The organism is Moraxella sp. I5G, assembly GCF_055193055.1.
Map to the genome: position 1 here is coordinate 1 of NZ_JBUXLH010000015.1, position 56,857 is coordinate 56,857.

At 36.8% G+C, this 56,857-nt stretch carries 52 protein-coding genes, 1 tRNA gene and 2 pseudogenes; 33 read left to right on the forward strand and 22 right to left on the reverse strand.

Going from position 1 to position 56,857, the window contains the following annotated elements; all coding sequences use genetic code 11:
- From ACZBKJ_RS08300 to ACZBKJ_RS08310, 3 genes are all read right to left on the reverse strand, one after another.
- Positions 1-393, reverse strand: a 393-nt coding sequence (locus tag ACZBKJ_RS08300; protein WP_463200554.1) for a hypothetical protein, incomplete at its 3' end; no start/stop codon positions are given.
- Between the two features lie 246 nt (positions 394-639).
- Positions 640-1,899 carry a transcription termination factor Rho gene (rho, locus tag ACZBKJ_RS08305; RefSeq protein ID WP_463200556.1) on the reverse strand — a complete coding sequence of 420 codons (1,260 nt, stop codon included), beginning with the start codon at positions 1,897-1,899 and terminating at the stop codon, positions 640-642.
- A gap of 254 nt (positions 1,900-2,153) precedes the next feature.
- Positions 2,154-2,477: a thioredoxin family protein gene (locus ACZBKJ_RS08310; RefSeq protein WP_463200557.1), complete on the reverse strand. Its 324-nt coding sequence runs from the start codon at positions 2,475-2,477 to the stop codon at positions 2,154-2,156.
- 221 nt (positions 2,478-2,698) lie between these two features.
- On the opposite strand from ACZBKJ_RS08310, the gene ACZBKJ_RS08315 reads away from it, so the two are divergent.
- The 4 genes from ACZBKJ_RS08315 (at position 2,699) to ACZBKJ_RS08330 (ending at position 6,103) form a co-directional block, all read left to right on the forward strand.
- Positions 2,699-3,421, forward strand: coding sequence for an RluA family pseudouridine synthase (locus tag ACZBKJ_RS08315; RefSeq protein ID WP_463200558.1), 723 nt, complete (start codon positions 2,699-2,701; stop codon positions 3,419-3,421).
- 85 nt (positions 3,422-3,506) lie between these two features.
- Positions 3,507-4,448, forward strand: a complete 942-nt coding sequence (gene hemC, locus ACZBKJ_RS08320; protein ID WP_463200621.1) for a hydroxymethylbilane synthase — start codon at positions 3,507-3,509, stop codon at positions 4,446-4,448.
- A complete protein-coding gene (locus ACZBKJ_RS08325) occupies positions 4,441-5,256 on the forward strand; it encodes a uroporphyrinogen-III synthase (protein ID WP_463200560.1) in 816 nt (271 codons plus the stop codon). The genes hemC and ACZBKJ_RS08325 overlap by 8 nt, the downstream gene beginning before the upstream one ends.
- Entirely contained in the window at positions 5,246-6,103 is an 858-nt protein-coding gene (locus tag ACZBKJ_RS08330; protein ID WP_463200561.1) for a hypothetical protein, read from the forward strand. The genes ACZBKJ_RS08325 and ACZBKJ_RS08330 overlap by 11 nt, the downstream gene beginning before the upstream one ends.
- A gap of 22 nt (positions 6,104-6,125) precedes the next feature.
- On the opposite strand, the gene hisC is transcribed toward ACZBKJ_RS08330, so the two are convergent.
- The 7 genes from hisC to ACZBKJ_RS08365 form a co-directional block, all read right to left on the reverse strand.
- Entirely contained in the window at positions 6,126-7,241 is a 1,116-nt protein-coding gene (gene hisC / locus ACZBKJ_RS08335) for a histidinol-phosphate transaminase (RefSeq protein WP_463200562.1), read from the reverse strand.
- Positions 7,242-7,284: 43 nt separating this feature from the next.
- Entirely contained in the window at positions 7,285-8,598 is a 1,314-nt protein-coding gene (gene hisD, locus ACZBKJ_RS08340) for a histidinol dehydrogenase (RefSeq protein WP_463200563.1), read from the reverse strand.
- Between the two features lie 32 nt (positions 8,599-8,630).
- A complete protein-coding gene (gene hisG / locus ACZBKJ_RS08345; protein ID WP_463200565.1) occupies positions 8,631-9,272 on the reverse strand; it encodes an ATP phosphoribosyltransferase in 642 nt (213 codons plus the stop codon).
- A 158-nt stretch (positions 9,273-9,430) separates the two neighbouring features.
- Positions 9,431-10,690, reverse strand: coding sequence for a UDP-N-acetylglucosamine 1-carboxyvinyltransferase (murA, locus tag ACZBKJ_RS08350; RefSeq protein WP_463200566.1), 1,260 nt, complete (start codon positions 10,688-10,690; stop codon positions 9,431-9,433).
- A gap of 6 nt (positions 10,691-10,696) precedes the next feature.
- Complete coding sequence (locus ACZBKJ_RS08355) at positions 10,697-10,945, reverse strand: BolA/IbaG family iron-sulfur metabolism protein (RefSeq protein WP_463200567.1); 249 nt, start codon at positions 10,943-10,945, stop codon at positions 10,697-10,699.
- 93 nt (positions 10,946-11,038) lie between these two features.
- Positions 11,039-11,794, reverse strand: coding sequence for a BON domain-containing protein (locus ACZBKJ_RS08360; protein WP_463200569.1), 756 nt, complete (start codon positions 11,792-11,794; stop codon positions 11,039-11,041).
- A gap of 108 nt (positions 11,795-11,902) precedes the next feature.
- Complete coding sequence (locus tag ACZBKJ_RS08365) at positions 11,903-12,295, reverse strand: YraN family protein (protein WP_463200570.1); 393 nt, start codon at positions 12,293-12,295, stop codon at positions 11,903-11,905.
- 43 nt (positions 12,296-12,338) lie between these two features.
- On the opposite strand from ACZBKJ_RS08365, the gene rlmH reads away from it, so the two are divergent.
- Positions 12,339-12,821, forward strand: coding sequence for a 23S rRNA (pseudouridine(1915)-N(3))-methyltransferase RlmH (gene rlmH / locus ACZBKJ_RS08370; protein WP_463200571.1), 483 nt, complete (start codon positions 12,339-12,341; stop codon positions 12,819-12,821).
- Here the strand turns inward: rlmH and ACZBKJ_RS08375 are convergent.
- Entirely contained in the window at positions 12,787-13,755 is a 969-nt protein-coding gene (locus tag ACZBKJ_RS08375; RefSeq protein ID WP_463200572.1) for a 5'-nucleotidase, read from the reverse strand. The genes rlmH and ACZBKJ_RS08375 overlap by 35 nt on opposite strands.
- A 290-nt stretch (positions 13,756-14,045) precedes the next feature.
- On the opposite strand from ACZBKJ_RS08375, the gene ACZBKJ_RS08380 reads away from it, so the two are divergent.
- From ACZBKJ_RS08380 to ACZBKJ_RS08415, 8 genes are all read left to right on the forward strand, one after another.
- Complete coding sequence (locus ACZBKJ_RS08380; RefSeq protein ID WP_463200573.1) at positions 14,046-14,876, forward strand: FKBP-type peptidyl-prolyl cis-trans isomerase; 831 nt, start codon at positions 14,046-14,048, stop codon at positions 14,874-14,876.
- Positions 14,877-14,987: 111 nt separating this feature from the next.
- Positions 14,988-15,959 carry a 16S rRNA (cytosine(1402)-N(4))-methyltransferase RsmH gene (gene rsmH, locus ACZBKJ_RS08385; RefSeq protein ID WP_463200574.1) on the forward strand — a complete coding sequence of 324 codons (972 nt, stop codon included), beginning with the start codon at positions 14,988-14,990 and terminating at the stop codon, positions 15,957-15,959.
- A 6-nt stretch (positions 15,960-15,965) separates the two neighbouring features.
- The gene (ftsL, locus tag ACZBKJ_RS08390) at positions 15,966-16,352 is read left to right on the forward strand and encodes a cell division protein FtsL (RefSeq protein WP_463200575.1); all 387 of its coding nucleotides are present in this window, start codon (positions 15,966-15,968) and stop codon (positions 16,350-16,352) included.
- Positions 16,349-18,289, forward strand: a complete 1,941-nt coding sequence (locus tag ACZBKJ_RS08395) for a peptidoglycan D,D-transpeptidase FtsI family protein (protein WP_463200577.1) — start codon at positions 16,349-16,351, stop codon at positions 18,287-18,289. Before ftsL ends, ACZBKJ_RS08395 begins: the two co-directional genes overlap by 4 nt.
- 73 nt (positions 18,290-18,362) lie before the next feature.
- On the forward strand, positions 18,363-19,889 hold the full coding sequence (locus ACZBKJ_RS08400; RefSeq protein ID WP_463200578.1) for a UDP-N-acetylmuramoyl-L-alanyl-D-glutamate--2,6-diaminopimelate ligase: 1,527 nt from the start codon (positions 18,363-18,365) through the stop codon (positions 19,887-19,889).
- A gap of 115 nt (positions 19,890-20,004) precedes the next feature.
- Positions 20,005-21,492: a UDP-N-acetylmuramoyl-tripeptide--D-alanyl-D-alanine ligase gene (locus tag ACZBKJ_RS08405; protein ID WP_463200579.1), complete on the forward strand. Its 1,488-nt coding sequence runs from the start codon at positions 20,005-20,007 to the stop codon at positions 21,490-21,492.
- A gap of 3 nt (positions 21,493-21,495) precedes the next feature.
- Positions 21,496-22,605: a phospho-N-acetylmuramoyl-pentapeptide-transferase gene (gene mraY / locus ACZBKJ_RS08410; RefSeq protein ID WP_463200580.1), complete on the forward strand. Its 1,110-nt coding sequence runs from the start codon at positions 21,496-21,498 to the stop codon at positions 22,603-22,605.
- A 66-nt stretch (positions 22,606-22,671) separates the two neighbouring features.
- Positions 22,672-22,744, forward strand: a tRNA-Gln gene (locus tag ACZBKJ_RS08415).
- A 124-nt stretch (positions 22,745-22,868) separates the two neighbouring features.
- Here ACZBKJ_RS08415 and ACZBKJ_RS08420 read toward each other — a convergent pair.
- Both ACZBKJ_RS08420 and ACZBKJ_RS08425 read right to left on the reverse strand, forming a co-directional pair.
- Complete coding sequence (locus ACZBKJ_RS08420) at positions 22,869-23,528, reverse strand: phosphoesterase (protein WP_463200581.1); 660 nt, start codon at positions 23,526-23,528, stop codon at positions 22,869-22,871.
- 19 nt (positions 23,529-23,547) lie between these two features.
- Positions 23,548-25,047 carry an RNA ligase gene (locus ACZBKJ_RS08425; protein WP_463200582.1) on the reverse strand — a complete coding sequence of 500 codons (1,500 nt, stop codon included), beginning with the start codon at positions 25,045-25,047 and terminating at the stop codon, positions 23,548-23,550.
- A gap of 203 nt (positions 25,048-25,250) precedes the next feature.
- On the opposite strand from ACZBKJ_RS08425, the gene rtcR reads away from it, so the two are divergent.
- Together rtcR and ACZBKJ_RS08435 are read left to right on the forward strand one after the other, a co-directional pair.
- Positions 25,251-26,861 (forward strand): RNA repair transcriptional activator RtcR, encoded by a 1,611-nt coding sequence (gene rtcR, locus ACZBKJ_RS08430; protein WP_463200583.1) that lies wholly within the window; start codon positions 25,251-25,253, stop codon positions 26,859-26,861.
- An 88-nt stretch (positions 26,862-26,949) separates the two neighbouring features.
- Positions 26,950-27,120: a hypothetical protein gene (locus ACZBKJ_RS08435; protein WP_463200585.1), complete on the forward strand. Its 171-nt coding sequence runs from the start codon at positions 26,950-26,952 to the stop codon at positions 27,118-27,120.
- A gap of 295 nt (positions 27,121-27,415) precedes the next feature.
- On the opposite strand, the gene ACZBKJ_RS08440 is transcribed toward ACZBKJ_RS08435, so the two are convergent.
- A complete protein-coding gene (locus ACZBKJ_RS08440; RefSeq protein ID WP_463200586.1) occupies positions 27,416-28,642 on the reverse strand; it encodes a multidrug effflux MFS transporter in 1,227 nt (408 codons plus the stop codon).
- A gap of 133 nt (positions 28,643-28,775) precedes the next feature.
- Between ACZBKJ_RS08440 and ACZBKJ_RS08445 the strand changes: the two genes are divergently transcribed.
- The 3 genes and pseudogenes from ACZBKJ_RS08445 to ACZBKJ_RS08455 form a co-directional block, all read left to right on the forward strand.
- A complete protein-coding gene (locus ACZBKJ_RS08445; protein ID WP_463200587.1) occupies positions 28,776-29,270 on the forward strand; it encodes an acyl-CoA thioesterase in 495 nt (164 codons plus the stop codon).
- Between the two features lie 106 nt (positions 29,271-29,376).
- Positions 29,377-29,714: pseudogene (locus tag ACZBKJ_RS08450) on the forward strand (aldehyde dehydrogenase family protein); the annotation flags it as partial.
- 8 nt (positions 29,715-29,722) lie between these two features.
- Positions 29,723-29,894 (forward strand): annotated as a pseudogene (locus tag ACZBKJ_RS08455) (aldehyde dehydrogenase family protein); the annotation flags it as partial.
- 163 nt (positions 29,895-30,057) lie between these two features.
- Here ACZBKJ_RS08455 and ACZBKJ_RS08460 read toward each other — a convergent pair.
- The 3 genes from ACZBKJ_RS08460 to metN all read right to left on the reverse strand — a co-directional run bounded on the left by ACZBKJ_RS08460 (position 30,058) and on the right by metN (position 32,797).
- Positions 30,058-30,951 carry a MetQ/NlpA family lipoprotein gene (locus tag ACZBKJ_RS08460; protein WP_463200588.1) on the reverse strand — a complete coding sequence of 298 codons (894 nt, stop codon included), beginning with the start codon at positions 30,949-30,951 and terminating at the stop codon, positions 30,058-30,060.
- A 126-nt stretch (positions 30,952-31,077) separates the two neighbouring features.
- The gene (locus ACZBKJ_RS08465; protein WP_463200590.1) at positions 31,078-31,767 is read right to left on the reverse strand and encodes a methionine ABC transporter permease; all 690 of its coding nucleotides are present in this window, start codon (positions 31,765-31,767) and stop codon (positions 31,078-31,080) included.
- Positions 31,757-32,797 (reverse strand): methionine ABC transporter ATP-binding protein MetN, encoded by a 1,041-nt coding sequence (gene metN / locus ACZBKJ_RS08470; protein ID WP_463200591.1) that lies wholly within the window; start codon positions 32,795-32,797, stop codon positions 31,757-31,759. The genes ACZBKJ_RS08465 and metN overlap by 11 nt, the downstream gene beginning before the upstream one ends.
- 130 nt (positions 32,798-32,927) lie before the next feature.
- On the opposite strand from metN, the gene xerD reads away from it, so the two are divergent.
- The 3 genes from xerD (at position 32,928) to ACZBKJ_RS08485 (ending at position 35,708) form a co-directional block, all read left to right on the forward strand.
- Positions 32,928-33,860, forward strand: coding sequence for a site-specific tyrosine recombinase XerD (gene xerD / locus ACZBKJ_RS08475; protein ID WP_463200592.1), 933 nt, complete (start codon positions 32,928-32,930; stop codon positions 33,858-33,860).
- Positions 33,861-33,979: 119 nt separating this feature from the next.
- Positions 33,980-35,491: a cell envelope integrity protein CreD gene (creD, locus tag ACZBKJ_RS08480; RefSeq protein ID WP_463200593.1), complete on the forward strand. Its 1,512-nt coding sequence runs from the start codon at positions 33,980-33,982 to the stop codon at positions 35,489-35,491.
- A gap of 1 nt (position 35,492) precedes the next feature.
- On the forward strand, positions 35,493-35,708 hold the full coding sequence (locus ACZBKJ_RS08485; protein WP_463200595.1) for a hypothetical protein: 216 nt from the start codon (positions 35,493-35,495) through the stop codon (positions 35,706-35,708).
- 59 nt (positions 35,709-35,767) lie between these two features.
- Here the strand turns inward: ACZBKJ_RS08485 and ACZBKJ_RS08490 are convergent, their stop codons facing one another.
- On the reverse strand, positions 35,768-36,346 hold the full coding sequence (locus ACZBKJ_RS08490; protein WP_463200596.1) for an NUDIX hydrolase: 579 nt from the start codon (positions 36,344-36,346) through the stop codon (positions 35,768-35,770).
- 321 nt (positions 36,347-36,667) lie between these two features.
- Here ACZBKJ_RS08490 and ACZBKJ_RS08495 point away from each other — a divergent pair, with 321 nt between their 5' ends.
- The 12 genes from ACZBKJ_RS08495 (at position 36,668) to dapB (ending at position 51,239) form a co-directional block, all read left to right on the forward strand.
- Positions 36,668-37,006: a hypothetical protein gene (locus tag ACZBKJ_RS08495; RefSeq protein ID WP_463200597.1), complete on the forward strand. Its 339-nt coding sequence runs from the start codon at positions 36,668-36,670 to the stop codon at positions 37,004-37,006.
- 125 nt (positions 37,007-37,131) lie between these two features.
- Positions 37,132-39,417, forward strand: a complete 2,286-nt coding sequence (locus ACZBKJ_RS08500; protein ID WP_463200599.1) for a capsular polysaccharide biosynthesis protein — start codon at positions 37,132-37,134, stop codon at positions 39,415-39,417.
- Between the two features lie 116 nt (positions 39,418-39,533).
- Positions 39,534-40,724 carry a capsule biosynthesis protein gene (locus ACZBKJ_RS08505; RefSeq protein WP_463200600.1) on the forward strand — a complete coding sequence of 397 codons (1,191 nt, stop codon included), beginning with the start codon at positions 39,534-39,536 and terminating at the stop codon, positions 40,722-40,724.
- Positions 40,725-40,871: 147 nt separating this feature from the next.
- On the forward strand, positions 40,872-42,671 hold the full coding sequence (gene lepA, locus ACZBKJ_RS08510; protein ID WP_463200602.1) for a translation elongation factor 4: 1,800 nt from the start codon (positions 40,872-40,874) through the stop codon (positions 42,669-42,671).
- A 152-nt stretch (positions 42,672-42,823) separates the two neighbouring features.
- Positions 42,824-43,918, forward strand: coding sequence for a signal peptidase I (gene lepB, locus ACZBKJ_RS08515; RefSeq protein ID WP_463200603.1), 1,095 nt, complete (start codon positions 42,824-42,826; stop codon positions 43,916-43,918).
- A 100-nt stretch (positions 43,919-44,018) separates the two neighbouring features.
- Positions 44,019-44,420, forward strand: a complete 402-nt coding sequence (locus ACZBKJ_RS08520) for a DUF4845 domain-containing protein (protein ID WP_463200604.1) — start codon at positions 44,019-44,021, stop codon at positions 44,418-44,420.
- 55 nt (positions 44,421-44,475) lie between these two features.
- Positions 44,476-45,225 (forward strand): ribonuclease III, encoded by a 750-nt coding sequence (gene rnc, locus ACZBKJ_RS08525; RefSeq protein WP_463200606.1) that lies wholly within the window; start codon positions 44,476-44,478, stop codon positions 45,223-45,225.
- A gap of 89 nt (positions 45,226-45,314) precedes the next feature.
- On the forward strand, positions 45,315-46,298 hold the full coding sequence (gene era / locus ACZBKJ_RS08530) for a GTPase Era (RefSeq protein ID WP_463200607.1): 984 nt from the start codon (positions 45,315-45,317) through the stop codon (positions 46,296-46,298).
- 39 nt (positions 46,299-46,337) lie between these two features.
- On the forward strand, positions 46,338-47,093 hold the full coding sequence (pdxJ, locus tag ACZBKJ_RS08535; RefSeq protein WP_463200609.1) for a pyridoxine 5'-phosphate synthase: 756 nt from the start codon (positions 46,338-46,340) through the stop codon (positions 47,091-47,093).
- Between the two features lie 275 nt (positions 47,094-47,368).
- Positions 47,369-48,682, forward strand: coding sequence for an OmpA family protein (locus ACZBKJ_RS08540; protein ID WP_463200610.1), 1,314 nt, complete (start codon positions 47,369-47,371; stop codon positions 48,680-48,682).
- A gap of 448 nt (positions 48,683-49,130) precedes the next feature.
- Positions 49,131-50,294: a molecular chaperone DnaJ gene (dnaJ, locus tag ACZBKJ_RS08545; protein WP_463200612.1), complete on the forward strand. Its 1,164-nt coding sequence runs from the start codon at positions 49,131-49,133 to the stop codon at positions 50,292-50,294.
- A gap of 135 nt (positions 50,295-50,429) precedes the next feature.
- The gene (gene dapB, locus ACZBKJ_RS08550; RefSeq protein ID WP_463200613.1) at positions 50,430-51,239 is read left to right on the forward strand and encodes a 4-hydroxy-tetrahydrodipicolinate reductase; all 810 of its coding nucleotides are present in this window, start codon (positions 50,430-50,432) and stop codon (positions 51,237-51,239) included.
- Positions 51,240-51,736: 497 nt separating this feature from the next.
- Here dapB and ACZBKJ_RS08555 read toward each other — a convergent pair whose 3' ends face one another.
- The 4 genes from ACZBKJ_RS08555 to ACZBKJ_RS08570 form a co-directional block, all read right to left on the reverse strand.
- Positions 51,737-52,909 carry a Fic family protein gene (locus tag ACZBKJ_RS08555; protein WP_463200615.1) on the reverse strand — a complete coding sequence of 391 codons (1,173 nt, stop codon included), beginning with the start codon at positions 52,907-52,909 and terminating at the stop codon, positions 51,737-51,739.
- Positions 52,910-53,917: 1,008 nt separating this feature from the next.
- The gene (locus ACZBKJ_RS08560; protein WP_463200617.1) at positions 53,918-56,035 is read right to left on the reverse strand and encodes a DUF3631 domain-containing protein; all 2,118 of its coding nucleotides are present in this window, start codon (positions 56,033-56,035) and stop codon (positions 53,918-53,920) included.
- Positions 56,025-56,363 (reverse strand): CHC2 zinc finger domain-containing protein, encoded by a 339-nt coding sequence (locus ACZBKJ_RS08565; RefSeq protein WP_463200618.1) that lies wholly within the window; start codon positions 56,361-56,363, stop codon positions 56,025-56,027. The genes ACZBKJ_RS08560 and ACZBKJ_RS08565 overlap by 11 nt, the downstream gene beginning before the upstream one ends.
- 158 nt (positions 56,364-56,521) lie before the next feature.
- Positions 56,522-56,857 (reverse strand): hypothetical protein (locus tag ACZBKJ_RS08570; RefSeq protein ID WP_463200619.1); only part of this gene is annotated, 336 nt, incomplete at its 5' end.

The following is a 56,857-nucleotide window of genomic DNA, read 5'->3' on the forward strand; positions in this document are numbered from 1 at the left end:
GGCACCTTTTGCAGCGTCAGCACCAGCTTTAGCAGCGTCAGCAGCGGCTTCTGCACCAGCTTTGGCAGCGTCAGCAGTAGCTTCAGCAGCACCTTTTGCAGCATCTTTAGCGGCTTCTGCACCAGCTTTGGCAGCGTCAGCAGTAGCTTCTGCACCAGCTTTGGCAGCGTCAGCAGTAGCTTCTGCAGCGTGTTTGGTAGCATCTTTTGCAGCATCAGCAGCGTCAGCGGCAGCTGCACCAGCTTTAGCGGCATCTGCAGCAGCAGCATCAGCAGGTTTTGCAGCATCAGTAGCTTCTGGTTTTGGTGTGTCAGCTGGCTTATCAGCTGGCTTTTGGCAAGCAGTAAGAGCTAGTGATGCGATTAAAGCAGTAATAGCTAATTTAGCTTTCATACATTTCTCCATTGAGTGAATAACAGAAAAAAACCTAAATTTTTACACAATACATCTTAAATTATGGGTTCCTTTCTTTTGTTTGTTCGCATTATATCTTAAAGCAAAAAAAAGTAAAAGACATTTTACACCTAATTTTTACAAAAATGTAAATATTAATGAAAATTTCATGCAGTTTTGTAATTTAGCATATAAATTTGCGCAACATAATTTAAAAATTGCATAAATTTTAATTAACTATCGCGCTCAGCCTTTGGTCATACTGGTAAAAAACTCATCATTTGTTTTAGAATTTTTTAGGCGGTCAAGTAAAAATTCGGTTGCAACGCTGTCTTCCATGGGTTGTAAAAGTTTGCGCAGTACCCAAACGCGTCGTAATGTTTCCTCATCCAGCAGACGCTCCTCACGGCGAGTGCTGGATTTTTTGATATTAATAGCGGGGAAAATACGTCTTTCTGCCAAATCGCGTTCAAGTGTGATTTCTTGGTTGCCTGTGCCTTTAAATTCTTCAAAAATCACACTGTCCATTTTTGAACCTGTATCAGTCAGTGCAGTTGAGATAATTGTCAAGCTGCCGCCTTCTTCAACATTGCGTGCCGCTCCAAAAAAGCGTTTTGGACGTTCTAAAGCGTGCGCATCTACACCACCAGTTAAAACTTTGCCACTAGAGGGGATAACAGTATTATACGCCCTTGCTAATCGTGTAATGGAATCCAATAAAATCACAACATCTTGTTTATGTTCAACCAGTCGCTTGGCTTTTTCAATGACCATTTCAGCTACTTGAATGTGGCGCTGAGGCGGCTCGTCAAACGTTGATGCTACCACTTCACCACGAACCGTGCGCTGCATTTCGGTTACTTCTTCTGGGCGTTCGTCAATTAATAGCACAATTACATAGCACTCTGGATGATTTTTGGTGATGGCTTGGGCAATGCTTTGCAGTAAAACGGTTTTACCAGCTTTAGGCGGAGCAACAATAATGGAACGCTGACCTTTGCCAATTGGAGCAATTAAGTCAATCACTCGTCCTGTTAAATCTTCAGTTGTACCATTACCAACTTCCAAACGCAGCTGCTGGGTGGGAAATAGTGGGGTTAGATTTTCAAAAATTAATTTATGGCGAGAGCGGTCAGGGGTGTCAAAGTTGATTTCACTAACTTTGAGTAATGCAAAATAGCGTTCCGAATCTTTGGGTGGGCGAATTTGACCCGCGATAGAATCTCCTGTTTGCAGGTTAAAACGGCGAATTTGGCTTGGGCTGACATAAATATCATCTGGACCTGCCAAATAAGAACCTTCACTAGAACGCAAAAACCCAAATCCATCGGGTAAAATTTCCAGTACGCCATCGCCATAAATTGGTTCACCATTATGAGCATGGGTTTTTAAAATGGCAAAAATAATATCCTGTTTGCGGCTACGTGCCATATTATCCATGCCCATTTGCTCGGCAATGTGTAGCAATTCGCCTACTGATTTTCGTTTGAGTTCGGTTAGATTCATAAGGTTATAAATAAATTATCATGATGCATAAAAACGCATCAAATATTTGTGATGATAAGATAAAAAGATGGGAATTTCATTTAGATTGGGATAGGATTATCCCTTAGGGCTTGTTATAGTAAGGCTTTGCAAGTGTTTTGTCAATGTTTTTTGTGAATTTATCACCAATTGAGAAATAAAAATCCCAATTTACCTATGGTGATGAGTAAATTGAGACTTTATCAAAATCATCAATACAACAAGTTTGTATTTGATTATAAATACTTGTCAATCATTTGAGCAAGTTCAGCTTTTGAACGGGCGCCATGCACCGATTCTAGTTTTTCGCCATCTTTAAAAACAATCAAGGTAGGCACAAAACGCACACCAAAACGCACAGCAGTTTCAGGATTGGACTGAGCATTGATTTTAACAACTTTGGCACGACCTTGATATTCTTCAGCAACTTGTTCCAAAGATGGCAACATTGCCAAACATGGTCCACACGATGGCGACCAAATATCAAGTAAAACAACATCGCGTCCGCCTAAAACATCGGCATCAAACGTAGCATCGGTCGTTTCAATAATATGAGACATTTTTACTCCTTATTTGTGAAAAATTTGATTAAAATTAGTTTAGATAAACTTTGGTTTGATGGTGGTCTAATTTTAACAAAACCCATTTTGTAATTTATTTAAAATGGGATGCTAGTATAGCAAATTTCAAGATGGGGTATAATTTTGTTTTATCAAGGACTGTATTTTATTTTTGAGATTTGTTTTACAATATGCTTTTATTTGTTTAATTGATTAAAGCTATGACATTAACCGATGATAGGATTAATGAGTTAAATGCTCAAGAATCTGATTACACGATTGAATTTTTTAAAAATTTCATTCAAAACATCACTGTTTATGAAGATGAAGATATTTGGGTTTTGGATAAACCCGCTGGGCTTTTGAGCGTTGATGGGCGTATTTTAAAGGTAAGTTTACAATCTCGTTTACTCAAAGTAAATCCCAAGATTAAATTGATTCATCGGTTGGATATGGATACCTCAGGACTGATTATCTTTGCTAAACATGCCGCTGCTCAAACGCATATTGGCAAACAATTTATACAGCGTTTGCCTCAAAAAGAATATCAAGCCTTAGTTTATGGTAAGATGACCTCTCAAAATGGTACGATAGATATCCCTGTGCGTTATGAACCAACCACCAAACCCCGTCATATTACGGATATTTCTTGGGCTAAACAGGCAGTAACCAATTATCAGGTTTTGGGTATTGAATCAAAAACAGACACTTTAGGTCACACCCACGATATTACCAGGGTTCAATTATTTCCAATAACTGGAAGAAGTCATCAGCTTAGAGTGCATATGTTGCATATAAATCATGTCATGCTTGGCGACCCTATTTATGCAGAAGGCTTGGCTTTGGCTTTGTTGCCACGTTTGGCTTTACATGCTCATCGACTGCGCTTAAAACATCCAACCAAAAATGTTTGGCTGCAATGGCAAAGCGATGTTCCTTTTTAATAAACTAAATGAATCAAAAAAGTTTGTAAATAAGATAAATTAAATATCTTTTACCAAAAAATAAACGAGAAAAAATATGCAGTCCATCAAGACAATCACCATCGCGACTCGCCAAAGCCCGCTTGCGTTATGGCAAGCTAATTTTATCAAACAGCACTTACAGATATTATATCCTGATATCGAAATCAAACTTTTAACCATGACCACCAAAGGCGATAAGATTTTAGATACACCATTGGCAAAAATTGGCGGAAAAGGTTTGTTTGTTAAAGAGCTGGAAAATGCTTTATTATCAAAACAAGCTGATATTGCTGTTCATTCTTTAAAAGATGTACCGATGGTTTTACCTGAAGGGCTGGTGATTGGAGCTTATTGTAAACGTCATGCGCCAACTGATGCTTTTGTTTCCAATCAATTTAATGCCTTAGAGGATTTGCCCGTTGGTGCGGTTTTGGGAACGTCCAGTTTAAGAAGAGAATGCCAAATTCGTGCTTATCGTCCTGATATTGCTATTAAATCTTTACGCGGCAATGTTGGCACACGCCTGCAAAAACTTGATGATGGTGAGTTTGATGCAATTATTTTGGCAACGAGCGGACTGCAAAGATTGGGGCTGGATACACGCATTCGCCACGAGCTAGCCACTCACATTAGTTTGCCTGCGGTTGGTCAAGGTGCGCTTGCGATTGAATGTCGTGATGATGCTGCAATTTTATCACTGCTAAAACCACTCAATGATGATAAAACCGCCCTTTGTGTTTGTGCTGAAAGAGCCATGAACACTGAACTTGAAGGTGGCTGTCAAGTGCCAATTGCTGGTTTTGCCACTTTGAATGATGGTAATTTAACCTTAGAAGGGCGGGTTGGTACACCAGATGGAAAAACATTGTTAAAAGCAAAACAAACCATCGCATTAAGCCAGTTATCAATGATTGATGCTGAAAATTTGGGTAAAAGTATCGCACAAACGCTATTGAATCAAGGCGCAAAAGCGATTTTGCAACAAGTTTACGCCGCCCATGATTGAGGCTGTTTTTTTAAACACCCGCCCATTAGGCGGTCAGTACAGATTCGGTAGCAATGGATTTAATGACAAAACTAATTTATCCATAACCACTTTGGATTTACCTTTGATTGAAATTTGTACATTTAAGCCCGAACAGCTCTCCAGTAATGCACAAATAACCTTACAAAAACTGCTAACTGGATTTTTTTCAGCGATAGTGGTGGTGAGTGTGCATGCTGCTAAAAGATTGGTGTATTATTTGCAGTATTACCAACAAGATGCTTGTTTTTTAAGCGATACAACCGTTATTGCCGTAGGTCATGCCACACAACAAGCTCTGATAAATATGGGAATTCAAGCAATCAATCCTGAAGATAATGGCTTGCCAATGAATAATGAAGGCATGCTTGGGCTAGATGTTGTTAAAAACCTTACACCTAACGACCATCTTTTAATAATAAAAGGCATTGGTGGGCGAATGTTATTGCATGACACGCTTGTTGCCAGAGGTGTTGGGGTGTTTACTTTAGATAGTTATCAAAGAAAAAAGCCCAACAATTTACTTCAAAATTTTACCCAAATTCAGCCGCATATAGTCAATAAAATAACATTTGTACTTATCAGCAGTGAATTTGCTTTGAATAATTGGCAAAGTTTAAATGCTAAAGGTGATTTTATTTATTTGGCGTTTGGTGATAGGTTGTATCGTTTAGTCAAGCAGGCTTATCCAAAGGCTCAGATAGTTTTAGTGAATAACTTGCAAAAATCCCATATCCAGCATGCAGTTACCAATTATTTAATAGATTTTAGAGATGATTATGCACCCTAAAAACCCCAATCAGTCCGATTTGCCAAATCCCATCAAAACCGACCAACAAAGCGAAAAAGCGTGGCGAGTTTTGATGCGAATTTTGTGGCTAATGATTGCGCTTTTAGGAAGCGGCATTGTTTGGCTTTACACTTCTTTTGAAACCTTATCTAGTGACGTCAATAACCGTTTAGAAAAAATCGCCACTGTCGACACTAGACTTAACGATATGGATGACCGCTTATTTGCGATGACATCGTTATATGGGCAGACGCCTACGGAAAAAAAGGTTGGTGAAAATCACGATGGTGCTTTGGTGCAAGTAGAAGTGGCTTTGGCAAACGAATTGTATAAACGTGGCGAGTATGAAAAAGCTCTAACTGTTTTATCGGTGATTCGTTTGCAGTTAAATGATTTAAAAGGTTTATCTGCGCCTATTAAATCAGCACTTATCAAAAGTTTGCAAATGGATATTGAATACATTACTGCCTTAAAAAAGCAGCCTGATTCTTGGCAGGCGCACATCATTAAAATGCGAGATATTCAAGCATTTTTACGCAGACAAACTAACCAAACCAAAAATATTACTTACAACGACTTGTTATTGCATGATAGTAGCATGTTGTTATCGCTGGCAATCAGTGCTGCTACTCATCGCGATAAGGATGTGATGACAACTTATTTACAAGAATCCAAAAGTCAGTTGGAGGCTCATATTTTGGCTGTGCAAGGCAAATTTCGCCTAGAAAAAAGCGAATCGGCAACTTTAGAAACGCTTGATGACGCACTGTATGCACTTAATGATTTGCTTGCTAACAGTCCAAAAAGTACCGATTTGCACAGTATGCAATTACTTAATTTTGATTAATGTTAAAAATCAGCCCAATGTATTAAGCAAACCAAACCAGCTCTTGCAGTGCTTGTATCAAACGTAAGTTTTGTTCAGCTGTGCCTACAGTGATACGCAAATAATCTTTGGTGCGTATATGACTAAAATGACGAACCAAAATGCCTTGTTCGCGTAGTTTATCAGCAATATTTTGAGCGTTGAGCGTCTTGTGGTTGGGTTTAACAAAGACAAAATTGGTTGCTGATGGTAAGACCTCAAAGCCCAGTGCGGTTAGTGATTTTTCCAGTTTATTTCTTAAGTGTATGACTTCTAATCGTTTTTCTTCAAAATATTCAGAATCTGCAATGCTAGCCGCTGCCCCTATTTGTGCTAACATATCTAAAGGATAACTGTTAAAACTGTTTTTTAGGATTGTTAAAGCGGTAATTAAACTTGGGCAAGCAAACGCCATACCAACTCGCAAGCCTGCCAGTGCGCGAGATTTTGAAAAAGTTTGTACCACAACAATGTTGTCAAATTCTTTAATCAATCCAATTGCCGATGCGTTTTTTGGTTCGTCAGCATAATCAATATAGGCCTCATCAATGACAATCACTGAATTTGGGTGTTCGCTGGCAAGTTTACGAATTTTATCCAAGCCCAATAAAATACTTGTGGGCGCATTAGGGTTTGCCAAAATAATGCCGCCACAAGGAATGCGATAATCATCAGTATCAATGCTAAAATCAGCCTTTAGAGGGATGCTTTGAGTGGTAATGCCATAATGTTGAGCATAAACAGGATAAAAACTGTAACTGACATCAGGCATCAAAAGCGGTCGGTCTTTGACAAAAAAACACGAAAATATCAATGCCAGCACTTCATCAGAACTATTGCCAACAAAAACATTATCATGTGTCATTTCTGGATAATAGTGATTGTAATATTTTACGATTTCATCACGCAAAGTGATTGATTCAGGTTCTGGATATAGCCGTAAATTATCACTGCTGTTTGCTAAAGCCTCACGCATAGCGTTGATAGCTTTTGGGCTTGGCGGAAAAGGATTTTCATTAGTATTGAGTTTACATAAGTTTTCTTGTTTGGACTGTTCGCCGGGTATATAAGGATTAAGATTGCGAACCTTGGCGCTCCAAAGACGGTTGTTAATGGCCATTTTTTCACCTTTTTTAGTTTTATTTTATATGTTCTTAATTTGGTTATAGATTTTCATCAGTATAGCGGTAACGTGCCGATAAAGCGTGAGCGTCTAAATTTTCTTGTTTGGCTAAGATATCAGCAGTTTTTGCTAAAATTTGACTGCCTGCATCAGTGCAATAAATGAGAGATGATTTTTTGCAAAAATCATAAACCCCAAGTGGCGAACTAAAACGTGCTGTACCAGAGGTTGGCAGTACATGATTGCTGCCAGCACAATAATCACCAATTGCTTCGGGGGTGTGTCTTCCCATAAAAATCGCCCCTGCATGACGAATGTGTGTTTCAACCAATTCTGGACTATCTAATGACAGTTCCAGATGTTCTGGCGCAACCTGGTTGATAACATCAATGCCTTGCTGTCTGTCTTTTACCCAAATTAGCGCCCCACGATTTTGTAAAGCGGTTCTGGCAATCTCTGATTTTGGTAGCGATAACAAGGCTTTTTCGATGGCATTTTTTACATCTTGGAGCTGTTTTTTGCAGGTGGTTACAAAAATAGCTTGAGCAACGGTGTCATGCTCAGCTTGGGATAATAAATCCATTGCCAGCCAATCGGCATTATCTTGCTGTTCGCCTTCAGCATATACCAACACTTCGGATGGTCCTGCTATCATATCAATGCCTACCTGACCAAAAACGGCGCGTTTGGCGGCAGCAACATATTTATTGCCAGGACCTGTGATTTTATCCACTTTTTGAATACTGTTTGTGCCATACGCTAATGCGGCAACTGCTTGGGCTCCGCCAATGGTAATTACCGTATTAACACCTGCTAAATATGCTGCCGCTAAAACCAATGGATTAAGTTCACCATTTGGAGCAGGGACAACCATCGTGATGTTGCCAACACCTGCAACTTTGGCAGGAATAGCATTCATCAACACACTTGATGGATAGCTTGCTAACCCTCCCGGCACATAAATGCCTACACGGTCAAGGGGCGTTACTTTTTGTCCTAATGTATTGCCTAATTCGTCTGTAAATAAAAACCCAGATTCTTTTTGGTGTTGGTGAAATGAAAAAATACGCTGAGCTGATAGTTCTAAGGCGTGCTTGACTTCATCTGCAAGATTATCAAAGGCTTGCTTTAAGGTATTTGAGTCAATAAACAGTTCATCGATGCTGGTTGCAGGATGTCTATCTAACGTTTGGGTCAATTCAAGTAATGCGTTGTCGCCATTTTGTCTTACTTTTTGAATGATGGTGTCCACAGTTTGAATAAGCTGATTGTCAGTTACAGTCTCAAAAGCTAATAAATCAATCAATTGCTTTTGAAAATTTGGGGTGTCAGCATATAAGATTTTGATTTGCATGATAATTCCCTGTTTTGCTTATTGTAATTTGCTTATAACTGAGCAACAGTATTGTTTAGGATGCTCAAAATAGGTGTTAGCTGGGCAACTTTTCGTTTATAACTGGCAGGATTGGCAATCAGTCGTGAGGATACTTGACAAATCTCATCTAAAGGTTCAAGCCCATTGGCGCGCAAGGTATTGCCTGTATCTACCACATCTACAATCAAATCACCCAGTCCCACAAGTGGCGCAAGTTCCATAGAACCATACAGTTTGATGATATCCACCTGCATGCCTTTGTTGGCAAAGTATTGACGGGCAACATTCGCGTATTTTGTTGCAATACGTAAGCGGCGGCTGGGTAAGGTTTGACCAGCAATACCCGCTGTCATTAGACGGCATTTGGCAATTTTTAAATCCAGCAGTTCATAAACGCTGGCATTATATTCCATTAAAACATCTTTTCCTGCCACACCAATATCAGCCGCCCCATGTTCTACATAAGTTGGTACATCAGATGCTCGTAAAATCAAAAAATTTACATCAGGATTGGTGGTTTGAAAAATCAGCTTACGAGAATGATGAACGTCTTCCAAAGGACAAATATCAGCTTTGGCAAATAAAGGTAGCGTTTCTTCCAAAATTCGACCCTTGGATAAAGCAATGGTCAAACCGTCAAACCGTTGATTCATATTATTTTCCCTATTTTTCAAATCAAGTTAGGCAAATACCATCAAACAAATGCTATCAAATAAATACGATTAAATGCACCTTAAGATAATATCGCCTAAAATCCATTTGTAAAAACCTATGTGCAAAACGCAATATAGGCACCATCAGCAAAATCAGTTTATTTGATTCTTTGAATATTTACGCCAAGATTGCGTAGTTTATTTTCCACATCATCATAACCTCTATCAATATGATAAATGCGGTCAATAATACTTTCACCATCAGCACAAGCTGCTGCCATTACAAGCGACATCGATGCACGTAAATCCGTTGCCATAACGGGGGCAGGGGTGAATTTTTCTACGCCTGTTACAACCGCCGTATGGCCATCCACTCGAATGTTTGCGCCCAAACGCTGAAGTTCTGGAACGTGCATAAAGCGATTTTCAAAAATATTTTCAATGATGGTGCTGGTGCCTTCAGCTAAACAGCATACCGCCATTAGCTGAGCTTGCATATCAGTAGGAAAGCCAGGGTGGGGCTGGGTACGAATATCAACGGCTTTTGGTCGCTTTGTCATGACTGCGCGAATCCAATCTTCGCCTGAGGTGATAACTGCCCCCATAGCTTCAAATTTTTTAAGTACGGGATGTAAAAATTCTGCTGATGTGTTGGTTGTTAGTACATCTCCACAGCTCATCAACGCGCCTGCTAGGTAGGAACCTGTTTCAATACGGTCGGCAATCACGCTAAATTCACAACCATGTAAACTATGAACACCTTCAATAGTCATTGTGGTTGTACCAATGCCATCGATTTTAGCGCCCATGGCGACTAATAAGTTAGCTAAATTGACGATTTCAGGTTCACAAGCGCAATTTTCAAGGCGGGTAACGCCATCTGCCAGTGCTGCTGCCATGATGACGTTTTCGGTTCCGCCTACGGTTACCATATCAAACGTAAAATCGCAGCCAATTAAACGACCACCTTTTGGGGCTTTGGCTTTGACGTAGCCATTTTCAACATTGATGGTTGCGCCCATCGCTTCAAAGGCTTTTAAATGTTGGTCAACAGGGCGAGAACCGATAGAGCAGCCACCTGGCAAAGAAACTTCAGCTTCACCAAAACGTGCTAAAAGTGGACCTAAAACCAAGATGGATGCACGCATGGTGCGTACCAACTCATAAGGAGCATAATAATTGCTAACAACACGAGCATCAGCAACAACCGTATTACCTTCTTTTTTGATAGCAATACCCATGCCTGAAATAAGTTTAATCAGAGTATCAGTGTCTTTTAGGGTGGGAACGTTATGCAAAACGGTTTCATCGTTTGGTAAGAGCATGGCAGCCAATAGTGGTAAAGCTGCATTTTTAGAGCCAGAAATTGCCACCTCACCAGCAATGCGGCTAGCACCAATAATTTTAAATTTATCCATAATCACCTAACCTTGTTTTTTTGCTTGATACTCTGCATGAGTCAGAGCGTGAATGGTTAGGGCGTGCATTTGACCGCCTTGAATAAAAGGGTTGGCAATGGCATAGACCATTTGCTGACGAGCGACTAGGCGTTTACCTTCAAAGCCATCATCAATAATTAAAACTTCAAATTTATTACCTTGATTGACTGCTTGAATCTGGGCGTCTTCAGCAAAATGGGGTTTGAGTAGGGCGATTAAATCGTCTGCGTTCATATATCACTCATGTTTACAAATTGATACAATAATTGTCTATTATATCAAAGCATAAGAATGATGAACACAGATTTTTATGGTGTGCTTTGAATCTTATGGGTTTGCTGTACCATTATAAAGCTGAACGTAACTGCTGGTTGGGGTTTCTTGCATACGTACCGTTGTTGCGCCATACATTTTTTGTTCGGGTGCGTGTGCAACCATATCGTTGGGTGAATTATCACTCATGATGTCGCTGGCGTTTAATTCTTCACCATTATCGGTAACCAAGGTTGCTAGCAGCACCACTTTTTCCATGCCCATAGTGTCTTCAATAGCCTCAATAATTTGACCTTGTTGAACTGGGGTGAGATAGCCCATAAGATAAACAACATCACTACGTACGGTCATTTTATACTGTGAATTAGCTTTACTTCCATGAAGGGTAATTTTAGCGCGAATCTTAGACTTTAAAAAGTTCTCATGAGCAGTATGACTTGGACTTTTTGCTGTTGAATTCACAGTCAAATAATTGTATACCTTTTTAACATCACGCATTGATTCTGCCATTTTTGTGATGCCTGCTTTGACTTCTTCATTTGGTACTTCGCCAGTGAGTAATACTTCGCCACGAAAGCTATCAGCAACGACGCGAAGTGTGCGCTCGTTCATGTTTTCAAGACCTGCAACATTGGGTAAATTCTTAATCAAAGTGTGTTCAATACCCTCGTCTATCATGCGTTCAGGTAGAGTGCGGTTTAGTACAGGTACACCATAGTTATTATTGGCGGTAATTGGTTGGTTGGCACATGCACTTAAAATCCCTGAAATTATTATGGTGAAAACCATTTTTATAGCTGCTGCTTTCATTGTTTTGCCTCTGACTTCATTAATGTTAATCGGTGTAACTGCTTAAAAGATAAGCGAAAATTTACCAATTAATAACTCTTAATTATACCTAAGCAAAAATCACGCCAGCTAAAAGATATTCTCCAACCATTCAGCCCCTATATTCTGCTTTTTGTCGTAATTAAACACAATTGCATCAAATCGGCATGGCAATTTGGCATATTTTGGGTGTTGTTGCAAAAAATATTCGGCAGTATTTTGTAGGCGATGCTGTTTAGAGGTGATAATGCTTTGGCTGGCATTTGCATAATTGCTTTTTTTTCGAGCACGTACTTCTATAAACACCAAGACAGCTGTTGGTTTTTTAAACTGGCAAGCAATAATGTCAATTTCACCTGTTTTAGGTATGTTAAAATTGCTTTGAATAATGACAAAACCACGATAAGCCAGCCAAAGTTTGGCATAAGCCTCAAAATAATCACCAATTTGCTTGCTTGTTGGTATGCATGAGATTTTATTCATAATGTTTGTGGTTTTATTTAACTTAAAAAAAAGAGTTTAATCAATGAAATTAAGAATTATCAGTATCGGACACAAAGCTCCAACTTGGGTGCAAATGGGCTTTGATGAATATTTTAAGCGTATTTTACTAATGATGACCGTACAAGTTGTTGAAATACCGCCTGTTAAAAGAAGTAAAAATCCATCAGCAGGTGAAATTGATAAATGTAAACTCCAAGAGGGTGAGCTGATTTTGGCGGCACGATTACCTAAAGAAAAACTATGGGTTTTGGAAGTAACGGGTAAAATGCTCTCTACTGAAACGCTTGCTGATAGATTAAGCTATGCCATGCAAGATGGTCAAGACGTGGCACTGGTTATTGGTGGTGCTGATGGTGTATCTAAGACAGTGTTGGCAGCAGCAGATTTTAAATGGTCATTGTCGGATTTAACCTTGCCCCACCCTTTGGTTAAAGTCATTTTAATGGAGCAGTTGTACCGAGCCATGAGCATTATTCATCATCACCCTTATCATCGTGGAGGTTGATTGATGCTGAATCAATATTTCTAATTCCAAAAGGAATGTGCACCGATGGTAAGATATCAATGGTATTGTCCAAATGTACTTTTTGGTCATCAAAGAAAATTTGTGGGTTGAGCGCTTTTAAAATTTCTCGTTTTGACACTCCACCTAAGAAAAAAGCTTCATTAATGTGGACACCCCATTGTCTGATGGTGTGAATTACTCGTTTGTGTGATGGAGCGCCACGAGCTGTAACAATGCTGATGCGTAGTTTGGGAGTATAATCATTGTTTTGGCTGGCAAATGCTTCTTCTTGAATTTGAATATCAGATAGCTTTTTTAAAAAATGAGCAAGCGGTCCAGGATTGTGTGCAGTATCTTGATGCAATTCTTCATACTCATGAAAACCATCAAGACCTTTGTCAGCAAAGACTTTTTCGGCGCTATCATCGGCAAGCACCCCGTCAAAATCTAGCGCCACTCTTAGTTCGTCATCGTTTTTATTGTCTGTGATGTGTGATTTTAAAACATGGCCTGCGGCAAATCCTTCATTGATGGCTTTTTGTACATCATCTTGGTTGGAAGATAAAAATAAATCAATAGATAATGCATTAATGTATTTATGTGGGTAACGTCCTTCTAAAAATAATGCTCGTGAAATATTTAGATTGTGATATTCAATTGAATTCATAACCCGAAATCCTGTATCAGGATCATTTTTGGATAATAAAATAACTTCTATTGGTGGGTCTTCTGGATTAATTTGATTAATTGATAATAGTTTTTCAATAAAAGCAAAAGCTACTCCTTTTTGCAATGGCATTGATTGCATTTGTCGTTGATAATGCCGGTATGCTTGTGTGCCTTGTTCACGAAATACTTTATCAGAATCTGATAAATCAAATAATGCACTTGAGGCAAGTCCAATAACTAAACGGTTTGTTAAATCATATGCCATTTTAAACCTTTTATCATTTCATTTATTGGTTAAATTATTTAATAAACAATTGATTATAAAATAATTTATTTAATAATCAATTCTAATAATTAATAACATTTTTTATCTTAATTACAACATAAAAAAGACGTAAACCCATCAATTTTATTCAATTTTCAATAAAAAATTAACAATAATTATACCAAAATGATTCAAATCCTTAAAATTTTGGTAATTCTATCGTGGCGTATTAGAACAATTTTTGTTATGATACACCGCCTATTCTTTATAAAATTATATTGAGATAATTTATGAAAACTGTAAAAACACTTCTTTGCACCAGTTTAGTTGCAGCACTTTTAATGATGACAGGTTGTAATAATACCGCAAAATCTGTCAATATTACTGATAAAAGTCCAGAACTTGAACAAGTTGGTTACAGTCTTGGGTATTTGATGGGTAGCAATAATAAAAATGATATTCCTGATTTAAATATTGAAGCCTTTGAAAAAGGCATTCGTGATGGTTATTCTGGCGATGAAAAAAAACGTGCTTTGACCCAAGAACAAATGGAAAAAGTACTGATGGAATATCAGAAAAAACGTGAAGCTGAAATTACCAAAGAAGTAGAAGCTAAAGCCAAAGCTAATAAAGAAGCTGGCGAAAAATTCTTGGCAGAAAATGAGAAAAAAGAAGGGGTGCAAAAAACCGCTTCAGGTTTACAATATAAAGTGATTACTGAAGGCACTGGTGCAAAACCTAAAGCAACGGACACCGTTACTGTACACTATGAAGGCAAACTGATTGATGGTAAAGTATTTGACAGCTCTTATGAACGTGGTGAGCCTGTATCATTTCGCCTAAACGAGGTTATCAAAGGCTGGACTGAAGGCGTGCAATTGATGAATACTGGCAGTAAGTATGAACTGTATATCCCATCTGATTTGGCGTATGGTGAAACAGGCAATCCCAATATTGAACCAAATAGTGTGTTGATTTTTACGGTTGAGTTATTGGATGAAGCCACCGCCAAAAAAGCTCAAGCTGATGCTAAAGCTAAGCAAGAAGCTCAAATGGCGGAACTTCAAAAGCTAGCACAACAAACTAAGCCAGAAGAAGCTAAAAAAGAAGCGGCAAAATAATTCATTATTCTGCAAAACCAAGTGGTTGCCGCTTGGTTTTGTCGTCGTTTGAATATGGGTTTTTGCTGTTGATAAAGATTTAATGATTAAGCAATATTTTTCGGACTTGATATGATTGACAAGCAAAACTTGCCTTGTGATGATTTTACTCATCAAACTGTTTTATTGCATGAAACAGTAGATGCGGTTTTAGGTGGCCATCAAAATGCTTCTGGAGTATTTGTTGATGCTACATTTGGGCGAGGTGGTCATAGTCAATTATTGCTTGATTACTTAGCAGATGATGCGCGTTTGCTTGTTTTTGATAAAGACCCTCAAGCCATCAAAACCGCTCAATATTTAGCCAATCATGACAGTCGTATTTTAGTGGTTCATGATAGTTTTGCTAATCTAGCCACTCATTTAAAACAGCTTGATATACCATTGGTTGATGGTATTTTGGCAGATTTGGGGGTATCAAGCCCACAGCTTGATGATGGCAGTCGTGGTTTTAGTTTTATGCGTGATGGTTTGGTGGATATGCGCATGGATACTACACGCGGGCAATCGGTTGGGCAGTGGCTGGCGACAGTTGACGAAGAAACACTCGCTAATGTTTTGTATGAATATGGTGAAGAGCGCCACTCGCGAAGAATTGCCAAAGCCATCAAACAGATGGATAATTATGATTCAACCTTAAAACTTGCTGAAGTAATCAAAGCCGCTCATCCTGCTTGGCAAAAAGGCAAACATCCTGCAACACAAAGTTTTCAGGCATTAAGAATTTTTATTAATAACGAATTGGGCGATATCAAAACTTTTTTAAATCAAAGTTTGACCCATTTAAAGCCTAATGGACATTTGGCAGTGATTAGTTTTCATTCACTTGAAGACCGTTTAATTAAACAGTTTTTAAACAATCACAGTCGCGGCAAATGGGATGGAGACGACCAATTATTGATTGCACCAAAACGCACAAAATATTTTGATAAACCCAAACGCATCAGTCCAAGTTTGGATGAAATTCAGCGTAACCCTCGAGCTAGAAGTGCTTATTTGCGCGCCGCCAGACGAAACGATGCACCTATAATAGACGTTTTATGATAACAGATGACCCATCTTATGAAAAAACATAAAATAAACCAATTGGTAACTGAAGATTCTGATTTTTCAAATGTCAAAGACCCGATCGGGTTGTATTGGTTGATTTTAGTGTTTTGTTCAGTATTGATTTTGATGACGGGCATATCTATTGTTATTCAGACCCAGGAACGTCATCAAGTTTATCATCATTTACAAGAATTAAAAAAACAACATGACAACTTGTTGATTGAAGAGCAGCGTTTATATATTGAGCAGCAGACCTTTAGTGCCACCTCGCAAATTGTTAAGCGTTCTGTTGATGAATTGGGGATGTTTTTTCCTACCAAAAACAATAAACAAGTGATTAATCTAGAATCAGAACAACCCTCCAAAACCAATGAGGGCAAGCCATGAGTCATAATAATAAATCCAAAAAACTTGCTGAAAAATTAAAACAAATCGGCAGTCTTGACAAACAAACCGATAAAATTGGACGTAAAAAAATCCGAAGGGATAGAAAAAGTGTTACCTTAATGGGCGGTTTGCATGATATTAACCGCTTTCGGTTGATTTGGGTAATAATGGCTATTTGTATTTTTATGCTTGCCAAACGAGCGCTTGATTTACAAGTGATTAATGCTGATTTTTATGTTCAAAAAGCAGATGGTTTTATTACTTCGCGACAAGTTTTAACTACGCAAAGAGGCATGATTTTGGATGTCAATGGTGTGCCATTAGCCGCCAGTGCGCCTTTGACGACCGTGATTTTTGATGCTCATCAGTATGCTGAAACTTATTATCAAAAACGAAAATTGCTGCAATCTACCCAAGATGAAAAACAAAAGACGCGATTTACCCAAGAGCTTGAAAATATGGATTTGGCTAAAATTTCATCATTAACCAAAATTCCTTATAATGAATTGGCTCAATTGGTTAATCTTAAAACGAACATTGATGTTAGAAATTTAGAAGAGGTCAAAAAGGCACTACCAGAAGGCAAGAATTCCCGTCGCTTGATTTTAATGAATAAAGTCATACCAGAAATGGCAGAGCCTTTATTGTCTTTAAAGATTCCTGGTATCTCAGAAGAAAAACGTTTTCAAAGATTTTATTTACAACCTGAGCCAAATGCAGCAATATTGGGGTATATGGGTGATAAAGCTGATAAAAATCAAAAACCTCAATACGTTGGTATATCGGGTTTAGAAAAAAGTCATCAAGAAACTTTGGCGGGAAAATCAGGGAAAATTTTAACTTTTATTGCTGGCAAAAAGTCAGTGGAAGAACTCAAAGAAATCACACCAAAAGTTGATGGTAAAAACCTCACATTGACATTGGATTCTCGCTTACAATATATCTTATTTGAAGCTTTATCTGAGCTTGGACGGGTGCAGTCAGCTCGTTCAAGTTCGGGTATTGTGGTTGATGTACAAACAGGCGATGTGGTTGCCATGAGTTCTTGGCCTTCATTTAATGCAAATAACCTTAATGACCGCACCGCATTTAATGAAAGAAATCGCGTGGTTGCGGATGTTTTTGAACCCGGTTCAGTGATGAAACCCTTTACCGTTGCTGCTGCTTTAAAATCGGGCAAATTTAACGTCAATACCCCCATCAATACATCACCTGGCTCAATTAGTATTGGTGATCGTCAAATTAGAGATGCAGGAAATTACGGCGTGATAACGATGAGTAAACTCATCCAAAAATCCAGCAACGTTGCCAGTGTGAAAATTGCTTTAGCTTTGCCTAATAACGGCATTGCAGAGATGCAAAGAAGCTTTGGTTTTGGCAAAAAAACCCATTTAAACCTGCACGCTGAAAGTTCAGGTGTATTAAAAAATCCAACCAATACAGGCGTTAGAGCAACAATGGCTTATGGTTATGGGCAGCAGGTTACCCTTGCTCAACTTGCTCAAGCTTATGTTGCTCTTGGTAATAATGGCGTTTTAAATCCACTGCGCATTATCAAAGATGAAGAAAGACCCAAACCCGTTCCTGTTATCAGCCCAGAGCATGCCAAAGCTATTGTTATGATGATGAAAGCGGTAACGGAAGAAGGAGGTACTGCCCCGTCAGCTGCTATTAATGGTTATCATGTTGCAGGTAAAACAGGCACCAGTCGGCGTATTGTTAAAGGTAAATACAGTCAAAATGAATACCGTAATATTTTTGCAGGGTTAGCACCAGCATCAAACCCACGTTTTGCTGTAGTCATTTTAGTCGAAGACCCTAAAAAGGATAAATACGCAGGTAAGACGGTTGCGCCTGTTTTTGCTAAAGTTATGAAAGAAACCTTAAGACTTTATAATGTACCTTTTGATAAACCTTTAGATGTCAATAAAAATTAATCAATAAAATCTGTCAATATTGATAAGCAAAAAATTGATAAACTGCCAATAATCATCATTAAAAGGAAAAAAGATGACCACATTTACTTTTGCTGATTTTGAATCGATTTTAGCCAGTCATATTGCTCCAGATGATTGGCAAAAAATCAGACACTTACCCATCACAGGCATCTGTAGCGATAGCCGAGCGGTTAAAAATGGTGAAATTTTTACTTTGTTATCTGTCAATCCTGACATCAAAGACAAAGCCAAAGCATTTATTACTCCGCTTTCTAGCGCCGCGGTATTGTCTGAATTTTCCAAAGCAGAAATGGATATTGATGACGCACCCATGCCAATTGTATACATACCAAATTTGCGTTTGGTATTGGGGGATTTTATCGCTGCATTTTTGCAAAAACAACAAGAGATTTCTTTACCTAAGATTGTTGCAGTTACAGGTACAAATGGTAAAACCACCATCAGTCAGCTGATTGCTCAGCTTGGCGAATTATCAAATACGCCATCAGCGATTATGGGAACAGCAGGCAATGGACGTATTGGAAATTTAACCCAATCAACACATACCACAAGTGAAGTGATTAAAGTTCATGAATTTTTATACGCTATGGCAAAACAACATGTGGGTATGGTTGCTTTGGAGGCCAGCTCTCATGGACTGCATCAACATCGTTTGCAAGGCGTGCCAGTCCAAGTAGCAATTTTTAGTAATCTTTCTCGCGACCATTTGGATTACCATACGGATATGGACTGCTATGCAGCGGCTAAAGCTAAATTATTTGATAACACCTATTTTACGCACCTACATCATGCTATCATCAATATAGACGATACTTTTGGTCAAAAACTGGCTGAAAATTTATCACATTCTGCTATGACTGTGTGGACATACAGCCTAAAAGATTCTCAAGCTGATTTTTTTGCTCAAAATATCACCCCAAGCCTTGATGGCACAACCTTCGAACTTAAGACTCCTTTTGATGCTAATCCCATCAAGCTTCACAGTCCTTTATTGGGGCATTTTAATGTCGCTAATTTGCTGGCAAGCATTGCTGGCTTTTTAGCAATTTATCCTAACAAATTTCAAGAGTTACCAGATATTATTCGCCAATTACATGGGGCTCGTGGACGCATGCAAAGAGTAGCAACGCCTGCCAATTTTGGCTGTTTTATTGTCGATTATGCGCACACTCCTGATGCATTGGTTCAGGTTTTAACCAGCTTAAAAGCTCATTGCACTGGAAATTTATGGGCTGTCTTTGGGTGTGGTGGCGACAGAGATAAGGGCAAACGCCCACAGATGACTAAGGCAGGTTTGGATTATGCTGACCAAGTTATTTTAACCGCTGATAATCCTAGAAGTGAAAATGTACTGGCAATTTTAAATGACATGCAGGTTGGTATGACCTGTGATGACCATTATAAGACCCAAATCATTCCTGACCGTAAAGAAGCGATTTTGTATGCCATTAAACACGCTAAGGCTGATGATATTGTATTAATTGCTGGCAAAGGTCATGAAACCTATCAAGAAATTAATGGGGTTCGTTATGATTTTGATGATGTAAAAATCATACAGCAATACACCCAAACCAATTAAGTAGGTTGCAAGTTTTAGTTATAAATACTCATTGTGGTTTAATTCATTATTTTAATATTTGTTTATCAATAATTTTATAAAAATTAATCATTTAGAAGTAAAATTGGAATCGTTTATGCGTTTATATCACTGGACAAGCCAAGCGCTTTTAATAGCAACTGGCGGGGCTTGGCATAATTTAACCACTGATTTTAGTAGCACACACATCACCACCGATACCCGAAAAATTAAGGTTGGTGATGTTTTTGTTGCTTTAAAAGGTGATAATTTTGATGGACATGATTTTATAGAAACCGCTTTAAAAAATGGCGCCGCCGCTGTCATTGTAAACCGTCTAGTTAATGCCGATATCCCCCAGTTATTGGTTGATGATACGAGATTGGCACTGGGCAAACTTGGTAAATATCGCCGAGACCAACATCCTGATTTAACGGTAATTGCACTGACAGGTTCTAGCGGTAAAACTACCACCAAAGAAATGATTGGTTCAATTTTTAATCAAATAGCACCCACTTTGATTACCAAAGGCAATCTCAATAATGATTTGGGCGTGCCCATGATGCTTCTTGAGCTTAGTGATGAACATAAATTTGCTGTACTTGAGCTTGGCGCAAACCATTTGGGTGAAATCGCTTATACTGCCAGTTTGGTGCGTCCAGATGTGGCATGTGTGCTCAATATTGGCACGGCACATTTGGGCGAGTTTGGCGGTCAAGAAAGCATTGCCAAAGCTAAAGCGGAAATTTATTCAGCATTAACCAAAGATGGCGTGGCAGTTTTGCCGTTTGGTGATAAATTTTTTGAGTTTTTAAGCCAAGAAGCTCAAAAATTTACCTCTAATTTAATTACTTTTGGGGAGACCACCGTTCCAACCGCTGAGGCAGTAGATTTTGATTTACTTAGTCCAGAGGCGCAAGCAGAATTTGCTGACATAGATAATGTTTTGGTAATGGGCGATGTATTTTCTGACGATGTGGTTTTAAACAATACACATAGCACGTTTGAACTGGTATGTAGTTTTGAAGTGGATAAAATTGACAGTGTAGTTGTTGAGTTACCCTTTATTGGTGAACATAATATTACCAATGCGTTGGCGGCGGCAAGTGCAGCTTTGGCGCTGAATGTGCCCTTGCAACTGATTCAAACAGGTTTACAAAACGCCTGCCCCCCAAAAGGACGTTTAACACGCATTCAATTTGACAACCATTGGCTGATTGATGATACATATAACGCCAATCCAACATCAATGTTGGCAGCTGCTCAGGTGTTAATTGGTGAAGACAAACAAAAAATTTTGGTTTTAGGTGATATTGCTGAACTTGGTGACATGGCAGTTTTAGAACACCAAAAACTAGGAACGGATTTGGCCGAGCTACCTATAGATAAAATTTTAACGTTAGGACCACTGATGCGTCATTGCACAGATGCAGCAAATCAGCTTCGAGCTGACCTAAGCACTCATTTTGATAATAAACAGGCTTTGTTATCACATCTAACATCTTTATTGGCAGAACCTTCTGTTGTGTTGTTTAAAGGCTCACGCACCATGCGTATGGAAACCTTAATTCATGATTTAACCTGCTCTACTCAAAAAAGCGAGTGATTTATGTTATATTGGCTCATTGATTATTTAGATATTTTAAGAAGTGAAACCATTGCTTCGCTTGCTTTAAGAAGTCTTTTGGCGGTTATTACCAGTTTGGCAATTGTATTAATGCTGGGCAAACCAGTTATTGCCTACCTTAGAAATTTAAAATACGGTCAAGCTGTTCGTGATGATGGTCCCAAAACCCATTTGGTAAAACAAGGCACTCCAACGATGGGCGGGGTGCTGATTTTAGCGGCAATTGGAATCAGTACGCTATTATGGTCAGATTTATCCAATCCTTATGTATGGATTTTGATGGCGGTGATGGTGATTTTTGGAGCGGTTGGCTGGCGTGATGACTGGCTAAAAATAAAACATAAAAACCCACAAGGTTTGGTTGCTCGTAAAAAATATTTTTGGCTATCGGTTGGGGCAATTTTAGCAGGCGGGAGTTTGTATTATCTTGCTACCAAACAAAGTCCTACTACAATGAATGCCATGCAAGACGTGCTGATTCCTATGTTTAAAGATTGGATTATTCCATTATCAGCCATCCCTTATGGTATTGGTTTTATGGTTTTGACTTACTTTACCATTAATGGTTCATCCAATGCGGTCAATTTAACCGATGGCTTGGATGGACTGGTCATTTTACCAGTCGTCTTGGTAGCAGCTGGATTAGGAGCGTTTGCTTATGCATCAGGGCACGCTGAATGGTCTGTTTATCTTAATGTGCCTTACATTACCTATAACACAGAAGTGGTGGTAGTTTGCGCATCTATGATTGGAGCTGGTTTAGGATTTTTGTGGTTTAATGCCGCTCCTGCTGATGTCTTTATGGGCGATGTTGGAGCGTTGTCACTTGGCGGTATGCTTGGTACAATGGCAGTCATGACCCGTCAAGAGCTTGCTTTTGTGATTATGGGTGGAATTTTTGTTGCTGAAGCTTTATCGGTAATTTTGCAAGTAGGTTCGTATAAACTGCGCAAAAAACGTATTTTTTTGATGGCGCCTTTACACCACCATTTTGAAGAAATGGGATTAAAAGAAACCAAAGTTGTCATTCGTTTTTGGATTGTATGCATTGTTTTGGTGGTTTTGGGGTTAATGACCTTAAAACTTCGTTAAAAGAATTAAAAAACTTAATAAAAAAACTTGCAATCTAAAAATTTTTTGGTATAATTCTGCACTCATAGGGGTATCGCCAAGTTGGTAAGGCATCAGGTTTTGATCCTGACATTCGTTGGTTCGAGTCCAGCTACCCCTGCTTAGATTTTTCATAAAATTTATTTTACATAAATTTGGAAAAAAGCCAGTTAAGAAATTAACTGGCTTTTTCTATTCTAACTATTTTTAGCCTTGAACTATGACTGTTGAGTGTGTTTTGGTGTTTATTGCTCAGCATTCATCATTGTAAGCCAGTTTTTGATTTGTTTGGCGGTTTTATCACAATCAGGCGACGTTAAAGGCATTTCATCAACATTAAAGTGATTTACTAACGGTAAATTTGCCAAAAAATTATCAATATCATCCAAGCTCAATAATCGTCCATGTAAATCAAATCCTACATTTAAAGCTCGTCCTTTGACGGCCGCCAAACGGTCGTGTAGATGCCCATATAAATGATACCAGCCTTTATGACAACCTTCCCATTCTATCATTGGGTAATGGCTTAAAATTAGGGTACGTTTATATTTATCTTGGTTGAGACGAATTTTGCCATACTCTGTAATGGATGATAGTGCAGGCTTGCCGCAGGCTTTTTTGGTCGTTAAAAACGTTTGTGTGTTTTGTCGAATAACATCGTCATGATTGCCTAAAATCAAATGATGCGTCCCCTTTAATTGCAGCAACACATCCAAAATTTCTTGTTTGTGATGAGAAAACGACACGTCGCCTAAATTATAAACAACATCGTCATCACCCACGACACTATTCCATTGATTGATTAAAAATTCATTCATCAGATTAATGTCTTTTGGGCGAAAGGTTGGACAAAATTTAATAATATTTTTATGGGAAAAATGTAAATCCGAAGTAAAATAAATCATATTAAAACCTAGTGCTTAGTTAAATTTTTTCCAAAAAATTTTGGATAAAGGTAATTTTATCAAGTTCAGACAATTGATTAAAAATATCTTTATTTTCTTTGATGTGGTCAATCAAAGGGTAATATTCTTCATCAACGTGGTTTTTATTCAATTTTCTATTAATGCTTTCTTCATTGCTTCTTCCTAAAAATTTAGAAACCAAATAAAAGGGGGATTTTAATTTAAATAACAACTCTTTGGTATGACTATCAAAAACCATAAAACCTTCATGTTTGACAGTTTTTAATAAGGTTTTTGCCTCTTTAAAACTTATATTGCAAATCATCTGTGGTCTTTTTAAGACCAGTTCTTTTTGCGATTGATTAAAATCATCAGCAATTTGATTTAATCTTTCTTCGCTAAATTGTTCAGAAGTTTTGACATTAATCACACCAATTAGAGTTTCCCCAAAATCTTCTTTGATGATATGAACATCGTTTTTGTCAGTAATCTCAAATAAAAATGTATGGTTGGGATATTGTTTAAATAAGGATTCATACTTTTGACAATGATTTTTAGTCATTTTAGCAAAATCACTGTCTAATGAACCAGTTGTGGAGTATAAAACTTGATGGTTAAAATCACGATCAAAACTGTCGTGATTTTTATCTAAATCAACATAAGTACACACACCCAAAAAACCATTGACTTTAACCACTAAATTCACCAAATGATTATCGTCAATATCAATGGGGTATTTGCTGGTTTTACTAATGCGCTCACTGTAATTAAATACTTTTTTAAATGGACGAACGATGATATTATTGGCTTTATCCATAACAAGACCGCGCATTTCTAATAAAGCGTCATCAAAATTATTGTTATAAAACACTTTACGAGCGTATTTTAATACTTTTAAATCAGGATAATTTTTAGAATATTTGGCAGTAAAATTACCATAATTAAAAGCCAGATATTCATCACTGATGTATGTATGCTTTTGACTATTGTATTCTAATGGTTTTTTATCAAAAATTCTAAGTTGTTCAATTTTTTCTCGAATTTCTTTAGTCATTGGTCTAATGGGCACTACATCGATCTCATCTTTGAGTTTATTTTTATCCAAACGAATGTAGGCAGCCAAAACCTCAGCTTCTTTAACATGATGGATATTTTCAAAAAAATTATGCAAACGATAGACCGTGCTTTTAAAATGATATTTAGTTGCTAGCGCCAAAAGATGTTTGCACAAACTAATTTTTTGATTGGTGTTTGAATTAATCACCAAAACATTTTTATTAGGATTTTCTTTACCGTATTTAAAGGCATTTTTCATCATTGTCATGCCCTGATTTGCCGCTTTATCCAGTCTTTCGGGCGTCCAGTAATAATTACCATGTTCATCTGTTAAAAGAAGGTCATTTTCTACATGAACAATCAGTGCGTCTGGGAATTTTTGCAAAAATTGAGAAATTGTTTCTTTGGCAAAGGTAGATTTTCCAGAGCCTTGGTGACCGCGAATTAAGATAAATTGTTGCATAGTCTCTCACAATCAATGGATTAATAAAATGAATAAGTTATCTTAAGCAATGGCTATACCATTTTATAAAATAATGATAAAAATTTTATTAATTATTTGAAAATTAAAGAAATTTTTATTTTTTTTATAAAATAACCTTATAAAATTTATGTTAAAATACTAGCTTATTTTCTAATTTTTATTTCATTTATATAAAATAAGCTATGAATAAATTGACTAAAAACCTAACTAAAAAAACGGTGATGATAAGTTTTTTGGGTACAGTATTGGATGCAGGTCTTGGAAAAAAACGTTGGAAAAGATGGCGACCTAACGTAGACATTAATCAATGCACTTCAATTGATGTTGTTGAACTGTTTGTGGCGGATAAGTTTGTTACACTTGGTGAAAAAATCAAACAAGACATCGCTGAAATTTCACCCAATACCAGTGTAAATCTTATTCCGATGGATTTAGATAATCCTTGGGATTTTAGTGAAGTGTATGAAAAACTATCCGATTGGGCGGCGGTCTATCCTTTTGATACCCAAACTTATCAATATTGGACACACATTACCACAGGAACTCACGTTGCGCAGATTTGTTTATTTTTATTGGTAGAAAGCAGACAAATTCCCAGTGTACTGTTACAAACTGCCCCACCTAAAAAAACCGAAGATTCAACCACCCATTTAGGTGAGTTTGAACTAATTGATTTGGATTTAACTCGTTATGATAATATTGCCAAACGATTGGCGCAAGTTAAAAATGACGCTCAAAAATATCTAAAAAACAACATCGCCACCAAAAATCTTGCGTTTAATCACATGATAGCTGAAATACAACAAGTGGCGATGAATTCATCAGCACCAATCTTATTAATGGGCGAAACAGGCGTTGGTAAGTCATTGTTAGCCAAAAGAATTTTCGAGCTTAAAAAAGCACGACATTTAATCAGTGGACAGCTAATTGATGTAAATTGCGCTACATTAAAAGGCGATGGCGCGATGAGTGCGCTGTTTGGTCATGGCAAGGGCGCATTTACTGGAGCGGTTTTGGGGCGAGATGGCTATCTAAAATCTGCTGATAAGGGCGTGCTGTTTTTAGATGAAATTGGTGAACTTGGACTAGATGAGCAGGCAATGCTGCTAAAAGCTATTGAGGATAAACAGTTTTACCCCTTAGGTTTGGATAAACCCGTATCATCAGATTTTATATTAATTGCTGGCACGAATAAAAATCTGCAAACAGAAGTATCGGCAGGGCGTTTTCGTGCTGATTTATATGCGCGAATCAATATCTGGCAATATCACTTACCCAAGTTGTTTGACCGTAAAGAAGATATCGCCCCCAACATTGACCACCAACTGATTTTGGCAAGTACAGAAGTTGGACAAAAAGTGCAATTTGATAAGTTGGCTTATCAGCTTTATTTGGAGTTTGCACTATCAAGTAGGGCAATTTGGTCAGGTAATTTTCGGGATTTGTCCGCCAGTATTTTGCGTATGGCAACCTTAAATCAACAAGGATTTATTACTCAAGCAATTGTTAAAAAAGAAATTACGCGATTAAATCATTTATGGCATGGCGATAATTGCATGCAAAATAATGATGAAATTGTATCCATTATTCCAGCTAATTTGGATGTTTTTGACAAAATTCAACTTGAAAAAGTACTTCAAATTTGTCGGCATTATAAGGCTAATAATGGCAGTCTAGCGGAAGTGGGAAGAGCGTTATTTGATGTGTCACGCAACAAGCGAAAAACCACCAACGACAGCGATCGCTTGCGAAAATATTTGGCGCGCTTTGGAATAAATTGGGAAAAAATTTGATGTTTGGCTCAAAAAAATTTCAACAATTGTCACTATCTTATGATAACACCTTTATAAACAATTAAGTCTAATTAAAGAGGATTTGTCTATGAAGTTTAAATATTACCATCTTTGTCTAATGGCATTTTTCATTTGTATTATTTTGAGTGTGATTTATGCCATGCCTTATGGATTTAATTTTCATGAAGAAGAAAAAAACTTTGAGAAAGCGACAATTTTGGTCATTGCGCCCAATAAAGGTGAAAGAAAATTAAGTTAGAAGCCGATTCTGATGAATACTGGCTGTCTTGTTATGGATTTGAAGAGATATGCACAAATGATTTGATTAATAAAAAATTAGATATAAAAAAAGTAAGGATTTTAGTTAATACACAAAAAACAGTGTTTTTAAACGGGGTTTTATTAGATTATTATGATAATCATCATCATATCAATCAAGAATACGATTCAAAAAAAGATAAGCTGTTTATTTTATTGATAACTAACACTATTTTTAGTTTTAAATTAGCATTGATTTTCTTGGTGATGTTTATTTTTTTGCGTATTAAAAAAATTTAATCCATTTGGGACAAATCCAATGTTTTATCCAAACAAAATGCTAAAAATGTACCAACAGATACTAAAAGTGTGACACTGATACCAAGTTTAACAACAGGACTGGTATTAAATAAACTCAGTAATAAACCGCCAAAAACTCCCACTGAAAATTGCAGTGAGCCTTGCAAGGCTGACGCCATCCCTGCACGTTTTTTTTGAAAAGCCAGAGCAATGGCGGTGGCATTAGGCTGAGTTAATCCCAATCCTGAAATACAGCAAAACAGTGCAATATACACTAACGTAAAGTTAGCCTGTCCACCTAGTAATATACCTAAAGATAATAATACCACACCAGAAACAAGCTGCATCATTGCCCCAAAGCGGAATAATTGCACCAATCTAAAACGTGTGGTCAAAAACTGATTGACCTGGGTTAATGCGATAAATCCTAAAGCATTTGCTCCAAAAGCGATGGCAAATTGTTTTTGTGATAAACCATAATTAACCATAAATAAATCACTGGCGATGGATAAATAAATAAAAAATGACCCCTGCAATAAACCGCCAGCTACAGCAGGCAAAATAAACGTTTTGTCTTTTAGTAAATCCCAATAACCCAAAAAAGTTTGACTGATGGGTTTGGTGTTGCGATTTTCCAAAGCAAGTGTTTCTTCTAAGAAAAAATGCGTTAAAAGTAGATTGAGTACGCCGTAAGCAGCCAAAAACCAAAACAGCGCTTGCCAACTTGCTATAGACAAAATCGCAGCTCCAAGACTGGGCGCTAAAATGGGTGCAATTCCCATCACCAAGATCATAAGGCTAAAGGCTTTTGCGCCTTGAATAGGATTTAATTTATCACGAATGACTGCTTTTGGAACAACCGATGTTACGCACGCTCCTAAGGCTTGAAAGATTCTTGAAATGTATAATGTCATTTCGTGCGTTGTCATTGAGCAAATGATGGACGTAACCACAAAAATACTCATGCCAATATACATGGGTTTAACCCGACCAATACGGTCAGATAATGGACCATAAATCAGCTGACCAATAACCAATCCAATAAAATAAAATGGAATGGAGCGAGAAACTTCAGCAACACTGACACCAAAGTCTTTTGCCATACCAGGAAGTGCTGGTAAATTCATGTCAATTGCTAAAGGACCAATAGCAATCATCATACCCATCATCATTACCCAAAGTGTAGGAAAGGGCTGCTTTAATGCGTCAGTACGGCTATTCATAAGATTCTCAATGGATTGAAAATTTGTAGGCAAGTTTTAAAAAGCCATTATATCATAAAGCAATTTTCTTCATCTTTGGTGTTGGTTATGATATGATTTTAAATTTTATATAAATCCATAAAAAGGAAATAAAATGGCTTTTGATACCATAATACATGACACCCATCATCAACAGGATTATAAAAAACCTGAGTTGTTAAAAGAATATCCATTTATTCACGTCCAACCTGTGGCGTGGGGAGAGATGGATGCTTTTAATCATGTCAATAATGTGGCTTATTATCGTTACGCTGAATCAGCGCGTATTGGTTATTTTCAAGCAACTGGACTTATGAATGGACGCTTTGATTTACTGACAATTTTAGCCTATTCTAGTTGCCAATACCTAAAACCTGTCTGTTATCCTGATACGTTATTGATTGGTGTGCGTATTAAAAAATTAGGTAATACCAGTCTTGAACTTGAATGTTTGATGTTTAGCAAGCACCAAAATGCTGTTGCTGCCAAAGCTGAAGCGGTGATTGTACGTACTGATAAATCGATGAAAAAACAGCCATGGAATGAAAATGAAAGAGCGGTTTTAGGAAAATTTGAGGGGCGAGATTTATCATATCAAGAATCAAAATAATAATAAAATCACTTGCAAAAGCATAAAAATAAGCTGCGGTAAAGATGTTTATTAGAACTTTCTAATAAACAATTCTTATCTTAACCATCAAAAAAAGGAAGTTTTTATGCGTTATGCCAATCCCAACACTCCAAAGCAAAGTTCACTTTAAAACCCAATACGATAATTTTATCGGCGGCGAATGGGGTCGCTTCGGTTTTAGGTAAATATTTTGATGATATTTCACCTGTTGATGGCAAATCTTTTGCAAAAGATGTAGACTCCACTACCAAAGATGTGGAATTGGCGTTAGATGCTGCCCATCAGGCAAAGGATGCCTGGGTAAAAACATCACTCACCAAACGAGCAGATATTTTATTAAAAATTGCTGACCGTTTGGAGGCAAATTTGGAGCTTTTGGCAGTTGCTGAGACTTGGGAAAATGACAAACCTATTCGTGAGACGTTCATGCAATACAGGCAGGACGCTTGGACAAACTGCCATCACATTTACCCTGCCCATGCGGCGTTTGGCGATTACAAACAATCAGGCATTGGGCGAGAAAACCATAAAATGATGCTTAAGCATTACCAACAAACCAAAAATTTACTGGTTAGTTATTCGCCAAAAGCCTTAGGATTTTTCCAATCATCTTTATTAAACATTCATAACAATAAAGCCATTCCTATATTTGCAATGGTTTTATTTTTTTTAAATAGAAAAATATTTGTAAGGCTGATAAATCAAAAAAAGACAAGATAATAAATCTTGTCTTGGTTAATTTAAGTGATGTAAACGCCGTTAATTACTACCAGCCTTGCACTACACCATCTTCTTGAAATTGTTTTTTGGCTTCAGCAACGACTTCGTCAGATTGGTAAGCTTTAACAAAGTCTTGAACTGCTTTGCTATCTTTGTTATCAGCGCGTGCAACGATGATATTCACATAAGGTGAATCTTTTTCTTCAACAAAAACACCATCTTTAGCCGTTAAACCCACTTGCCCTGCATAAGTATTGTTTACTACTGCCAAATCCACATCATCAAGCGCACGAGCGGCAACGGAAGTATCTACTTCTTTGATGTTTAATTTTTTGGGGTTTTCTACAATATCCATAGAGGTTGAGAATAAATTGGTATTATCTTTTAATTTGATAAGCCCTTGTTTTTCAAGCAAAATCAAAGCACGAGCTAGATTTGATGGGTCGTTTGGCACGGCGATGGTCGCCCCTTCTTTTAACTCATTAACATGTTTGATTTTTTTAGAATAGCCTGCCAATGGATAAACAAATGTATTGCCAACAATCACCAAGTTATCCAATTTTTTCTCTTGGCTGTCTTTGTCCAAATAAGGCTTATGTTGCATGGCGTTCGCGTCTAAATCGCCTTTAGATACCGCAGTATTTGGCAATGCGTAATCATTAAATTCAACGTATTCCACCACAAGCCCATATTTTTCTTTAGCAACTTTAGCGGCAACTTCAGCAACTTTATGCTCAGGACCGCTCATTACGCCAACTTTAATTTTTTCTTCACCAGCAGGTTTGCCTTCAGCTTTAGCATCGGTTTTTGCATCCGCTGCTTCATTGGTTTGAGCCTTGGCTTCTGGTTTGGTTTCAGCTGTGTTATTTTTAGCATCACAGCCTGCTAAAATAATCCCCGAGGTAATGGCACATAAACCAAAAAAGTGATTAAATTTCATAAAAATTCTCAAAAAAATAAAAAAAGATACCATATTAAAACATAAAACAAATCATAAGTTCAATATGTAATTTTTATCAAAATTCAAAAAAGCTAAGTTATTTTTGGCATAAGCTAAAATCATACATTAACGATGGTCAAATTTTTGTGCCAAAACATCCCCACATTTTTGAAAAATCATCACAATCGCTACGATGATGATAGTAGAAACCCATTTGACGTAAACCATACCACGATGCTCACCATAGCTAATGGCAAGATTGCCTAAGCCACCGCCACCAACCACACCCGCCATTGCCGAATAACCAACCAGTGTTACCAGCGTCAAGGTAATGGCATTGATTAAAATTGGTAAACTTTCAGGCAGATAGTATTTACTGATGATTTGCCAGTTACTTGCGCCCATAGCGTGAGCGGCTTCGGTCAATCCTGATGGAATTTCAGCTAAAGCGTTGGCGGTTAAACGGGCTACAAAGGGGATGGCAGTTACGCTAAGTGGTACAATTGCAGCCGTTGTACCCAGTGTTGTGCCAACCAAAAGTCGCGTTACAGGCAGTAAAATAATCAATAAAATAATAAATGGCACCGACCGCCCAACATTAATCACAACATCTAAAAATGCGGATAATTTGGGGTTTTGCAAAATACGCCCAGACCCTGTTAAAAATGCTAAAAAACCCAAAGGTAATCCAACCAAGGCGGCAACTATTGTAGAAGCAAGACCCATATACACAGTTTCAAAGGTGGATTTACCAACCATTTGCCACATTTGCGGGGTTAATTCTGTGATAAAATTTTGAATAAGCTCATGCCACATAGCCGATTACCTCTAAACCAACTTGATGCTCTGTTAAAAAATCTTGTGCCAATTTAATGTCATTAGGATTTCCTATGATTTGAGCAATTGTAAATCCGAATTTGACCCCGCCAACATAATCCATCTGTGAAGTCAAAATATTAAACTCCACTCCAAACTCTTTACTAGCTTTAGAAAACAGCGGTTTATCTACTGAATTGCCTGTAAATTCAAATTTAATCACAGGGCTGCTGGTTGGCGTAGATGATAGTTTTTGGGTAAATTCATCAGGTAAATTAACATGAAATGTTGAACGAATGAACGCTTTGGCAAGAGTAGTTTTTGGATTGGCAAAAATTTCCCCAACCATACCTTGTTCGACCAAAACGCCTTTATCAATAACGGCTACTTTATCGCAGATTTGCTTGACCACATCCATTTCATGAGTGATGAGCAAAATGGTAATGCCCAGTTCTCGGTTAATTTTTTTTAATAAAGTCAAAATTGCTTTAGTGGTGGCAGGGTCTAAGGCGCTGGTTGCTTCGTCACACAATAAAACTTTAGGGTCGGATGCCAAAGCACGAGCAATAGCGACACGTTGTTTTTGACCTCCCGACAAATTGGCAGGGTATGCTTGATGACGTTCAGATAATCCAACCAAATCTAAAAGTTTAGAAACTTTATTGTAAATTTGCTGTTTGGGTGTGTTTGATAATTCTAATGGTAACGCTACATTGTCAAAAACAGTGCGAGAATGTAATAAATTAAAATGTTGAAAAATCATGCCGATTTTACGACGCTCATGGATTAATTTTGCATCAGATAAAGTGGTTAATTCCACACCATCAACAAATACCTGTCCACCAGTTGGGCGTTCCAATAAATTGACGCAGCGAATTAAGGTAGATTTACCTGCGCCAGATGCACCAATAATACCAAAAATTTCACCAGCGTTCACAGTCAAATTGGTAGGGTGAACAGCAGTAAATTTATGTATTTTGTTTGCCTTTTTGGTATAAAATGTTTTTGATACTGCAACAAGATTTATCATAAATAAACCATGAATATAAATTCTAGAAAGTTGCTCATTATAGCATGGCTTTAATAGAAGATTTCTTGACAAAACAGCAAAAGCAGTGATAGCTTAGGAATATTTTAAAATTTCACCAAAATAAATTACTATGAGTAAAACCCGAGCCACTAAACCACGCTTACCAAGCCTAACTACCACCGATAATGACCCTGAATTTTTAACCGAATTTCGCATCAATATGCTAGCTTGGGGATTGGCGACGCGCACTAGAAATGCCTACATTCGCGATTTACGTTTGTGTATGGCAAGTACCAAAAAACCGTTACCAACATGGCAAGAAAGCGATATTGTTGCTTGTTTGGATTATTTTCAAAGCCAAGAAAAATCCCCCCGTACTCAAGCGCGCGTTTTGGCAAGTTTGCGTCAGTTTTTTTTATGGCTGGTTGGTGAAGGCGTGCGAGAAGATAATCCATGTGAACATATCAAAAACCCAAAAATTGGTAAACCCTTACCAAAGACCTTATCAGAAAGTGATGTAACTAATCTGCTAAACACTCCTGATATTACTACCACATTAGGCATGAGAGATAAGGCGATGCTTGAGGTGATGTATGCATGTGGGCTTCGGGTATCAGAATTGGTAAATTTGTCATTTGCTGAACTCAATCTTAATGCAGGCTGGCTACAAATTACCGGTAAGGGCAATAAAATGCGTCTGATTCCACTGGGTGAGTATGCTATTGATGCTATCAATCAATATTTAACGCATCGTCATGAATTTTTACCTGTGGGAAAAGTTGATTGTCAGGCATTGTTTTTGACTGAGCAAGGTGGTTATATGACAAGGCATAATTTTTGGCATTTAATCAAAAAATACACCAAACTTGCCAAGATTCATGTCAGTGTCTCGCCACATACATTGCGCCATGCTTTTGCTACTCATTTGCTCAATCATGGAGCAGATTTACGAAGTGTTCAGCTTTTGCTTGGACACAGTGATTTATCCACCACACAAATTTACACCCATGTTGCCACGGCTCGCCTGCAAAGTTTGCATGAAGAATATCACCCGCGTGCATAAGGTTTAAAAAACTTAGCAAATTTTCACAAAAAATCCATCATTTGCCTGCTTTTTTCCATCATTTTTCCATAAATGTTTTTTATGATAAGAAAAATTTGATTAAACGACAAGGGTAGCAAATGAAAGACTCAGTTATGACCAAAATTGTAATCATTGCAGCGCTATGTTTTTTATTTGTCATTGGGCTTGGAATGATTTCCATGCTCATTAGTGAACGCAAATACTACCATAAAAGTGTTATGGATGATATCAAAGAAACTCATGTGCGTGAGCAATATGTGATGACACCTTTTTTGCTTTTACAAAATCAGAATAACAATCAGGTTCTGTTTGCTGATAGTAGCAACATTGATATGCTGACAAGTGTTAGCCAAGATGAATATCATCGTGGCATTTATCATGCTATCAGCTATAACGGTCAGTTTACTATGACGCAAAATTTTAATCTAAAAGGTTTTGATAAGGCTACTAAGCTTTTATCAAATACATCACAAGCTGTCAAAGAAGTTAGTAATCAAAATCCTACTGATAGAACACAAACCGCTATTAAAAGTAATGAACGTTTGTTTGAAACTAAATCCAACACCCAAACCAAAGAAAATAAAAACACTATCAAAAAACTATCCTTGGTGATTGCTGTAAGTGATTTGCGTGGGGTTCAACCAAATGAAGTGATAATTGGCGAAAAAACATATCCTGTAAAATTTGTCAATGATGGCAAACTGCCTTTTGCATATCTGGAAGCAGATTTAAGTGAACTGCTGGCTCAAAATTTAACTCAAAACCCAAAACTACTTACAACCGAGCTAAAACTTTCAGTTGCTGGTATTGATAGCATTCACACCATACCTTTAGGTGATAATTTTACTGCCAGTTTAAAAAGTAATTGGAATGAACCAAAGTTTTTTGGCGGTGCATTGCCAGTTCAAAAAAATCTTACAAATCAAGGATTTAATTCATTTTGGCAGGCAGGCTTTATTGCTCAGAAAAATGAAAATTCACTACTTAGTTGCTTAAAAGATAATGAAAAATGTCCAGATTTTGAACTTGAACAAAACAATTATGAGCTGTTAAGTACGTCTTTTGTGCAAACAACAGACACCTACATTCAAACCGAACGCATTATTAAATACGCTTTGCTGTTGGTACTGATTTTATTTGGTACATTCTTTTTGTTTGAGACGATTAAAGGATTGCGCATTCATCCTGTGCAATACGGCTTGGTCGCCAGTGCTTTACTAGTGTTTTATGTACTTTTGCTATCATTGGCAGAATATGTAACGTTTGCCTTAGCTTATTTGATTGCTGCAGCAAGCTGTGTTGGGCTACTTGGCTGGTACACATCTTATGTGTTAAGTACCAAAAAACGCGGAGTGTTTTTTTCTGCGATTGTTGCATCTCTTTATGGCGTATTTTATGTGGTCTTATCTTCTAATAGCTTTAATTTAATTTTGGGCGCTGTATTTTGTTTTGTGTTGATTGCGCTGGTAATGTACATTACTAGAAATATTAATTGGTATGAGCTTGGCGCAAAAGATGCGCATCAAAACACACAAAAACAACCAAAGCCAATTATCGGTTCAGCCGCCAAAACTATGGATAATAATCCATCAAATGATGTCAAGGAATAATATGCGACCACAGGTGTTTTCTCAAGGTGAAGTTACGATAAAACTGATTGGGTGTAGCAAGCAAAATATCATTCATCGCCTGAATGAGTTGCAAATTCATTATTGTCAATTTTGTTACTGGCTTTTTATACCTGATTGGGATTTGATGGTTAGTTTTGAGATGACCAGTCAAGGTATAACGTGCTGCCAAACTCAAAGATTGGATTTAACGCATTGATCAAATAAGTCAACTATATGAAATAAGGGTAAATTTATTTACCCTTATTTCGTAATTACTTATTTATAATCTAAGATACAAATTTCATGCAGAGGATATAAATTAAAATCATCTGCATTTTTTCCTTGACGAATTAAGTTTTCTTTATCGTTTTGATATAAACAGATAGTTTGGCTGACGGTCTTAAAGGCAATGTTTTCTAGACCGATGTTGGAAATTTCATCAAAATCCATCAAACGGCTTTCTAAACTTTCTGCTCCCACCCCAAAACGTCCATCAGCTAGATTTGCCAAATACATGGCGTGAATTTGACCAATTTCTGGAATATCAAAAAGACAATAAAGTTTTGCATTGATTGCTATGGCATTTGCTTCTTCTAAAGTTTCGCGGATTGCTCCGTCTTTCATGGTTTCACCAATCTCCATAAAACCTGCAGGCAGTGTCCAAAAACCGTACCTAGGTTCAATGGCGCGGCGACACAAAAGAATCTTGTCACTGTGTACTGCTAAAACCCCACAAACCATTTTAGGGTTTTCATAATGAATAAAACCACAATGTTCACATACCAAACGCATTTTGGTGTCACCATTGGGAATCTTTTTTACGGCACTTTGACCGCATTGCATGCAATAAGCCATAATTTTACGCATCTAAAACAAAATTTTAGTTTAGCAAAAAATCATCATTTGGTGTAATTTTTCTTTTTTTTGAAAATAAAAAGCTATTTTAAGTTGTGCGATAAAAATTGAGTGGTTTTAAATATTATTTACTCGTATTATAACTGTATAAAATAAAAATAATTTATACTACACACTCATCAATACAGCTCTTAATTTTTTATTAAAAAATTGTGTAATATAGAAAAATAGTATTAATTTACAATTAGTTATCAATCATTGTAGCGATATTTATAGTAAAATTACCATGGATGAGCTGCATTGCAAATAAAGAGGAAAAACATGTCATCATCCAACCAAGTCAATCCAAAAGAAATTTTACACATCAACCAAATTCAGTTACTACTTGCCGAAAAACGTACTGCATTGTCAGTCATGCGTATCGGCATTGCAATTTTGGCATTGCCTTTGAGTATTAGCAGTTTATTGATTGCTACTTCAAAATTGTATAACGTAACTGAGGTTTGGGCGCTTTTCTTGGCAGTTATGATATTAAATATCATTTTAGTGATTTTCTCTTTGTATTTAATTATTCGTTCAGTTCGACATATGTATCATTATGAAAGAAGAATTGATACAATTAAACAATTATCTGACAGCGAATTAAAAAAATTAATATAACTAACTGGCAGTTGTTCATTTTAAATATTTTATGATGCAGTTAATTTATCCTGTAAAAATAGAGCAATTTTGTTATCATAGAAATCTCATGTATAATGATTTATTTATTTGTATGTTAAGATTTTATGCAAAACCCATCATCAGTGAGTTATCTTGTTGCTACTAAAGGCATTTTACACAATAACCGCCTACTGACTTTAGCATTAAAAGCAAATATTTCTCATTACAATTCATATTCTCAATCTAAATACAATCAAGCTGTTTTGGCTTGGGGACAAAAAAAGAGTCGTCAAAAAGCGGATAAGCTTGCTAAGCAGTTAAATCTGCCTTTATATACAGTAGAAGATGGTTTTTTGCGTTCATTGGACAGCGGTACTCAAAGTTGTTATGGGGCAAGTTTTGTTTTGGATAAAACAGGCATTTATTTTGATTTAAACCAATCAAATGATTTGCAAACCATGATTTTTCAAACCATAAAAACATGGAATGAAACAAAACGTCAAAAAAGCCAATATTATATAAAAAAAATTATTGATAAGCAGTTATCAAAATACAATCATACATTATTTGCTCCCAACTTAAATGAATTATCAAATGAACCATTAAATGATTCATGTAATCATATTTTAGTAGTTGATCAAGTATCTAATGATGCTTCTATCGCTGGAGCGGGCGCTGTTGATGACAATTTTTATCAAATGCTATCTTGTGCCATCAAAGACAATCCTCAGTCAGCGATTTGGATAAAATCACATCCAGCTGGTAAAGGAGTCTTAACCAGCAATCACCAATTATCTCATCGTGCAAAAAACCATTTAAAACGTGATAATATTGATGATAAAAAAATTCATATTATAAAACAGAATGTAAATCCAATAGCTTTATTAAATCAAGTAGATAAGGTTTATACAGTCAGCTCCCATATGGGATTTGAAGCATTATTATTAAAAAAACAAGTTTATTGCTTTGGGGTAAATTGGTATAGTGGTTTTGGTCTGACTGATGATAGTTTTATTTTAAATAAAAAATTATATCAAGATACGCAATTACATTATCAAAAATTAGGGGATAAAAACCCAGACATCCATCAGTTATTTTATGCCTCTTATATCCAATATAGCCATTATGCCAATCCAGCTACTCAAAAGCCTTGTGATATTGATGAAGTTATAGAATATTTGGCATTAAACCGAGATACTCAGATTCAGTTTTCAGGTCATCTTTTGGCTTATCAAATCAGTGGTTGGAAAAAAAGTTTTATCAAAGGTTTTATTGATTTTCCAGATAATTATTTAAAAATAAAATCAAAAAAAATAAAATTATTTTGGTGCGATGATTTATACCAAAAACGTACTCAAAAAATGGATAATAAAGAATTATCTTTTCGGGCTTTTGATGATAATTGGAATTATATTGTTTGGGGTCAAAAAAATAAAAAAATATTAAAACAAAAATTACACCACATCAATCATAAATTACCCCATAAAATTTTTTGTATGGAAGATGGGTTTATTCGTTCAAATGGTTTGGGTGCAACATTATTAGAGCCAGTTTCAGTTGTGCTTGATGATATTGGTATCTATTACGATGCTAATGAACCTTCAAAATTGGAAAATATTCTGGTTAATATTTGGTTATCTGATGAACAAAAAGAACGAGCAAATAGATTAAAAGAATCATTATTAAAAAATGGCGTTAGTAAATATAATGTAGGTCATAATGATCAACAATTTTTTGAAAAAATTAATCAATTAAAACAGCAAAAAAATTGCTCCATTCATTTAGTTATTGGACAAGTAGAAGACGATGCGTCTGTACAAAATTCTTTAAGTTGTGTACAAACAAATGGTGAATTATTAACCAAAGTACGCCAAATTTATCCTAATGACATCGTGATTTACAAGCCACACCCTGATGTTGAAGCAGGACTACGTGTTGGAGAAGTTGCTTTGGATGCGCTGCAGTGTGCTGACGTTATTGCTCAAGATATTGCTATATCAGAATGTCTGTCGTTATTAGGTGAGTGTGATAAAGTGCATACTATCAGCTCGTTAACGGGTTTTGAGGCTTTGGTGCGAGGTCTTAATGTGGTGTGTTATGGCTTGCCATTTTATGCAGGCTTTGGTTTGACAGAAGACGTTGATGATGTTAAATACAATCATGCAGAAAGACAAGCTGTGTTTAATCGGCGAAAACGCAGTCCTTTAACCATAGAAGAATTGATTTTTGCCACATTGATTGATTACCCATTATATCATCTACCCCATGGTTATGGTCTAGCAACGCCAGAACAAACGATTGAATTTTTATATAACAATGACAAACCTAAGCAAAATTTTGCTCAAAAATCAATTAGAAAAGTAAAAACTAAATTTATGCAGTTTCGCCGATACATCACAAAAAAGCAATAAATCATACTAATATTTATTATCAAATGACTTACAAATATCAAATGACTTACAAATAATAGTAAATTTGGATCAAAAAACCAAATAAATAAATTTAAATGTAATTATGATGGTGCGTTATGACAGTTTCCATGGATAATCTTCTAAAGCATAAAAATATCTTATTATTGCAAGGTAAAATGGGAACTTTTTTTTGTCGTTTTGCCAGTTTTTTGATAAGTAAAAATAAATACGTTCATAAAATTAATTTTAATTTAGGTGATGCTTTTTTTTATTGTCATAAAAAACACATGAGTAATTATCGAGGACGAGTAAAGGATTTTGACAATTATATACAGGCAATCATTCATAAATACGACATACAAGCTGTTGTTTGTTTTAATGATTGTCGACCTTATCATGAAATTGCAAAGACAATTTGTCAAAAATTAAATATTGCTTTTTTTGTTTTTGAGGAAGGTTATTTGCGTCCTGATTATATTACATTAGAACAAAATGGAATTAATGGTTATTCGCAATTAGATGCAAAATACATTCATACGCTAAACAAATCAATTGAAAAACCAAAATATACCGCCAATCGGTTTTATTTATTATGTTTGTCCGCACTTATTTATTATATTTTGGTATTTTTTGGACAATGGTTTTACCCGCATTATCAGCATTATCGAGGACTCACTATTTTTCGAGAATTTTGGGCGTGGCTTGTGGCATTGGTTAGAAAAGTGGTTCGATTGTTGCCAGATAAACGCTTGGAAGAAAAATTAATCCAACAAAAAAATTTTTATTTAGTGAGTTTGCAGGTACATAATGATTCTCAAATTACACACCACAGTCATTATAAAAATGTTGAGGCGTTTATTGAAGAGGTTTTGACATCCTTTGCTCATTTTGCGCCAAAAAATACCACAATTGTTTTTAAACATCACCCACTAGATAGAGGGCATAGAGATTATACTTATTTTATTGCCAAATTAGCAAATAAGTTAGATGTATCACAACGTGTCTTTTATGGCTGTGATATGCATCTACCAAGTCTGATTCGAGCAAGTCTTGGTATGGTTACAATTAATAGCACCACAGGACTGCAATCGGTCTATCATAAAAAACCTACCAAAACTATGGGTAAAGCTCTTTATGACATCAAAGGTATTACTGACCAAAAACCTTTGGATGAATTTTGGCAAAACCCCACACCACCCGATTATGAATTTTATTTGCAATTTCGCGAATATCTTATACAACAAACTCAGCTTAATGGTTCTTTTTATGGGCATTCGCCTTGGATTGCAGACTATTTAAAAGAGTAATTACATCATTAGTTTGCTAACTGCTTAATCAAACAAACGATTTATAAATATACATATAATTATTTATTGCTTTTAGGTGATGATTATATTTTTTTGATAAAAAAACTGCTAGAATAACGGGTTTATTTATCTTGATTTATAATTCCTATGACCGAACTTGCCAATATTCGTAACTTTTCTATTATTGCTCATATTGACCATGGTAAATCCACGCTAGCTGACCGCTTCATTCAGGTCTGTGGCGGTTTATCTGACCGTGAAATGCAGGCTCAAGTATTAGACAGCATGGATATTGAAAGAGAGCGCGGCATTACCATTAAAGCTCAATCGGTTACGTTGTATTACAATCACCCAAATGGTCAAAAATATCAGCTTAATTTTATTGATACACCTGGGCACGTTGATTTTTCCTATGAAGTCTCTCGGTCTTTGGCGGCGTGTGAAGGAGCGTTGCTTGTTGTTGATGCCGCTCAAGGTGTTGAAGCCCAATCTGTAGCAAACTGTTACACCGCTGTAGAGCAAGGACTTGAAGTATTGGCAGTTTTAAATAAAATTGACTTACCGCAGGTAGAACCAGAACGCGTTATTGAAGAGATTGAAGATATTATTGGTATAGAAGCTACTGATGCGCCTAAAGTTTCTGCTAAAACAGGTTTGGGTATTGACGAACTTTTACAGGTTTTGGTTGAAAAAATTCCTGCTCCAACCGGCGACCGTGATGCACCTTTGCAAGCATTGATTATCGATTCATGGTTTGATAATTATCTTGGTGTAGTTTCTTTGGTACGTGTGCGAGAAGGGCAGGTAAAAACAGGTGATAAAATTTATATCAAATCTACCGGTGAACATCACTTGGTAACCAGTATCGGTGTATTTACTCCAAAATCCTTGGAAACAGGTATTTTAAAAGCCGGTGAAGTTGGTTTTATCATCGCTGGCATCAAAGACATTCAAGGAGCTCCTGTTGGCGATACCATCACTCTTGCCAAGACCCCAGAAGTTGCCAATATTCCTGGTTTTAAAAAAGTAACCCCGCAAGTTTATGCAGGTATGTTTCCTATTGATTCATCCGACTTTGAAAAGTTTCGTGAAGCTCTACAAAAACTGCAAATTAACGATGCTGCTTTATTTTTTGAACCAGACACGTCTGAAGCGCTGGGTTTTGGTTTTCGCTGCGGCTTTTTGGGTATGCTGCATATGGAAATCATTCAGGAGCGTTTGGAGCGAGAATATAACCTTGATTTGATTACGACCGCTCCTTCGGTGATTTATGAAATTGTTAAGAAGAATGGCGAAACGGTATATGTAGATAATCCATCAAAATTACCAGATGCTGGCATCATTCAAGAATTTCGTGAACCAATTGCACGTTGTCATATTTTAGTCCCTCAAGAATATTTAGGTAGTGTAATCACGCTTGCGATTGAACGGCGTGGTGTGCAAGTGGATATGAAATTTATGGCGCGCCAAGTTCAGGTGGTGTTTGATATTCCAATGGGCGAGGTGGTGATGGACTTTTTTGATAAATTAAAGTCTGCCAGTCGTGGTTTTGCATCTTTAGATTATGGTTTTGAACGATATCAGGCTGATAAATTATCACGTGTGGATGTGTTGATTAATGGCGAAAAAGTTGATGCGCTGGCGATGATTTGCCATCAAGAACACGCTCGCCGTCGTGGTAATCAATTGGTTGAGAAGATGAAGGAGTTAATTCCTCGTCAAATGTTTGATGTGGCAATTCAAGCCGCCATTGGCAGTCAGATTATCGCACGTTCTACTGTTAAAGCTATGCGTAAAGACGTTTTGGCAAAATGTTATGGTGGGGACGTGAGTCGCAAAAAGAAACTCCTTGAAAAACAAAAAGCAGGTAAAAAACGTATGAAGCAAGTAGGTAGTGTTGAAATTCCACAAGAGGCGTTTTTGGCAGTGCTAAAAGTAGATGATTGATTGCGTTGATAAAAACGCGGGGATGTTTTTTTATTAAAAAATAACAACGAGGTGATGTTTGTATAAGAATCATCAGTTACAATAAAAAAGCATTTGTATTTTTGCTGATTTTTAGTTTTTTGATTGCTTTATAGTTATTTTAGGAGTATTTGGTGGAATTTGATTTAAATCTTATCCTTGTGCCTGCAACATTGGTACTGCTTTTTGCGTGGCTTATTGATAAGTTTATTTTAAAAAAACATAAATTAGTCAATCAACATTCTCAATTGATTGATTTGGCAAATAGCCACCTAGAAAAAACCAAAAAAGAATTTAGCGATGCTTTAGTAAAAACTGGACACGCACCAGCACCTGATGAATTTATTGTTCATGAGCATACCCCCGAATCGCTTAAAAATTTAAATGTTGCTTATCAACAAGCTCGCCAAAGTTTAATTCATGCTCAAGGTGGTGTTGACAAAATATTGCCTAAAGAACCATTACTAGTGCGTTGGGCGTATGAATATTTACCAATTTTATTGATTATTTTGTTGGTACGTTCTTTTGTAGTAGAACCATTTAATATTCCATCATCGTCTATGGTGCCATCGTTGTATACGGGCGATTTTATTTTGGTGAATAAGGCGTCTTATGGTCTAAAACTGCCTTTAACGCATACTAAGATTTTAAGCACCGGTTCGCCAAAACATGGTGATGTGGTGGTTTTTCGTTATCCTTTAAATGAAAAACGCTATTACATCAAACGCATGATTGGTTTGCCGGGCGATACTGTGGCGTTTGATAATGGTGTGCTGACAATCAATGGTACAAAAGTTGAAACTACATTAGCAGATTATCAAATGCCTCAAGCCTTGCAAGATACCTTGTTTCAAAGACAAATTGGTCAGCACCGCTTAACAGATGATGAACGCAGTCATTTTGGACGAACCGAAGAACAAAATGCTAACTACTATCAAGAAAAACTGGGTGAACACAGTTATAAGGTGCGTTATTTAAAAGAAGTGCTTGATTATGTTCCTCAGTTTATCGCAAAAGAATCCGCAGTCAACAGTCAAACCAAATGGCAAATCACTGTTCCTGAGGGTCATTATTTTGTGATGGGTGATAATCGTGACCGCAGCGAAGATAGTCGCTATTGGGGATTGGTTCCAGAAAAAAATCTAGCAGGGCGAGCAAGTTACATTTGGATGCATAAAAATGAAGGTTTATCAATACCAAGTTTTGGGCGAGTGGGTAAAATTGACTGATTAAAAGTACAAATTGTTTCTTTTGGTTAAACAAGGTATTATCTCAAAAAAATAGATGGTAGAATAACGAATTTATATTAGAATAAATGATGAGTTTATTATGAGACAACTACCATCTAATCAACGCGGTGCTAGTGTTACCACTATTGTTTTAGGCGTGATTGCATTAGGACTTTTAATGCGTTTGGCAATTGGAGCAATTCCTGCCTATATTGGGGATTATCAATTTACAAAATTAGTTGCTCAAGAATTGGCAAACGCAAACGCTGCTAAAAGAACTGAGAAAGAGTTTTTTAATAATTTAAGTCGTCAAATGAGTATTAATGCCAACTATACTGATAAACCTGAAGAAATGCTTATCATCACTAATAAAACTCCTGGCGCGCTGGCAGTAAAAAGCCATTATTCTGTTGAGCGCAATTTCTATGGCAATACATTTATTGTAACCCGCTTTGAAAAAGAGATTGCGCCAGCAGCCACAACTTCTACTTCCAATAATTAATAAGTTATAAATTACGGTACAAATCATCTAATCAATAATAATACATGCTTCAATTATGAATGCTTCTACATCATATTTCACTGATTTTTATCAAGGATTGCCTTATCTTTTACAATCAATAGGCTATCAGTTTTCATCAGTGGAATTATTAAAACGCGCTTTGACACACCGTTCTTATGATTCTAAAAACAGTTATGAACGACTGGAATTTTTAGGAGATGCACTCTTAGGTATGGTGATTGCTAAAGCCTTATTTCATCAATATCCGAATTATGATGAAGGCAAATTAACCAGAATGCGAGCAACGCTGGTGCGTCAAGAGACGTTGGTTGAAATTGCTCAAGATTTACAATTGTTTAATCATGTGATTTTGGGTATTGGAGAGCAAAAAGGTGGTGGTCGTCATCGAGCGTCTATTTTGGCAGATTGTGTAGAAGCGATTATTGGAGCCATTTATCTAGACTGCCAAGACATCAAAGTTTTGCAAGATATCATTTTATTGTGGTATAAGGATAAAATTTCTACCGTTGGTAAAGAAAAAGTACTCAAGGATGCAAAATCTCGTTTGCAAGAATGGTTGCAAGCCAATAAACTGCCTTTACCAACTTATGAATTGTTGGATACTATTGGCACTGCTCCTGATCAAACTTTTGTGATACAATGCACTGTAGTGATGAAAGACTGTTCAAAAATTATTGAAACAGGCGAATCACGGCGAATTGCTGAACAAAAATGTGCTGAACGTATGATTAATCAGCTCAATATGTTAATGTTTGAAAATCCCATCAAATATAAACCCGCATAATTTATTTTTTTATCAATGAATTTAGCCAATCATCTGTTTATCATGCTGATAGTTGATTGGTTCTTCATTAATTAGTTGTAGGCGAAATTATGACTGAAAACCAAAATGACAATACCATTGATGCTTTTTTTGGCGCATCAAATACAAACATTGCTGATGATTTTCGGTCGGGATTTGTGGCAATTGTGGGCCGTCCCAATGTGGGAAAATCCACGTTGATGAATCATTTGCTTGGTCAAAAATTATCCATAACATCGCGCAAACCTCAAACGACTCGTCATCGCATTCATGGTATTTTAACGGATGAATCAGCTCAAATTGTCTTTGTGGATACTCCCGGTATTCACACCAAAGAGGTTAAAGCCATCAATGAACGCATGAATAAAGCGGCAATTTCTGCATTATCCGATGTGGATTTGGTGTTGTTTGTGGTTGATGGATTGCATTGGAAAGAAGATGATTTATTAACTTTAGAAAAATTAGCTCAAACGGATTTACCCATTATTTTGGTAATCAACAAAGCAGATACCATCAAAGATAAGGATAAGCTGTTGCCGCTCATAGAAGAGTACCAACAAAGTTTTGAATTTGCTGACATCATCCCTGTATCAGCGCTGCATGCAAAAAATTTAGATAGATTGCAAGAGCTTGTTATAAGTTATCTACCAAAACGTCCACCTATTTTTGACCCAGAGCAAATTACAGATAGAAGTGAACGTTTTTTAGCTAGTGAAATCATTCGTGAAAAAATCATGCGTCAATCAGGCGAAGAAGTGCCTTATGATTTGACTGTGCAAATTGATGCATTTAAGGACGAACCTGCCCATAAAGACCCAGAAACGGGTAAATGGCGACGTGCTTGTACATTTATTGATGCAACAATTTTTGTCGAAAGAGCAGGTCAAAAAACCATCATTATTGGCAATAAAGGCAGTCGCATTAAGCAAATTGGTATAGAAGCTCGTACTGATATGGAAAAACTTTTTGACCGCAAAATTATGCTTACTCTTTGGGTGAAAGTTAAAAAAGGGTGGAGTGATGATGAACGAGCTTTGACGAGTTTGGGATATTAATTTAATCATCTGTTAAGATTATTATTGCTAGGATAAAAAATGACCACACCACTTCTTGGTGTCAATATTGACCATATTGCCACATTGCGTAACGCGCGTGGCACAGATTATCCCTGTCCTGTAGAGGGCGTGAAGATATGTGAACAAGCAGGTGCTGATGGCATTACGTTGCATTTGCGTGAAGATAGACGTCATATCAAAGATGCTGATGTTTATGCCATCAAAAAAGCCATCAAAACCCGCATGAATCTTGAGATGGCAGTAACTGATGAAATGCTTGCTATTGCTTTGGATGTTAAGCCAGATTGGGTGTGTTTAGTGCCAGAAAAACGTACAGAATTAACCACTGAAGGCGGGCTAGATATTGCCTCATTAGCAGAGATGTTAAATCTGCAGCAGTTTATTAGACAGCTACAGCAGGCACATATTAAAGTTTCCTTATTTATTGATCCAGATTTTATTCAAATTAATAAGGCTATTGAATTGCAAGCTGATGCTATTGAGCTGCATACGGGTGCGTATGCTCAGGCGAGCTTAGCAAATAATCAAGAAGCGCTGGAGTATGAATTAGAGCGCATCAAACAGGCAGCAGCTTATGCTAAAAAATACAGCAATATACTAGTGAATGCAGGGCATGGATTAACTAAACACAATGTCAGTGCAATTGCTGATATTGTTGGAATTTATGAGTTAAATATTGGGCATGCAATCATCGCCGATGCCGTATTTGTAGGACTGGCTCAAGCAGTAAAAGACATGAAAGACATTTTGCAAAACGCAAATAGTAATCGCTGATTGTCTTATTAAATAATAAAAATGCAAATAAATTATCGGATTTAAGTAACAATTGATTAAAATATGCTCATTTATTAATATATTTGTAATATCTTGTATCTTTTCGCCAGATAAATGTTGCAAATTTTTTAATTTATGGTTAAGCTAGACTACATCTACCAAAAATCCTAACTATTTTTAATGTTTTTGTTGGAAATATTTAGGTTTAATGTTAGAATAAAAGACGGTAATTTGGTGCATATTCACTCAACTACTTCTTATTCTTGGAGAATTTTATGAAATTTAATCAAATCGCACTTGCAGTGTTTGCCACTGCTGCAGCTACTGCCGCTTCTGCTGGTGTAACTGTTACCCCAATGGTTGGCTATACTTACACTAACGAAGCTCATGATAAACAACGTGGCGTGTTTAAAACTGGTAAAGATTTAACCGACGGTGCTCCTACACCTTCTGGAACGCCTACACCCAACGGTGGCGTTGCTTTAAAAAGCGACCTATATACTGGTGTTGCTTTGGGTGTTGAGCTAACTCCATCTACCCAATTTCAAATAGAGTATGGCGTCACAGATACTGAAGCTCGTGCTTCTAAGCGTTCTTGGAACCATGATGCAACTAACCGTTTTGATGCCAAAGAAGAAAATATGAGCGGTAATTTCCTAGTTGGTTTGCAGCAGTTCACTGGTTATACTGATGGTAAATTTAAACCTTATGTGCTTATTGGTGGCGGTCAGCAAAAAACTACCGTTGAGAACAAAGCTCAGTATTCCACCACTGCTGGTGAGACAACCCAAACTGGTCTAGCGGGTACTATCCCAGCAGGTTCAGAAGTTGCTAAATCAAAAGATACCATTGGTAATGTAGGTTTAGGCGCTCGCTACCTAATTAATGATGCGCTTGCTGTGCGTGGTGAAGTGCGTGGTGTTCATAACTTCGATCATGAACTATGGGAAGGTCAAGCACTAGCTGGTCTTGAAGTAACTTTAGGTGGTCGTTTAAAACCTGCAGTTGCACCAGTGCCTGTTGTCGAGCCACAACCAGAGCCTGAACAAATTGTTCCTGAAGTTGTTGAAGTTGTTGAAGATGTAGTTGTGGATAGCGATGGTGACGGCGTAGCTGACCATTTAGACGCTTGCCCAGGCACTCCACGTAATGTTGTAGTAGATGCTCAAGGTTGCCCACAACAAGTAACTGAAATTGAACAACTACGTATGGAACTTCGCGTGTTCTTTGATTACAATAAGTCTAACGTTAAACCACAATACCGTGAAGAAATCGCTAAAGTTGCTGAAAAAATGCGTGAGTTCCCGAACTCAACTGCTGCGATTGAGGGTCATGCTTCTAAAGACTCAAAACGTTCAAATGCTCGTTACAACCAACGTCTATCAGAAGCCCGTGCTAATGCTGTGAAGTCTGTTCTAGCAAACGAATTTGGCGTTGCTCCTAACCGTCTATCAGCTGTAGGTTATGGTTTTGACCGCCCAGTAGCACCAAACGATACTGCTGAAGGTCGTGCAATGAACCGTCGTGTATATGCTGTTATCCAAGGTAACAAAGAAACTACCGTTGTTCAAACTACTGACGGACAATAATTTATAAAGTATTTACTTTATAGACAAAAGCCACACAAGGTGGCTTTTGTTTTTTTCTTTTAAACTGTCAATTTTTGAAATTAACAAATATGCATCATCAGTCTCATAGTTTTTAACTGCGGTTTATGTACTTTATTGAGCTGTTAATCATAAAATAAATACATTGCTGGTGTGTTTTAAATAAATTCTACTGTTTTTAATTATCAACCTTTGTAATTAAGTAATGTTCAAAAACTATTTAGCAGATAGTATATTAAAATACTTAAAAAATTTTTATAAATAAATAATCTAAATAAAAATCAAGAATATTATTATTCTTGCAAATAAAAAGAAAAATAATCTGGAAATTACAAAAATTATAGGTTGGAAAATGACCTTAAAATAGTCTTGATTATTATGATAAAAGCACCATAAATAAGGCAATTTTTGGATTTTTGGATTTTTGTAAATGAGTAAAGATTTTTATAGTGTTTTAGGTATTGATAAATCAGCCAACGAAAAAGAGATAAAAAAAGCCTATCGCAGACTTGCCAATAAATATCATCCCGATAAAAACCCTGATGACCCTACAGCAGAAGAAAAATTTAAAGAAGCTACCATGGCGTATGAGGTGCTTTCTGATGCCCAAAAACGTTCAGCTTATGACCGTATGGGGCATGCTACGTTTGAGCAAGCAATGAATAATGGCGGTTTTAGCGGCTCTGGCGGTTTTAGCGGCGGTGATTATTCTGATATATTTAGTGATATATTTAGCGCCTTTGGTGGTGGTCGCAGTAGTGGCTTTTCTGAATTTTTTGGTGGAGGTAGTTCACGCCGTGCCAGTCGCGGCGGCGACTTATTACAGCGAGTATCTTTAACTTTAGAAGAGGCTGTAAGGGGCTGCAAAAAGGAAGTGACTTATCATAGTTTGGTAATCTGTCAAACTTGTCATGGTAAAGGCGCAAAAAGTGATGCTGATATTGTAACTTGTACTACCTGTGGCGGTCATGGTCAAGTTCATATGGGGCAAGGGTTTTTTGTAGTACAGCAAACCTGCCCACATTGTAAGGGTACGGGCAAGCAAATCAAAAATCCTTGCATGGACTGTCATGGACAGGGAAAACAGCAAAAATCTCAAACCTTGGAAGTATCTATTCCTGCTGGTGTGGATAATGGCGACCGTGTGCGTTTGGTTGGCAAGGGCAATGCTGGAGATGCCGGCGCACCAAACGGCGATTTGTATGTAGAGATTCAAGTAAGATCTCATGATATTTTTGTGCGCGACGGTGTGAATTTGCACTTAGATGTGCCAATTGATATTGCAACTGCAGCTTTGGGTGATGAAGTGGAAGTGCCAACACTAGATGGTCGTTTAAAAATTAAAATTGCCCCAGGAACCCAAAGTGGCAAACTATTGCGAGTGCGCGGTAAAGGTGTAACTACGGTACGCGAAAATATGATGGGGGACTTGATTTGTCGAATTATCGTACAAACACCAACCAATTTAAATGATGAGCAAAAAGCCTTGTTAGAGCAGTTTGCCAAAACATTGCACGGTGAAAATGGTGCAACTGCCAAGAAAAAAGGATTTTTTGACCGTTTAAAAGATGATGTTAAAGATTTATTTGATTAATAATATAAATAAAAACACGGCAATGATTAAGCCGTGTTTTTATTTTAATAATAATTTTTTAAATGATGAATAATAACGTGGTAAAAAGCTAGAATTTCGGTATAATTTTACTATTTATATTTATTAAGGAAAAATATGGCAGCATTGGCAGTAGGTATTATGGGCGCATCTGGTCGTATGGGGCGTATGTTATTGGAAGCTGTTTTACAACACCCAAACACTAATTTAATTCATGGTTTTGTGCCTGGTTTTTCAAGTCTGGCAGGTGTGGATGCAGGTGAATTTATTGGTGCTAAAAAAGCAGGCGTACCATTATCATTATTAAATAAAGATGAGCTTGATGATGTAGGTGTACTGATTGATTTTAGCTTACCTGATGCTTTTGATGAAACATTACAATTTTGTTTAGAAACTAAAACCCCACTTGTGTTAGGAGTGACTGGATTGTCGCAGGAGCAAGAAAATCGCCTAAAACAAGTCAGCAGTACTCTTGCAATTGTTTATGCGGGTAATTATTCCACAGGTGTGAATTTATCGTTAAATCTTTTGGCAACCACTGCTAAAGTTTTGGGGTTTGATGCCGATGTGGAAGTCATTGAACATCATCATAAGCATAAAATTGATGCTCCATCGGGAACAGCTCTGATGATGGCAAATGCTGTTGCTAGTGCGCGTGGTCAAACACTTAAAACAAGTAGTATTTATGGCAGACAAGGCGCAAGTAAGCGTACGGATGGTGAAATTGGCATTCATGCAGTGCGTGGCGGTGAAATTGTTGGCGAGCACACGGTGGAATTTATTATGAATGGTGAAATTATCGAAATTACTCATAAAGCTCAATCGCGAATGACCTTTGCTCAAGGTGCGGTGCGTGCAGCAATCTGGCTGCAAAATCAGCCTGCTGGCTTGTATGACATGCAAGATGTTTTGGGACTTAAAGCCTGATATAAGGTGTTTTTAAACTTCTTATAATTCGATAGAAAACTGGCGAATGAAGTCGTAATAAAATATCAAAATTAATTTTTTATGATGCTTTGACTTGTTCGTCTTTTTATTTTGCAATAAGTTTATTTTAAATATAAATTTTCTAATTTTGATTTTAAGTAATTTTTTTAAATTAAACTTGGTATTTTTTAAAGCCATGATTGGTAAGCCTTTGGGGTGGGTTTGTTGGTATTAAAAGAGGGTGAACGACAATACCAACAATAATACCAACCAAAAAATCATAGCTTTCAATGGATAATAACAGACTACTAAAGATAACAAAAACCATCAAACCCAATAAAACAAAAGGGCTATCGTACGATGACGGACAGCCCTAGATTGTTGTTTGGTCAGTGGCGGACTACAAACACATAAGATAAAATATTGATTTTAAATAATTTATTTTTATCAATATTTTTTTATACCAGCAAATATACCAGTAAAAATAAAAATGACTCTTATAAATTAATTACAGTTTTTCCATCATATTCAATCAAAAAACCAAGTTCAATGAGCTTATTTATATCACGGTAAAATGTCCGTTCTGTCTTACCTTGATAGATGGTCTGCACGATGGGCAGACGATAGATGGCAGATGTGGTAATTGATGGCTCTGTTAGGAGCTGATATACCAAGCCAAATTGTCTGTCATTAATTTCTTTTTGAGCTTTGGCGGTGTTAAGTCTGCTTTGAAAGAGTAGCACGCTTAGTAGATGGTTGGTTTGGTCGTGTAAGTTGTTAATAGTGGTAAACATTGCATTTAGCACAAAGGCGATAAAGTCATGATTGGGGTTGTCCTGCTTGGCTTTGGCTGATTTTCTGCAATGATTAAACAAACTAAAATATTCGTGAATATGTTCTTGATAATACCGCCAAACAGCGGATGAACAAAAACGATAGCCCGCCTGCTCCAATAAAAGCATTTCAATCAGCCGTCCTGTTCGTCCATTGCCATCAAAGAAAGGGTGTATTAACTCAAAATAATAATGAGCTAGGCTCGCCCGAATGATGGCGGGTTGTCTCAACATACCATCACTATTTAGCCACTCTATCCATGCCTGCATTAGGTATTCAATATCATCTAGACATTTGGGCGGCTGGTAGCGTCCGCCATGCTCATCATTACCCACAAAGGTTTTTTGGTAGGGCTGGTTGTCCCTATATCGTCCTGTGGGATTGTGCTGTTCATCTAGGTTTTGACTTACCAAATAATGTAAATGAATGGCTGTATATGACTCTATGGACTGATTACCATAAGGGTTAAAAGGGGCGGTATGGCTATTTACCCAATGTATCGCCTGTTTGAGGTTGGTTAAACGTTTTTCAGCGGTTGCCTGTACAGTTTTAGGGTCTTTTTGTAGGATTTGAACGGTTTCTTGTTCACTAAATTTACCCCCTTCAATGGTATTGGTGCTGTAAATACTGCTTGCTAATACTTGCTCTTGTAACTGTCCGATGATACTCGGTAGGGTGGGGATTTTATTAAAACGTGCTTGTGCATCATTGATACGGTCCAACATGGGTGTTAAATGGTTGAGATTTGCCCCTAGTTGAAATGTAAAAACCCCTGATTTGTAGGTCATCACCCTAAGCGTGGTATCATCTAACCATGTTTTACTAAGTTCAGGCATTTTTTATCTCTATTTTTTGTCAGTGAAAATGTCAGAAGTTTTATATTTAAAATCAGTATCTTATACAAATTTTACTAAAAATAATGTCAGAAATTTTGTCATAATATCATGAAAAGAGTGATGACGTAAATAAGATGAGCGCAGGCGTGCTATTCATGCTGCCCTAACTTTTAATTTTGCGGTCCCAAGTATTTGGCTGGGGTGCGGTCATTTGAGATAAAACCTTAAAACTTTTTTACCACCCTATGGGTTATTGATTAAAACTGGTGTTTCATAATATCAAGGCGTATTTTTATCCGTTGTTTAGGTGGTTTAGCTACAAATAGCGTTCTTATCCATCGTGTATATTATCATCATGCATCAATTTTTAAGATGAGCAAACAAAGCCATTAATTAATTTTATAAATCATAAGATTAAAATTCAATCATTTTAGACGTAAAAATGCTACATTTGTAAATAAACATAGCATTTAAATTAAATTAATAATTAATCAAATGGAATGTCATTTACTGCATCAGGTTTTAGGTAATTTTTCCATATGGGGATAAATTGGCTTTTCTAAATTTAATATATTTATTATTTTTTATAATAAATTAATTAAATTATCTCACTTTTTAAAATAATATTTTTTGATACCTTGTTATATACCCAAAAACCCCTATTTTATCGGGAACATTTTAATAAAATCAATTAAAATCAATAGCTTATAAAAATTCTATCGGGAACATTATCGGGAACATTTTTAATATTTTAATAAAATCAATAAGTTATAATTATTTTATCAAAAATGTTTTATCGGGAACATCGGGAATATTTTAATAAAAATACTTATTTATTAACAAGTTATAAAAAATTTATATAGGCAACATTTTAGCTCTATACTTTCTAAATGTTCCCGATAGCAAAAAATAAATCGGGAACACTTAATTAAAATGTTCCCGATAGAATTTTTATAAGCTATTGATTTTATTGATTTGTTCCCTATGTTCCCTATGTTCCTCTTATTTTTAGGGTATATGGGGGGTGTCCCAAATCTCAATATCATCATCAATTTGTTTTGGTAGATATTTATTAAATATACTGATGAATTTTACTAATTCATATCCTTTTGTTGTACTATCACCAAAGCGATATTTTTCAGGTTTGATATTAAATGATTTTAATTTATTGGCAAGCTGGCGGGCAGTTAATGGCTGTCCGTTGTTATAGGTTTGCCAATTCATCATTGGGTCATTGTTTAATTTTTCCAATAACTCAACTGAACGCATACGCGGTTGATTGAATACTTCGCGTATATCCATTAGTAGTTGTTCATTTAAACTTAATTCCTTTTCTTGATGGCATAAGGATAAACACGCCTGCAATGCTTCATCATAAACACCTAACACATGGGCTATCTGTAGCAAGATATACCAGTTATCAAAATCACGGTCTGTAATATCAAGCAATGGTATATCTACTGCCTGTACTTTATGGGTATTATCTACCGCCCATCGTTTGATTCTTTGTTGCACTTGGTCGGTATAGGATTTAGTTAGGGTTTTACGATTTAGGCGTTTAATCTTATCATCTTTGCCTTTACGCTTCATATTAAAACGTATTGCACGACTGGCAAACGTACCGTTCATTTCGCCAATGCCACTAAATACCCTTGCACCAAATACGCTGTAATTATCTACTGCTCCGCTTTTATCCATGTTTACACGGGCAATATTACAAGCATGTATTGAATAACCAGCGTTAATTACTGTTAAAAGCTCTTTATTGTCCTTTAGGTAATTATCCACTTCGTCTAATAGTAATGTAGGTTTGTAATATTCCATAATCCGATAAAATACCGCTTGGCTTGGGTTTACTGTTTCATAAGGTTTATTTACCAAACGCCCAAATAAACCCAATAAGGTACTTTTGCCACATGCTTTTTCAGGTGCGGTAATCCATGCAATCGGTAGTATCTCGGCAATATCAGTTAGGTAAGTCATAATCACCCATAACACAAAAGCGACTTTATAAGGTTCTTCAATGCAAATATGTTCATTAATCAACGTATAAAGTTCTTTATATAGGGTTATACCATCTACAAATTCACCACTTGGTGTAATTTCAGGTATAAAATCGCCTTGCTTGCGTTCATTGACTAGGCAGGTTAATTTATCCTTAGGAATGCCAAAATGTTTTGATACTTTGCCTATGGCTAATAATTGTTGTAATTCTGGCAAGCGGGCAAGCTCATCAATGGCTTGTTTTAGTTTTTGTTCTTGTTCAACTAGATTGTCCATATAATCGTAATTGGGCGTATCATTGGGGTTGTCTGTGCTGTTTTGGTTTACTGGGGTGATGGTGGGTAAGGCTTGAATCATGTCTTTAATACCATTATCATCTTCGCCGTACTCATACCATGAATAAATATAATCGTAACAATCGCCTTTATCTGCTAAAGGCTGGTTATTGGGTAATAACACACCTGCAATATCCATCACGCTATGACTGATATTAAGCCCATTTAAGGCGGTGATTAGCTCATCTTGCCATTTATGCCCGCTGTCATCATTATCACGCCATAAGATACAATGACACCCCAATAATGGCGTTAAATCACATTTACCAATGGTGGTTGCTCCGCCTGTGGTAGTGGCTAATAGCCCAATATCTAATAAAGCATGCACGCATTTTTCACCTTCTACCAAATAAACCGTATCACCTTGATAAATAGGCTGTGGCAGATACAACGGCTTTTGGGTTAAATTTGGTTCGCCTAATTTGTATTTTTGCCCATCAAAATAAAATGGTTTAATCCATTTGCCTTTATCTGTATCAAAACGTACCTTTACAAACAATTCTTTGGGTGTGTCATTAATTGACTTTGTGATGTCAAGTTTTGACAAGTTTTGTTCGTAAATTTGTTTTGCTGTATCGCTCACGCCTGCGGTGTTGTCCATAGTGGCGTTATTTTGATGATTGCTTGGGTTGGGTGTGTTTGTGCTGTAGTAACGGTAAATAGCGGTTAAATGCTCATCTTTAGCTTGCTTGGCTAGTAACTGCTTATCATGGCTTAACGCCCATTTGATGGCTTTTTGTAAGGCTTCTTCATTAATATTTAGTTGGGTATTTGGATTAGTGTTCATTGTACGCCCCCAATTCAATCATAGCGGTTTGGTAGTTGGTGTTAGTCATTTGCATATAAAAACCAATTAAATTACCTTTGCTGTGGCAGGCGTGGCAGATAAACCGGCCATGTGTAGCATTGATAGATAGGCTTGCATGTTTATCATCATGAAAGGGGCATTTGTGCATACTCCAGCCATTACCTTTTAGCTTAAAACCAAAACGGGCGTATAAATCTATTGGGGCAGGTAGTAAATTTGGGTTAAATGTTCGCTTGTAATTGGGTTTGGTGGCATTATTGCGTTGATTTGCTGTTAATATCGTCTGTAATATGCTATTATTATGCATGTTTTTATTCCTTAGCCCCAATTTACCGTTGGGGCTTTTACTTTATGGATGCATCCAAATTTGGATATATCTAAATTTAAAAAAAAGACTTCCTAAGCCCCTAATCATCATCAATTAGGGGTTTTGGTGTTTATGGTTAAGGGTTTTAAATACTCGTTTTAAAACGAATGCTTGTTTTTATGCCACTCATTGAGTTGTTCGCTAATAGTGTATGCATAATCATCATAATGATTGGTATAACCGCCAATGGCTCTAAGTAACGATTTTTCGGTTATTTGGACTGGGCGGGTGTCTTGTTGGATAAGCCATATTAGATTAGTAACATCTTCTAAGATTTGGTTAAGCGTTGCTATACAGTCTCTAGCTTCAACAATATCTAAGATAGGGGCGGTGATGGTGTCGGTGATGGGTTTAGTACTCATGCGAATACTCCTTTTGTTTTTTGAGTTAAACACCCTAAAAATGGGTGGTGTGGTTTCACTCTCGGTACAAAA

What these genes read in the sequence shown, in the direction of transcription:
- rho (WP_463200556.1), bottom strand. Translation starts at nt 1,899, where the DNA reads ATGAATCTAACCGAACTCAAACGAAAATCAGTAGGCGAATTGCTACAC.
- ACZBKJ_RS08310 (WP_463200557.1), bottom strand. Translation starts at nt 2,477, where the DNA reads ATGTCTCATATTATTGAAACGACCGATGCTACGTTTGATGCCGATGTT.
- ACZBKJ_RS08315 (WP_463200558.1), top strand. Translation starts at nt 2,699, where the DNA reads ATGACATTAACCGATGATAGGATTAATGAGTTAAATGCTCAAGAATCT.
- ACZBKJ_RS08325 (WP_463200560.1), top strand. Translation starts at nt 4,441, where the DNA reads ATGATTGAGGCTGTTTTTTTAAACACCCGCCCATTAGGCGGTCAGTAC.
- ACZBKJ_RS08330 (WP_463200561.1), top strand. Translation starts at nt 5,246, where the DNA reads ATGCACCCTAAAAACCCCAATCAGTCCGATTTGCCAAATCCCATCAAA.
- hisC (WP_463200562.1), bottom strand. Translation starts at nt 7,241, where the DNA reads ATGGCCATTAACAACCGTCTTTGGAGCGCCAAGGTTCGCAATCTTAAT.
- hisD (WP_463200563.1), bottom strand. Translation starts at nt 8,598, where the DNA reads ATGCAAATCAAAATCTTATATGCTGACACCCCAAATTTTCAAAAGCAA.
- hisG (WP_463200565.1), bottom strand. Translation starts at nt 9,272, where the DNA reads ATGAATCAACGGTTTGACGGTTTGACCATTGCTTTATCCAAGGGTCGA.
- murA (WP_463200566.1), bottom strand. Translation starts at nt 10,690, where the DNA reads ATGGATAAATTTAAAATTATTGGTGCTAGCCGCATTGCTGGTGAGGTG.
- ACZBKJ_RS08355 (WP_463200567.1), bottom strand. Translation starts at nt 10,945, where the DNA reads ATGAACGCAGACGATTTAATCGCCCTACTCAAACCCCATTTTGCTGAA.
- ACZBKJ_RS08360 (WP_463200569.1), bottom strand. Translation starts at nt 11,794, where the DNA reads ATGAAAGCAGCAGCTATAAAAATGGTTTTCACCATAATAATTTCAGGG.
- ACZBKJ_RS08365 (WP_463200570.1), bottom strand. Translation starts at nt 12,295, where the DNA reads ATGAATAAAATCTCATGCATACCAACAAGCAAGCAAATTGGTGATTAT.
- rlmH (WP_463200571.1), top strand. Translation starts at nt 12,339, where the DNA reads ATGAAATTAAGAATTATCAGTATCGGACACAAAGCTCCAACTTGGGTG.
- ACZBKJ_RS08375 (WP_463200572.1), bottom strand. Translation starts at nt 13,755, where the DNA reads ATGGCATATGATTTAACAAACCGTTTAGTTATTGGACTTGCCTCAAGT.
- ACZBKJ_RS08380 (WP_463200573.1), top strand. Translation starts at nt 14,046, where the DNA reads ATGAAAACTGTAAAAACACTTCTTTGCACCAGTTTAGTTGCAGCACTT.
- rsmH (WP_463200574.1), top strand. Translation starts at nt 14,988, where the DNA reads ATGATTGACAAGCAAAACTTGCCTTGTGATGATTTTACTCATCAAACT.
- ftsL (WP_463200575.1), top strand. Translation starts at nt 15,966, where the DNA reads ATGACCCATCTTATGAAAAAACATAAAATAAACCAATTGGTAACTGAA.
- ACZBKJ_RS08395 (WP_463200577.1), top strand. Translation starts at nt 16,349, where the DNA reads ATGAGTCATAATAATAAATCCAAAAAACTTGCTGAAAAATTAAAACAA.
- ACZBKJ_RS08400 (WP_463200578.1), top strand. Translation starts at nt 18,363, where the DNA reads ATGACCACATTTACTTTTGCTGATTTTGAATCGATTTTAGCCAGTCAT.
- ACZBKJ_RS08405 (WP_463200579.1), top strand. Translation starts at nt 20,005, where the DNA reads ATGCGTTTATATCACTGGACAAGCCAAGCGCTTTTAATAGCAACTGGC.
- mraY (WP_463200580.1), top strand. Translation starts at nt 21,496, where the DNA reads ATGTTATATTGGCTCATTGATTATTTAGATATTTTAAGAAGTGAAACC.
- ACZBKJ_RS08420 (WP_463200581.1), bottom strand. Translation starts at nt 23,528, where the DNA reads ATGATTTATTTTACTTCGGATTTACATTTTTCCCATAAAAATATTATT.
- ACZBKJ_RS08425 (WP_463200582.1), bottom strand. Translation starts at nt 25,047, where the DNA reads ATGCAACAATTTATCTTAATTCGCGGTCACCAAGGCTCTGGAAAATCT.
- rtcR (WP_463200583.1), top strand. Translation starts at nt 25,251, where the DNA reads ATGAATAAATTGACTAAAAACCTAACTAAAAAAACGGTGATGATAAGT.
- ACZBKJ_RS08435 (WP_463200585.1), top strand. Translation starts at nt 26,950, where the DNA reads ATGAAGTTTAAATATTACCATCTTTGTCTAATGGCATTTTTCATTTGT.
- ACZBKJ_RS08440 (WP_463200586.1), bottom strand. Translation starts at nt 28,642, where the DNA reads ATGAATAGCCGTACTGACGCATTAAAGCAGCCCTTTCCTACACTTTGG.
- ACZBKJ_RS08445 (WP_463200587.1), top strand. Translation starts at nt 28,776, where the DNA reads ATGGCTTTTGATACCATAATACATGACACCCATCATCAACAGGATTAT.
- ACZBKJ_RS08460 (WP_463200588.1), bottom strand. Translation starts at nt 30,951, where the DNA reads ATGAAATTTAATCACTTTTTTGGTTTATGTGCCATTACCTCGGGGATT.
- ACZBKJ_RS08465 (WP_463200590.1), bottom strand. Translation starts at nt 31,767, where the DNA reads ATGTGGCATGAGCTTATTCAAAATTTTATCACAGAATTAACCCCGCAA.
- metN (WP_463200591.1), bottom strand. Translation starts at nt 32,797, where the DNA reads ATGATAAATCTTGTTGCAGTATCAAAAACATTTTATACCAAAAAGGCA.
- xerD (WP_463200592.1), top strand. Translation starts at nt 32,928, where the DNA reads ATGAGTAAAACCCGAGCCACTAAACCACGCTTACCAAGCCTAACTACC.
- creD (WP_463200593.1), top strand. Translation starts at nt 33,980, where the DNA reads ATGAAAGACTCAGTTATGACCAAAATTGTAATCATTGCAGCGCTATGT.
- ACZBKJ_RS08485 (WP_463200595.1), top strand. Translation starts at nt 35,493, where the DNA reads ATGCGACCACAGGTGTTTTCTCAAGGTGAAGTTACGATAAAACTGATT.
- ACZBKJ_RS08490 (WP_463200596.1), bottom strand. Translation starts at nt 36,346, where the DNA reads ATGGCTTATTGCATGCAATGCGGTCAAAGTGCCGTAAAAAAGATTCCC.
- ACZBKJ_RS08495 (WP_463200597.1), top strand. Translation starts at nt 36,668, where the DNA reads ATGTCATCATCCAACCAAGTCAATCCAAAAGAAATTTTACACATCAAC.
- ACZBKJ_RS08500 (WP_463200599.1), top strand. Translation starts at nt 37,132, where the DNA reads ATGCAAAACCCATCATCAGTGAGTTATCTTGTTGCTACTAAAGGCATT.
- ACZBKJ_RS08505 (WP_463200600.1), top strand. Translation starts at nt 39,534, where the DNA reads ATGACAGTTTCCATGGATAATCTTCTAAAGCATAAAAATATCTTATTA.
- lepA (WP_463200602.1), top strand. Translation starts at nt 40,872, where the DNA reads ATGACCGAACTTGCCAATATTCGTAACTTTTCTATTATTGCTCATATT.
- ACZBKJ_RS08520 (WP_463200604.1), top strand. Translation starts at nt 44,019, where the DNA reads ATGAGACAACTACCATCTAATCAACGCGGTGCTAGTGTTACCACTATT.
- rnc (WP_463200606.1), top strand. Translation starts at nt 44,476, where the DNA reads ATGAATGCTTCTACATCATATTTCACTGATTTTTATCAAGGATTGCCT.
- era (WP_463200607.1), top strand. Translation starts at nt 45,315, where the DNA reads ATGACTGAAAACCAAAATGACAATACCATTGATGCTTTTTTTGGCGCA.
- pdxJ (WP_463200609.1), top strand. Translation starts at nt 46,338, where the DNA reads ATGACCACACCACTTCTTGGTGTCAATATTGACCATATTGCCACATTG.
- ACZBKJ_RS08540 (WP_463200610.1), top strand. Translation starts at nt 47,369, where the DNA reads ATGAAATTTAATCAAATCGCACTTGCAGTGTTTGCCACTGCTGCAGCT.
- dnaJ (WP_463200612.1), top strand. Translation starts at nt 49,131, where the DNA reads ATGAGTAAAGATTTTTATAGTGTTTTAGGTATTGATAAATCAGCCAAC.
- dapB (WP_463200613.1), top strand. Translation starts at nt 50,430, where the DNA reads ATGGCAGCATTGGCAGTAGGTATTATGGGCGCATCTGGTCGTATGGGG.
- ACZBKJ_RS08555 (WP_463200615.1), bottom strand. Translation starts at nt 52,909, where the DNA reads ATGCCTGAACTTAGTAAAACATGGTTAGATGATACCACGCTTAGGGTG.
- ACZBKJ_RS08560 (WP_463200617.1), bottom strand. Translation starts at nt 56,035, where the DNA reads ATGAACACTAATCCAAATACCCAACTAAATATTAATGAAGAAGCCTTA.
- ACZBKJ_RS08565 (WP_463200618.1), bottom strand. Translation starts at nt 56,363, where the DNA reads ATGCATAATAATAGCATATTACAGACGATATTAACAGCAAATCAACGC.